Source organism: Ruminiclostridium hungatei, assembly GCF_002051585.1.
Taxonomy (GTDB): domain Bacteria; phylum Bacillota; class Clostridia; order Acetivibrionales; family DSM-1351; genus Ruminiclostridium; species Ruminiclostridium hungatei.
This window is the reverse complement of the sequence record NZ_MZGX01000007.1, coordinates 115,343-173,013: the sequence shown is the minus strand read 5'-3', so window position 1 is coordinate 173,013 and position 57,671 is coordinate 115,343. Positions and strand designations below refer to the sequence as shown.

The window sequence follows — 57,671 nt, the reverse complement described above, 5'->3', positions numbered from 1 at the left end:
AGGGTTTGGACAAAAATTAAAGGATTGGAGAGATTCAAATGTTGGAATATTTAAGCTTTTTTTTAAAAGACCTGTCATTCAGCTTTATAATTCTTACTGTTGGCTTCATACTTGGCTGGATAATCTACAACAATATCATACTCAGGGATGTATGCCTCAAGGAGGCCCTGTTTACAAGAGACAACCTGGCGGTATGGATTGAATTTATCGGAGCTTTTGTATTTCCGGTATTATACCTTGCAGGCCACGGCATAAAAGGAGCGGCAAGCGACAACATATTTGTGGATTTGGCGGTATGCCTGGGTTACACCATATTTTACATAGCGATTCTGACCATATTGAGGCTTTGCTCGAAATTTATTGTGAACCTGATTGACGCAAGTGATGCCCACGGCAAAATTTGTCTTAACAAGGAGATCTGTGAGCAAAAAAATGTTGGAGCGGCACTGTTTTCCGTATCGCTGTCAGTTATATTTGTTAATATAATAAAGTTTTTGGATATTATTAACATTATAAACGGCAACGGCCTTGAAATCTTGATGAAAGTCATGATATTCCTTGTTTTTATGCTTTTGGCACTGGTGTGTTACAACTTGGTATTAAGAAGAAGGACAACTCTCTTCAAGGAGCTTTTTATTGACAATAACGCTGCCGCAGGTATAGGACTTTTGGGTTTTGTTTTTGCAGTGCAGACAATAATTTCAGAAGTAATGTCTTTTTACGGTATGGATTTCGATTTGCTGACTGTGGCATTTGTAATCGCCGTAAGCCTGATTATTTTCGGTATACTGTCGGTACTTTTCAAGCTGATATTTACAAATCTTGTGAAGGTGGATATATGGAAGGAAATATATGAGCAGGACAATGTAGGTGCGGCTATAGGACAGGTGGCGCTTTATGTGGGGATAGCGGCTATTATTGTTAACTTTATAATGTAAGGCATGAGTGAAATTTCTATTCACATTTTATTAATATTTGTTATACAATTTTAACATTATTTTAGGAAAAACGTGGTATAATAATAAGTGTAAAGCCATTATAAGCTTTTTCATTTTGTTCCTCCTTTAAACATATTGATTTGTTTTTTGTTACTTACGGCACCTATTTTATCAGGAATTATTATATTTTATATTCTGAGGTGCTTTTTTTTTGCTCTAAATTACCCACAGGTTTTTAAAATGCCCCGATGCCTTGTTGTTTTCCGGGCAGTATTCAAAATATTTACAGGACAATATGTATTGCTATGCTCAGGTATTTAGGTTATAATGTGTAAGGTGTACTGAAGTTGAACAGACTGATGTAGGTCAGTATGCATTACGATAAGCCAATTTTGGCCGTACTAGATGGGGAGGTAGCGGTGCCCTGTACCTGCAATCCGCTATAGCAGGATTGAACTCCTGTCAGAGGTTTAAGTATGTAGTGCCTGCCCTTTATAAGTGGCAATGAAAATTGGGTCTTGCGCAATAGAAGTCTGTGAACCCCGTCAGGTCCGGAAGGAAGCAGCGGTAAGCGGTTAATTCTGTGTGCCGCTGGGTTACCTGGTTAGAGTTAACTGTAAAGGTAACGGCTATGTATTTCTATCGACGATGGGTGTACGGCCATTCATTTATAAAACAAAGAAAGCCTGTTCAGAGTTTACAACTTGGAGCAGGCTCATTTTGTTTTAAAGTATTTGGGGATTTAAAGTATTTGTTTTGTCCTACTGATTGCAGAGAGGAAGTGGAGTATGTCGTACACAGCTTTATACAGAAAATGGAGGCCTCTTGTTTTTGAAGATGTGGTTGAACAGGAGCACGTGGTCAGAACTATTAAAAATACAGTAAGGTCCGGGCGTATAGGGCATGCATACCTTTTTTGCGGAACCAGGGGTACAGGAAAGACAACAATGGCCAAGATATTTGCCAGGGCAATAAACTGCCTGAATACGAAGGAGGGAGATCCCTGCAACGAATGCGAAATATGCAGGGGAATATTGAGCGACTCCATTCTTGACGTGGTTGAAATAGATGCGGCTTCCAACAACAGTGTAGACAATATAAGAGAAATCAGGGATGAAGTGGTCTATGCACCATCCCAGGCACGGTACAAGGTTTATATAATTGATGAGGTACATATGCTGTCGGCGGGGGCCTTCAACGCCCTGCTTAAGACACTTGAAGAACCTCCGGCCCATGTGGTTTTCATACTTGCCACCACAGATCCCCATAAATTGCCGGCAACCATACTTTCCAGATGCCAGAGGTTTGATTTCAGGAAGATCACCCCTGGAAGCATTTCCGGAAGAGTTAAGGCTATAGCCAGTGCAAGCGGAATAGGACTGGACGATGATGCGTCAATGCTGATTGCCAGGCTGGCCGACGGTGCTTTGAGGGATGCTTTGAGTGTTCTGGACCAATGTATTTCAGCGGGAAATAAAAATATAACCCATCAGGATGTCCTGGACGCCATTGGAATTGTAAGCGACGATTTTATTTCAGAGATTGTTGAATATATAAAAGATACAAATGTGGAGGGCCTCGTAAGCGGTGTGGAAAAGCTGTCCTCCAACGGAAGGGATATACTGAGGTTTGCTTCCGATCTTGTGATGTACTTTAGGAATCTGCTGCTTTGCAAGATAACCAGAAACCCGTCGGATATTATCGATGTCAGCAGGCAGTATCTGGAGAATATGATGCGGCAGTCGGAAGCCTTCACCAAGGAGAGGATAATTGCCATAATAAAGGAACTGTCCGCCTTTGAATCACAGCTTAAATACGCTCTGAACCAGCGTGTTTTTCTGGAGGTGATGCTGATTTCCATCAGCGCGGGAAGTTTCGGGGAAAGCAAGGATAACCGTGCTCTGGCCGACAGGCTTACAGACCTTGAAAATGCAATAAGAAACGGAGCGGGTGCTGTCCAGGTCAGGAGGCCCGATGCCGCCGCACCGCAGCTACCAGCCACCAGAATATTGGACAGTGTACCGCCCATACCTGAAAGCAGCAGTGCCCCAAATCCTTTTGCAGCACCTGTAGCTGCAGTAACTGCCGTCACCGGCGGCAGCAAGAGCGAGAAGAAAACGTCGGATTATCAGCCGCTGGAAATCTGGCCCGAGGTAATGAAGGAACTGAAAGCCAGCGGCAGGATGATGCTGGCAACATACCTGACTTCAGCCAGAGCAGTCCGGGGAGATGAAGCAACTGTTTTTATAGTATTTCCTTCAGGGGCCGGGTCAATCAAGTCTGTAATAGCGAAGCCCGAGCAGGTTGAGGTGCTTATGAATGTTGTGGGCAGCAAGCTGGGGCGACCCATACGCATCAAGTTTATAGACGAAGAGGAACTTGATGAAATGACCCCGGCGCAATTGCCCGAAAAAAATCAGGAGCAGGAAAGCGCGCTGCTTAAAAATGCAAGGGAAATTGCAGGCAAGCTGAATGTTCACCTTGATATAATAGACGAATAAGTTATAATAATAAGGAGCAATTAAATAATTGGTATTATTTGATTGATTATTTATTAACCTAACTTTAATATACCAGTTAACAGGAGGATGTTATATATGGCAAAAGGCGGATTCCCGGGAGGCGGTTTTGGCGGAGGCTTCGGAGGCGGAAACATGAATAACCTGATGAAGCAGGCACAAAAGATGCAGAAGGATATGGAAAAGGCCCAGCAGGAATTGGAAGGTAAGACGGTTGAGGTTTCCGTGGGCGGAGGAGCAATTTCAATAGTTGCAACAGGTAAAAAGGAAATCAAGGAAATAATTATAAAGCCTGAGGTTGTTGATCCGGATGATGTGGAAATGCTGCAGGACCTTATTTTGAGTGGAGTAAATGAAGCGCTCAGAAAGGCTGATGAACTGGCAAATTCTGAGATGGGCAAAATCACAGGTGGTATGGGCGGATTCCCGGGCCTGTTCTAAAAGTCAATTTTTATATAATTCAAAAACATTTGACAAAAGCGCTCCATAGGGCGTTTTTGTCAATAATAAGTAAAAAGGGAAGCTGCTGCGCAAGTGCTGCGGCTGGGGAGGAAAAATGGATTATTACGCAGTTCCTGTGGCTAAACTTGTAGAAGAATTTCAAAAATTGCCCGGTATTGGACACAAGTCTGCTCAAAGACTTGCATTTCACGTTATAAATATGCCTATGGAAAAAGTACAGGGACTTGCAAATTCCATACTGGATGCAAAGCAGAAGACAAGGTATTGCTCGGTTTGCAGTAATCTCACCGATGTGGACCCATGTCCTTTGTGCAGTGGAACCTCAAGAGACAGGGCTGCCATATGTGTAGTCCAGGAGGCAAGGGATGTTGTGGCCATGGAGCGCACCAGGGAATTCAAGGGGCTGTATCATGTCCTGCACGGGGCGATTTCGCCAATGCAGGGCATAGGGCCTGAGGAAATACGCATAAAGGAGCTGCTCAAAAGATTGGGAGGAGGAGAGGTCAAGGAAGTTATTCTGGCCACCAACCCCAATGTGGAGGGAGAAGCCACAGCAATGTACATTTCAAAACTGATCAAGCCTCTGGGTATAAAGACTACCAGGATAGCTCACGGTATTCCCGTGGGAGGAGACCTGGAATATGCCGATGAAGTTACGCTGGCCAAGGCATTTGAAGGAAGACGGGAGATTTGAGTGCCGCAGCCAGGTGTTCTTGTATGATTAAGTTTGATCAAAAGCATAAATAGTTTTATCATGGATAAATAAGTTTTGTCACGAGACCATAGTTTGGGTGAATATTTGCCTGAAGCTATGGCCTTTTGTTTTTAATTCCCTTCCAATATCTTATCAGTTTTATTTCTTAATTGATTTTAATAGGGAAATTACATGTATATATTTGGAAGATTGTGATAAAACTTAATTATCTCGCAGGATGTATTTGATTGTATATGTGACCATAATGTGGTAAGATTCTGCCTGTAAGTAAGCTGAAATGGCAGACATCTTTTGATAGAAATGATAATAATGGGAAAAAAGGCTAAAGTCTGTAACTTGATTCTGTTATTTGAGCACATTTAGAATTGATTGGCAAATATTACAAATAATGGCAAAGCATTTGCGTGATTAATGGAATAAATTTTAAGAGAGGATTGGACTATGTTTATAAAAAAATTATTATCTGCAATTTGTGTAATATCACTTATGGTTTCAATATTACTGTATCCCTCTTTTGCCAGTAGCTCAAAAGAGGATTCAGATGCTAAGTGGAACGAAAGAAGAGCTTTTTTAGAGGAAAATATAAAGGAATTAGGTGCAAAGGGTCCAGATGCGGTAGATGCGTTCTTAAAAAAGAATGGTGTTGAAAAATCTGATAAAATAATTGCAGACCCTAGTAGAAATATATCGCCAATGAGTGCACCGGGTTCGGTAACTTTATCTATTTCTGCATATCGTGATCAATATTCATCTAAATATTTGGTAACTGGATACTGGACTTGGAATGACATAGGGTTAGTGGACACTTCAGCCGGAGCTTTAGATGGAGTAGCATTATCAATGTGTCAAACTAATTGGAACCCTGTAACAGGTTATGTTTTTTCTTCAAATCCTGCTCAAATGGCTATTTATGATAATTATGGCACGTTGTATGACAACGCTGGTAGTGCTTCTGTTATCAGTAAATCTGGAGTAGCATATACTTTCCAAGACAAATGGATAACAGGAATTAACAAATTTTGTGGATACAGTGGATCAGCGTGGTTTTGGCTTGATACTTGTCCTGATCAATTGCCAATATACATAAAAATGGATTTTATACATACATGGACAAGTGCACAACTCAATAATTTTGGAATAAGCTGGCCGGTTGGCAGTGCTCCTACTTTAAATATGAATTTTTCAACAGTGCCATCGAAATTCATGAAAGCTGACCAAATAACACTTTATTCATGGCCAAGACTGTAAATATATATTTTTTGTAAGAGAATATAAGTAATAACTTACCATTAATTACATATCATGTTGTATGACTAATGGCCTAACTATTTATTTTAGTATAGTTAGGTCATTAAGTTGTAAAAGATAGATGCTTGTATAAAAATTTTAATGATACTTGTGAGGATAATATGAATAAAATAATAGGTAAACATTTTTTTTAATTATAATTTGCTTTAGCACTTTAATAATATCTACTATATTTATATTTTTATTTAATTATATTCAAGATAAATACCCGCAAGTAACGGCAAATATAGAATTGAGAGATATTACAGATGAAGAATATGCTAGCAATGCTTTAGAGAAATATAGTATTGAAAATCTTAAAAAAATATTTGTTCAAATAGATATAGTGAATTCAAAAGATTGTAAAGAAAAAGATATTCAAATACCTGATCTTTTTGTGATTGATCGATATGACAAGATTAGGTCTATAAAGGGTAGTGGTAGCGATAGTAACAATCTATATAAAGAAAACAATGCACAAGCTGTGAAGTATGTAATATTTGATTCAACGGGATTATCAATAAATGATATAAAAAAAATATATAAAGATGAAATTATATCGGTAAAAATAATAACAAAAAAAGGTAAAGAAATAATGCTTACCTATAATGTGGGAGAAATGTTAAAAGACGAAACAAGTAGATGAATATACTATGGAGGATTAGGAACATGTCTGAGAAAATTATACAGCTAAACGAATGGGAATAATCAAATAGGCGTTGGAGGAACTGGTCAGGTCGAGGTAGAAGAGACTCTGAAAATGATAAAGATCAAAGTTGTTGCCTTTGAAACTGCAATTATCCCTCCACTTTGTCATATCTTGTGTATCATAGTATAATTTTATAATCGGGGGCACTGTGAAAATTGGGCCTGATATTTCAATGAAAAGAGGACGGGTTGACATGTTTGATATTTATGAGGAATGTCCTCAGTATAGCGGTGGGCTTGTGAGTTTAAGAGGAACTGTTGCGGAGGATGCGGAAGAACTTCTGAAGTGTTATTCCGACCTTGAAGCAGTACCTTTTTTCAATTCTGACAACTGCCACGGAGATGACTTCCATTATGAAACCCTTGAAAGAATGCTGCAGGCAATTGAGTTTTGGGATTTCTCGTACAGGAACAAGTATTTTGTCAGATGGACCGTAATCTTAAACAGCACCGGTGAGAAGGTGGGAACTGTAGAAATGTTTCACAGATTGGCAGAAGATGAATTCAATCATTATGGCGTACTCAGGATTGATTTGCAGAGCAGGTGTGAAACCAGGGAGATTATTGGGGATATCTTAAATATTGCCCGAGATGATTTTTATACGGCCTTCAATGTTAAGGCCATGCTTACAAAAGCCGTACCTGATGCCTCTCAGCGCATTAGTGCATTGACTGAGAACGGATTTATACCACTTGGCAAAAAGCTTATGACCTATGACCATTATTTTTTAGGAAAAATGCTGGAATAACCTGATTTATAAGGCTTTTACTTGTTCAGTTTTTACTTGTTTATGCCTGAGGAATGTTATAGAATATTATTATTATCGATTTAGTCGAGATTATAAAGTTTCATAAAGAAGAACTTCATACTTTTCCCACTGACTTATCAAGCCTTTATGCTGCCACTTGGACAATATCGGGAAATAATGCAGAATATAATTATAAAACTTATCTCAAAGCGGGCATTTAACCGGTAAAAAGCCATATGCAAAATAAATTTAGACATTTTAGACAGAAATTAGGATAATAAAATTGTTAATTATATCCAATATTTTTTTTCAAACTTATTATATAATATTCATTATTAAGATTCATTTTGAATTATTTATTTTTAATTAATCATTTAAATATTCGTTTTGAATTATCATAAAGTCAATTACGGTTGAAACCTTCGCTTTCAGGCATTTTATTTTAAAGGTTTCAACAGTTCGGGTTTTAAAGAGTTTATACTTAAGGTGGATTTAGGCTCAAACCCAAGCCATCGGCTTTAGCTATTGTAATTGACTTTGCAAAAATGGAAACAGGAGTGATCAGATTTGCTGACAAGTGTTATCCGGGAATTTTATTCCGCACTTATAACTTCATTAATAATTTGCTTGGTTATATGCAGAGTAAACAGAGATTTAAAAAAAGTTCCTTTGATAAGCTATGCCTTAAGCAGCCTGTCCATTGCATCGATTGTAACTCTGATAAATTTATTAATGCCTGATTTGAATATGGGTATCAAATGGATTTGTTTCAGCCTTGTGGCGGTATTTGTTGTAATGACCTTTTACAGGTACAACATGTACTATACTGCAATATCTGCCGTTTTCAGCGTTTTGATTGTAGGGTTGGGCAGCCTGCTGGTAGCGCTGGCTTATGCGTATCCATTGGGGCTCAGCATGAACCAGCTTAAGGACAGTTTTGTGCATACCACCTTTTTGGGCTTGTCTGAGTTTGTGTTTTCGTGTGCCATTATGAAATTGATGGCGGATGACTTTATGAAAGCACGGAAGAGGATATATAAAAAGCATAAAAAATTCATGATTTTACTCTGTGGGAATCTTATAACTGCATTTGTAATCCTTTTATTTGTATTCAGTCTTCTGAACTATGCCATTGAATTCAGGTCAGCCATTGAAGAAAGCAGAACGGTATATGTAAGTGCCATTTTTGTTGTCGCAGTATTGATATCTTCCATAATTGGAACCATATATCTGATAAATTACTTCTTGCTTAATAAAATTAAATATGACAGGCTTAAGACAAACACACTCAAGGATTTAATGACCGGAACCCTCAACAGGGGCTCAGGGCTTAAGTTTATTGAAGAACAGATTGAACTGTGCAAAACACAAAAAAAGAGCATGACCATTTGCTATATTGACGTCAATGATCTTAAAGTCATTAATGATATGCTGGGACATAGGGAAGGGGATTTTCTCATTAAGACCATAACAGGCACTATCAAGAAAAATATAAGGGAAACCGACGTGATAAGCAGGCTGGGCGGAGATGAATTTGTCATAGTTTTTCCGGGCTGTACCATGGAGTACTCTGAGAAGCTTATGAATAGAATTTCCGGGGAATTAAGGCAGTTGAAGCCTTTTACAAATAAAGACTATACAATCAGTATAAGCTATGGGTTTTCGGAATATGACGGTGAGCTGGAGATTACGGTAGATGGGCTTCTGGACGAAGCCGACCGCCAGATGTATCAAAACAAGAGAGCTATTAAAGCTATGGCTTGAGTGCAATTACATAAATTTCATTTGAAATTCACCCGCCCTTCACAATTATTTTATGAGGATGATATATAATAATAACATCCCGGAAATGACTTGAAGGGTCTTTCTATTTTAAGGAAGGTGACTGTATGTATAAAATTCTGGTAGTTGATGACGAAACGGGTATAAGAGAAATTATTAAAAAATATGCAGTCTTTGAAGGCCATGAGGTCAGCGAGGCGGCTGATGGAATGGAAGCGGTGGATATATGCAGGGAGAGGGAATTTGACATTATTATAATGGATATAATGATGCCGGAACTGGACGGATTTTCAGCCTGCAAGGAAATAAGGAAAAGCAGAAAAACACCGGTACTCATGCTTTCGGCCAGAGGCGAGGAGTATGACAAAATACACGGCTTCGAGCTGGGAATTGACGATTATGTGGTAAAGCCCTTCTCGCCCAAAGAGTTGATGATGCGGGTCAACGCAATAGTAAAAAGAAGCAATGGTACTGCTGCTGATGAAAACAAGAAAGAGATTATAAGCTTTGAGGGCCTGACGGTGGATTTTACAGGCAGGCTTGTCTATATTGACAAAGTTAAAACGGATATGTCTCCAAAGGAATATGACTTGCTTTTTTACCTTGTCAAGAACAGAGGTATTGCTTTAACCAGGGAAAAATTGATAACAGATGTATGGGGATATGATTTTTACGGCGACGACAGGACTCTCGATACTCATATCAAGCTTCTGAGAAAGAGTTTGGGAAATTATAGCAAATATATAGTTACCCTTAGAGGGGTGGGATATCGCTTTGAAGCTTGACAAAATGAGCATAAAATTTAAGCTCTTTTTCTATTTGTCCGTATTTGCAGCAGCTATGCTCATAATGCTGTGGCTTTTTCAAATCGTGTTCCTTGACGATTTTTACAGGCAGATAAGAATTAACAATATAAAAGACTCGGCTGAAACCATTGAAGAAAATATAAACAATGATAACCTCAATATCTTGCTGAACTCAATATCCCAGCAGAATCAAACCTTCATAAGGATACTGCTGGAGGACGGCTCAAACGTGTTTTCTTCGGATGCTGCCCCTGACAGCCTGATTCACAGAATGCCCAGCAGCGAACTGTATGCGCTGTATCAGAAGGCTCTGCAGAACGGCGGCACTCTCCTTGAACTGCGTACCAGGGAGGAGCCCAAAGACATATTGTACAAGGACAAGCCTTTCGAAGGGAAAATGCCCCGGGGCTATGGCATGAAGGATGAAAGCATGATTTATGTTGAAACAGTTGAAAAGGAAGACGGATCAAAGGTTATTATCTTCCTCAATTCCACAATAACTCCTGTAACTGCGACTGTAGACACTCTCAGGATACAGCTTGTATATGTCACGGCCATTACTGTGCTGCTGGCGCTGGGCATGGCACTTTTTGTGTCAAAGAGCATATCCCGGCCCATCATAAAAATCAACAGTTCAGCCAAGGAACTGGCCAGAGGCAATTATGATACCGTATTTGAGGGAAGGGGCTATCTGGAAATTGCTGAGCTCAATGATACGCTTAATTATGCCGCAAGAGAGCTGTCAAAGGTTGAGGGACTCAGACGGGAGCTTATTGCAAATATTTCTCATGATCTCAGGACACCCTTGACAATGATAACCGGCTACGGAGAAGTTATGAGAGACCTGCCCGGCGAGAATACTCCCGGAAATATCCAAATAATAATTGATGAGGCAAAAAGACTTACCACCCTGGTAAATGATATTCTGGACATATCCAAGCTCCAGTCAGGAACCCAGGCATTGACTGCTGAACGCTTCAATCTGACAAAAGGCATAGAGGAAATATTGAAGAGATACGGCAAGCTGACAGAACAGGACGGATACAGGCTGAAGTTTGAAAGTGCAGGAGATATATGGGTCAACGCCGACCCGGTAAAGATTTCACAGGTCCTTTATAATCTTATAAATAATGCAATAACCTACACCGGAGCAGATAAAACCGTTACTATAGCAGAACGGATCAGTGGTTCCCGCGTCAGGATTGAGATAATTGATACAGGAGAAGGTATAGCAGAGGAACAGCTCCCTCTTATATGGGACAGGTACTATAAGGTGGATAAGGCACATAAGAGGGCTGCCATAGGAACAGGATTGGGACTTTCCATAGTAAAAACCATTCTGGATATGCACAGGGCTGAATATGGCGTAATCAGCAAAAACGGCCAAGGCAGTACTTTCTGGTTTGAATTGAGGCTGGATAGCAGGGACGCAGAGACGAAGGAGGGGGGCTGCAAATTAACTTGAAGGCGGCTGAAGATTAGTGTAAAATTAGGGTTGGCTGTAAAAACTCAAACTCTAATTGTTCATGGAGGCATAATTAGTGAGTGAACTAATATATATTACAGGTCATAAAAATCCCGATACGGATTCCATATGCTCCGCTATCGCTTACGCCGAGCTGAAAAAAAGACATGCGATGAATGCTTTGCCTATAAGGATAGGCGATATTAACAAGGAAACGGAATTTGTGCTTAAATATTTTGGAGTTGATATTCCGGAATATAAGGAAACCGTCAGGACGCAGGTGTCCGATCTGAATATGGACATTATAACTCCCGTTTCGGAGGATATTTCAATCAAGTCGGCCTGGAGCATAATGCAGAAGAATAATATCAAGGTACTGCCGGTGGCCGATATAAACGGCAAACTATTAGGTATCATTACCTTATCTGATATTACAAGCAGCTATCTGGATGCGCTTGAAAACAATATCCTTTCTGCCAGCAATACTCCCCTGAGAAACATAACCGATACACTGAATGCCAGGCTTATATGCGGAAATGAAGACCGGTTCAGAGCCGCCGGAAAGGTGGTGATTGCAGCCATGATCCCGGAGGACATGGAGCCCTTCGTTGAAACCGGGGATATAGTCATTATCGGTAACAGAAAGGACAGTCAGTTAAAGGCTGTCTCCATTGGTGTAAGCTGCATTATACTCACCTGCGGAGGACAGATTGACCAGGAGGTATTGAAATATGCACAGGAGTCGGGCTGCATTGTACTTGAAACGAACTATGACACATTTACAACAGCGAGACTTATAAATCAAAGCATTCCCGTCAGCTATATAATGACCAGGAAACAGCTTGTGGTTTTCAATATTCACGACTATATAGACAATATAAAGGAAAAAATGCTTAAAACAAGGTACAGAAGCTATCCGGTTGTTGATGACGAGGGCAGGATAGTGGGCTTTATTTCCAGATACCATCTGATTTCTCAAAGGAGAAAAAAAATCATACTTGTGGATCACAACGAAAAGGCTCAAACCATAGATGGGATTGAACAGGCCGACATTCTCGAAATCATTGACCATCACAGGATAGGTGATATTCAGACCAGCTATCCCATATACTTTAAAAATGATGCTGTGGGCAGTACCTCCACACTTATTGCAAACATGTATTTCGAAAACGGCTTGAATCCCTCCAAGAAGATAGCAGGAATTCTCTGTGCGGCGATTATATCAGATACCATGAAATTCAAATCCCCCACCAGCACTTATGCTGACGAATTGTCCGCAAACAAGCTGGCAAAGATTGCGGATATAAATATTGAAGAATTTGCAACTGCACTGTACAAGGCAAGTGCATCCCTTGAAGGAATGAGTCCTCAAACAATCCTGGACTACGACTTTAAGGACTTTATCCTCAATAAATATAAGATTGGTATAGGGCAGATAAACTCCAGTGATTCAGAGGCCTTCGGAAAGGTTAAGGACAGTCTTCTGAAGCATATGAAGATTGTGCAGGAAAATAAAGGCTACAGCCTGATACTGCTGATGGTTACCGATATTATAAACGAAGGTTCCGAAATCCTGTTCGCAGGAGATGACTCGGGATTGGTGGAAAAGGCATTTAATGTTAAGAACGGGGAAAGCAGCGCTTTTCTGGGCGGCGTGGTTTCCAGAAAGAAGCAGGTAATTCCCATGCTCTCCAGAGCCATACAACGAGAAATGATTTAAAAATAGAGGCTGTCTCTTCAGGAGACAGCTTTTTTTGTACCGGTGCCAGTTGCTTCAATTGGTGCCGCTCCTCTTCAAAAAGTCCAAAAGCTTCCCGTGAACGGGCATTTCTGCTGGTTACTTCAGCTCCGCCTATTAATACTTGCTTATTATATCCGGCATTGTTAAGTAAATGTTAACTTTTTATACAGAATTCATTCCATGTTCAGAAAATCATCACATTCATATATTATCATTTGTCATGTAGCTGGCAGTGGCGTAAGAACCAAATCATAGCCATAAGGGAGTGTTATAAATGGGTGAGCCCAAGCTCAGACATGAGATAAAACACAGCATAAATTTCTCCGATTACCTTGCACTGCGCAGAAGGCTGAAGCTTATAGCAAAGCCTGACCCGCATGTTGACCAAAGCGGAAAGTACAGAATCAGAAGCCTTTATTTTGATAATTTCAGCAATAAAGCCCTTTTGGAAAAGATAAACGGCGTCAATAACAGGGAGAAATTCCGTATCAGGTATTATAATGACGATTTGAGCTTTATCAGGCTTGAGAAAAAAGGCAAGGTAAACGGTTTATGCTTTAAACGGTCGGCGGCACTGACTAAAAAACAGTGCGAACAGATAATTTCAGGCGAGCTGGATTGGATGAAAGAAACCGCCCATCCCCTGCTGCTGGAACTTTATTTTAAAATGAACTATCAGCAGCTAAGACCAAGAACCCTGGTGGATTATATGAGAGAGCCTTTTGTTTATGAGCCCGGAAACGTCCGTATAACAATTGATACTGAAATCAGAACCGGCTTGAATTCCAGGGAGCTCTTTATCAAAGATTTGCCTACTCTCAAAACCAATCAGAATAATGTGATTATTTTGGAGGTAAAATACGACGAGTTTTTGCCCGGTATTGTAAGAGATATTATTCAGGTTGACAACAGGAGAAATATGGCATTCTCGAAATATGCCGAGGCCAGGGTGTACGGCTGATAAAAAATTAAAAACAAAAAATTATTTTACTGGAGGCTGACATGACTTTTAACGACATTTTTAAATCAGGCTTTATAGAAAAGGTGAGCACCTTTTCACCGCTGGATATGGTAATTGCGCTGGGTCTTTCCTTTATTCTCGGTCTATTCATTTTCTATGTCTACAAGAAAACCTTTAACGGAGTAATGTATTCTGCAAGCTTTGGTGTATCTCTGATGGCAATGACTCTTGTGACAACACTGATAATTCTGGCAGTTACCTCTAATGTGGTTCTGTCTCTTGGCATGGTGGGTGCGCTGTCCATAGTGCGTTTCAGGTCTGCCATTAAGGAACCCATGGATATTGCTTTTCTTTTCTGGGCCATCTCGGCAGGAATTGTCACCGGAGCAGGATTAATTCCTCTTGCTGTTTTCGGCTCTCTTTTCATAGGAATAATAATGCTGGTTTTTGTAAACAAGAAAAGCTCCGACAATCCATATATACTGGTAGTGAACTGTGCTGATGAAAGCTCTGAAGAGCTGGTGACAAAGACTGTAAATGACAGTGTGAGAAAACATATGGTAAAATCCAAGGCCGTATCAACCAATGGAATTGAACTTACCATTGAGGTCAGGCTTAAGGATATGGCCACCAGTTTCGTAAACAGCATTTCGAAGCTTGAAGGAGTGTCCAATGCCGTTCTCGTAAGCTATAACGGGGAATATATGTCATAGGCTGGAAGGGGCGTTTTTATGATAACCGGTAAGAAAATAAATGTCTTCATAATGAGTATGCTTGTCGTGGCTGTTATCTTTACCGGCTTGATTGTCTTAATCCCCAAGACCCCCGGTGAGGGCGTGCAGCCTGCACAGCCGGAATATGCCGGCAACGTATTTAATAAAGACAGGATAACTGAAATTGATATAAAGGTGGACGAAACACAGTGGCAAAAGATGCTTGATTCCGCCCAGGAAGAATATATTTCCTGCGACCTCACCATCAACGGCAGCACCATAAGTACGGTGGGGATAAGGCCTAAAGGGAACTCCAGCCTGGCTACCGTTGCCAGGTCGGATTCCGACAGGTTCAGCTTCAAGTTTGAGTTTGACCACTATATTGATGGGCAGACCTTTATGGGACTGGATAAAATGGTAATAAACAACGTCCAGTCGGATGCCACCTATATGAAGGATTATCTGTCTTATGACCTCATGACGTATATTGGAGTCAAAACACCTCTTTTTGTATATGCGGATGTGATGGTAAACGGAAAGGACTGGGGGCTGTATGTGGCGGTGGAGGCTATTGAAGAGGCCTTTGCCCAGCGTAATTATGGCAGTGATTATGGAAGGCTCTACAAACCCGAGAGTATGGAAATGGGCGCTGGAATGGGAGCGGGAGGCGGCAGAAATGGCGGTAATGACGGAAATTGGGGTGCAAGGCAGGCACCGCCCGGAATCAATAATGCCGCCCCGAATAATGCCGGGCCGAACAACGGCGGCAACAGCACATCCAATAGGAACAGCAGTACAAGCAAAGGCCAGTTCCGGCAGCAAAATGGAGGCGGAGTAGGAATGGGTGGCTTCGGCGGGAACGGCCCCAGCGGCGGTACCGACCTGAAATACACGGATGACAGTATAAGCAGCTACTCCAATATTTTTGACAATGAGGTCTTTAAGGGCTCAAAGGATGATTATAGCAGGGTGATAGCTGCCATTAAGAATCTGAATTCCGGTACCCAGCTCGATAAATACATTGATGTGGATTCCACATTGAGATACCTGGCCGCCAGCACGGTACTGGTGAATATGGACAGCTATTTCAGCGGCATGAAGCATAACTACTACCTGTATGAAGAAGACGGAAAGCTGACTATGCTGCCCTGGGACTATAACCTTGCATTTGGAGGCTTTCAGATGAATTCTGCTGAGGCGGCGGTAAACCTGCCCATAGACACTCCGGTTTCAGGAATAAAAATGTCGGAGAGGCCTATGGTGGCGAAGCTGCTGGAGGTGGATGAATACAGGGAAAAATATCATGAGTACCTGAAACAGATTGTTGATGAATATTTCCAGTCGGGAAAATTTCAGCAGACAATAGACAAGGTTGACCTGCTTATATCAGAGTCTGTTAAAAATGACGCTACTGCTTTCTATACACAAGAGCAATATGCCAAGGCTGTTCAAACGCTTAAGGAGTTTGGGAGGCTGAGAGCACTTAGCATAGCGGGACAGCTTGACGGCAGCATTCCGTCAACGTCGGAAACACAGAAGGATGCTTCTGACAAACTCATAGATACAGCTTCCATAAATCTTTCGACGATGGGCTCACAAGGAGGAGGCGGTATGGGCGGCGGCCGGGGACAGCCTGGAAACCAGCTGTCTGCAAACAGCCCGGCAGGAGAGCAGCAGAATGAAATGCAATCGCCCCCGGGTGAAAACGGGACACAGGACGATTTCCAGCCCCCGGATGGGATGCAGCTTCCAGACGGGATGCAGCCTCCGGATGGCTTTGAGCCACCTGATGGAGCAGGCCCTCCGGGAAATATGCAAGTTCTGGAAAGACCCGGAGAAGATAACCAGGGAAGAAACGGCATGGCTGTGGGCTCAAACCTGGCCATTCTGGCCGGCAGCGTGGTATTCCTGGTGGCGGGGCTGATATTTGCAGTGAGGTTTAAACGAAACAAGTATTTTTAAATTTCAAAAAAGGGCGGCGGATGAACTTTCAGTATCCGCTGCCCTTGCTCATTTGACACATATATATGTTTTTAGTATAGTTAAGATAATTACATACTTTTACATAATTTTGGAGGAAGAATTACTTGTTTACCAGGATACTGCTGCTCATAGTCCTTATCTTCTTAAATGCATTCTTTTCCGGAGCAGAAATTGCGTTGATTTCACTAAACGATAAACGCATAAAGAAACAGGCTGATGAGGGTGATAAAAAGGCCCGGCAACTGCATAATTTTCTCAGCGAACCCAGCCGGTTTCTTGCTACAATTCAGATAGGCATAACCTTTGCAGGTTTTCTTGCCAGTGCCTTTGCGGCTGAAAGCTTTGTTGATGATCTCGCAAGCCTGGCTGTCCGCTTGAAATTCCCACTGGGAGAAGCCTTGGTCCGCACCATTTCTCTTATACTCATAACTATCGTACTTTCATATTTTACACTTGTGTTTGGTGAACTGATTCCCAAAAGGATAGCCATGCAGAAGGCGGATTTTATTTCCAGGCTTGCAGTGGGGCCTCTGATTCTCTTGTCCAGGCTGACAAATCCTTTTGTGAAATTTCTCACCGGTTCAACCAACTTTTTTATCAGGCTGCTGGGAGGAAACCCGTCCGCGGATGACCATGAAAGGGTCACAGAAGAGGAAATACGCATGATGATGGAGGTTGGAGAGGAAAAAGGTGTTATTCAGGATACTGAGAAAGAGATGATTGATAATATCTTTGAATTTGACAACAAGCATGTTGCAGAGATAATGACCCACAGGACAAAAATAGTAGGCATTCCTGTCGATTCCGACCTGGATTATGCTCTCTACATAATGGACAAGGAAAAGTATACCAGAGTACCCGTATACAAAGATAACATTGATAATATAGTAGGAATACTGCATGTTAAGGATTTGATCCAATATATGCTCAGTCCCTCGAGGCAATTCAATCTGTCGGATATAACAAGGAATCCGTATTTTGTTCCCAAATCAAAGCGGACAGACGAACTGTTCAAGGAGATGCAAAAGGACAAATTGCATATGGCAGTTGTAATTGACGATTACGGAGGAACAGCAGGAGTGGTCACCATGGAAAACCTGCTGGAGGAGATAGTCGGAAACATTTTTGACGAATACGATATAGAGCATAAGGATGTCGAATACCTTGACAATGACACATACATATTTGAAGGTTCCATAAGTCTTGACAAGGTTGCGGAAATATTGGATGAGCCTTTTCCGGTGGGCGATTTTATCACACTGAGCGGCTTTATAATGGATCTGCTTGGCAGAATACCAAAGAACGGTGAAAATCCACAGGTGGAGTACCAGAATATCCAGTTCAGGGTGGCAGAACTGGAAGGAAAAAGAATAGTGAAGGTGGAAGCCGGAAGAAAGGCAGGTACTTCCGTGACAACCGTATGTAAAGAGTAATTTGATGAGGAACACTCAAGATGAAAATTGTATGAGGCCTATACAGGCCCAAATTCCCAGAGGAGGGGATAATGTTTTGCTGAAAAACCAGATATTGAAGCAATATTTTGGATATGATACGTTCCGAGAGGGACAGGCAGAAATGATTGACAGTATTTTGAACGGAAGGGATGTTTTGGGCATCATGCCGACAGGGGCTGGAAAATCACTGTGCTTTCAGGTTCCTGCCCTGGTGTTTTCCGGAATTACTCTTGTCGTTTCTCCTCTCATTTCCCTTATGAGGGATCAGGTGCAGGCACTTGTTGCCAATGGGATTCCTGCTGCTTTCATCAACTCAACCCTGTCCTCTGCCCAAACGGCAAAGGCGATTGACAATGCCAGGAACAACAAATATAAAATTATCTATGCAGCGCCGGAAAGACTTGATCTTCCGGAATTTCTGGAGTTTTTGCAGCGGTCTGACATTTCAATGGTAACGGTGGATGAGGCGCACTGCGTATCTCAATGGGGTCAGAATTTCAGGCCAAGTTATCTGAAAATCCGTGATGTGATTGAGAAGCTTCCCAAAAGACCGGTCATTTCGGCATTTACAGCAACAGCAACCAGTGAGGTTAAAGAGGATATCATCCGCCTTTTAAGCCTGTCGGAGCCTGGTGTGCTGATTACGGGTTTTAATCGTGAAAATCTCAGTTTTGAGGTAAAGAAGCCGGCAGACAAGTACCGGACGGTGATAACCTACCTGAAGGAGAATCCGGATAAAAGCGGAATCATCTATTGTTCCACCCGTAAAACAGTGGAGGAAGTATGCAGCAGACTGATTGGGGATGGTTTTAATGCAACCCGGTATCATGCAGGTTTAACAGAAGAAGAAAGAACACGCAATCAGGATGATTTTCTCTATGACAGAAAAGCGGTCATGGTTGCGACCAACGCCTTCGGGATGGGAATTGACAAGAGTAATGTCGCTTTTGTTATTCATTACAACATGCCGAAAAACCTGGAGAGCTATTACCAGGAGGCAGGAAGGGCCGGCCGTGATGGAACCCCGGCGGAATGCATCCTGCTTTATGGCGGACAGGATGTCATTACAAATCAGCTACTGATTGACAGCGCAAATGACCGGGATGAAATGGAACCTAAAATGCTGGAATTGGTAAAGGAGAAAGAACGGGAACGGCTGAAAAAGATGACCTATTATTGCCATACCTCCGATTGCCTGAGAGAATACATTCTGAAGTATTTTGGCGAGAGGACGGTTGGTTTTTGCGGCAACTGCAGCAATTGCAATGACAATTTTGAAAAAACGGATATCACAGAACAGGCGCAAATGATTCTCTCCTGTATTGCCAGGTTGAAGGAACGCTTCGGCATTAAAATGGTGATAGATACCCTTAGAGGAAGCAAATCGGAGAAGGTGCTGAAGCTTGGACTGGATAAGATAAAAACGTATGGAATAATGTCCGGGGTTCCGGAAAAAAGAATTCGTGATATCATTCATTATTTGGTGCTCCAGGAGTATTTGCTGCTTACCAATTCGGAGTTTCCGGTTGTCAAGCTGGCAGCCAGGTCGAAGGAAGTGCTGCAGGATAATGCCAAATTATCCATGAAGATGCCAAGAGAGAATGAAGCGGGCAATAGTCTTGCAAAAGCGGCAGAGAGAAGGAGAAAAGCATATGGGAACAGTTCATCAGATTCCAGGATTGAGAGCCGGAAAACCGCTGAGGACCCGGGGCTGATGAAAAAGCTGAAGGAGCTGAGGCTGAAAATAGCTCAGGAAAAGAAGGTCCCCGCATTTGTTATTTTTTCTGATGCAACGCTGGCGGACATTTGCCGCAGAAGGCCCGCCAACCTGGAAGAGCTTCTGGAAGTGTCCGGTATAGGAAAAGTAAAGCTGGAGGCCTATGGTAAAGTGCTCCTGGAGGTTATAAACGATTCCGGCGGTGCTGATATGCCTCAGCCCATTCAGACGGGATACGGGCTGGAGGAGGTATGCCAATTGATTATAAATACCGTGGAATTGACGGAGGAGCCTGTGCCTGTCAGCATGGTTGTGGATAAAATCAATATTATCCTGCTGCAGTGTGATTTTAAAGCAGTATCTGCACAGAAGTTAACAGAGTATCTGGTTCAGTATGGATATCTGGAAATTGTAGAGGAGAACGGCAATAAATCAAGAGTTGCATCCTTAAAAGGTATGGAAGCGGGAATTACGACGATTATAAAAGCATCCCACAAGGAAAGCTATAAGCAAAACCTATATAATAGAAATGCACAGAATTTTTTAGTGAGCAATATCCGGTCTGTTTTAAAGTATGTTTACAAAATAGAAGGATAGTAGTGCACTCCTGGCCCACACAGCCTGTGTAGTGTCTTGTTGGTTTTTTCTATGAGCTTTTTTGTACCTGCGGGGTTTTTCTGCCGAAAACTGAAAGGTTTCGGAAATAGACCTGTTTTTGCCACGTCTGTGCATCAGATAGATATAAATTATATAAATGGACAAACAAATTAATATATTTAATTCATTAATTATAAAAATTAATATGTTAATTAAAAATATTTAAATAAAAGTGTTGACATTTTTTGTGAATAGGAATAATATATATTTGTAAGATAAATAATATTAAACGATTAATTAAGAAAATTAATTTTTTATACAAAAGATTTAAGTGTTAATAAATAATTCGAATATTTTTAAAATTTTAAGAGGTGATTTTATGGCAAGAGAAGCTTTCGGTAAGTGCCCGGTTTGCGGGAGTGAAACAGAGGTAACAAGAATAACCTGCAATAGTTGTGATACGGTTATTGAGGGACATTTTGCACTATGCAAGTTCTGTAAGCTGAACAACGATCAAAGGAACTTTTTGGATGTATTTATAAAATGCAGAGGAAACATAAAGGAAGTTGAAAAGGAACTTGGAGTGTCCTATCCCACTGTTAAAAACAAACTTGAGGATGTTGCTTCCGCGCTGGGACACAAAAGTGAACCTGTCCCCGAAGTGCCGGGCAGAAAAAAGGAGATACTTGATAAACTTAATGCGGGTGAGATAAGTGTTGAAGAAGCATTAAGCCAAATGAAGGAATAATAAAAGCGGGAGAATTAGGAGGGAGTTTGACCATGTCTATTAGCGAAGAAAGAATATTGATATTGAAAATGGTGGAAGAGAAGAAAATTTCCACTGAAGAAGCTGCTAAGCTTTTGGCGGCACTTGAAGAAAAAACTGAAAGAGAAAATACGGAAAATTTCAATTATAGAAGAAATCAGAAATCCAACGGCTTTGCCGAAGAAGCTGCAAAGGTAAGAGACAGGGTAAATGAGTGGAAGAAGGAATTCAAGACCAATTATAACCAGGCTGATTTTGACAACATGATTGATGATTTTTCCGTCAAAGCCGAAAAGTTTGGAAAGAATGTTGCCAGCACCACTGCTGGAATTGTCGACAAGGTTATTGATTATGTGGGAAGCTTTGTAGATACAAACTCCTTTAATATTTTCGGAAGCCTGCAGACTGTTCAGAAAAACTATGAAGTTATTCCGGCAGAGGGGGCAAATCTTGAAATAAGCGGGGTCAACGGAAGTATTGTCATCAAAAAGCATCTCGATTCCAAGGTTATGATTATTTCAAGGATAAAAAGTGCTTCTCCCAATGGCGAGGGGATTGTGATCTTTGCAGATGATCCTGAAAACATATCCATAAAGGTAGGAAGCTCAGCTATCAATGTAAGTGTTTCACATGAGGTATTCATCCCGGATATTAAGTTCAAGTCCATAAAGATTGAAAATTCCAACGGCAAGATATATATAGAGGATTCACTCTCTGAAGAGGTGGAGGCGGTAACAAAGAATGCACACATCGATCTTATGGGTGTAAACAGCGGCAAAGTGTCTGTAAGTACCAAAAACGGCAGAGTTCAGATGAATTATATAATCAGTGACAAAATCGGCATAGACACCAGCAATGCTGTTATAGATATAAAGCATATCAAGGTCAGGGATGTAAGTGCTGTAACAATAAACGGAAGAATAAATATTGAGAATGCTCAAAATGTGGATGAGAATTCAGATATGAACATGTACCTCAAGACATCCAATGGCGGTATCAAGGTTAATATGAACGATATGGACAACAGGGTATACAAGATAAAGGCTCATGCCAGCAATGGATCGATTAACCTGCTCATTCCTGAAATTGTTTACCACAATGTAAACCGCAAGGGGGTCACAGGCAGCTTTGTTGAAGCTGAAAGCAAGGATTATGCCATGGGGATTGGAAAGGTAAATATTACCAGTGAGACCATGAACGGCCAGATTGAAGTAGTGAAATAGACCTGGAAGGGTTAAAAACGCTTACGTGATATAATTTTATATAGAATTTTAAACCCCAAAAAGAACTATCTTTAAAGGCTACTTAAAGGTAGTTCTTTTCTTGCGTCAAGGTGGCATTCATGTTATAATAACTAATTGCGTAACACCGGTGGGCAATTGTTTATACGGCAAGGCTGAAAGGTCCGTACGGTGAAGCATTAAGAGTATTGATAGTCGGTGGAGGATTTTTATGTTTGATAAGCTGCAGTCAGCAGAAGACCGTTATGAGGAAATAAGTCACAAGCTGGGTGATCCTGATATAATAAACAACCAGGAAGAATATAGGAAGTTAATGAAGGAATACTCTGACCTTGAAGAAATAGTTTCCAAATTCAGAGAATACAAGAAAGTCACCTCGGAGGTGGAGGAAGCGAGAGAATTGCTTGATGACACCCTTGATAAGGACTTTCGTGAGATGGTTCAGAGCGAATTTGAAGAAGCGCAGGAAAAGCTTGAAGTTATAAAAAAGCAGCTTAAGATATTGATAGTTCCCAAAGACCCCAACGATGACAAAAATGTTATCATAGAAATCCGCGGCGGTGCAGGCGGTGAGGAAGCGGCACTTTTTGCAGGTGTGCTTTTCAGAGCCATGACCAGATATGCCGAACGGAAGCGTTGGAAGACCGAAATACTCGACTCCAATCCAACTGAGCTGGGAGGCTTCAAGGAAGTTGTGTTTTCTATCGAAGGAAAGGGAGCGTATAGCCGCCTGAAATTTGAAAGCGGAGTCCACAGAGTGCAGAGAGTGCCCTCCACAGAGTCCAGCGGACGGATTCACACCTCCACAATAACAGTGGCAGTGCTTCCTGAAGTGGAAGAGGTAGATGTGGAAATAAATCCAAATGACCTGAGAATAGATACCTACAGGGCAAGCGGAGCGGGAGGCCAGCATATTAATAAAACAGATTCGGCCATAAGAATAACACATATTCCTACCGGTCTGGTTGTTGCCTGCCAGGACGAGCGTTCACAGCACAAGAATAAGGACAGGGCCATGAAAATTCTGAGGTCAAAGCTTTATGAAATTGCCCAGGAACAGCAGAACAGTGAAGTTGCCCAGGACAGGAAAAACCAGGTGGGTACCGGAGACAGAAGTGAAAGAATCAGAACCTATAATTATCCCCAGGGAAGAGTCACAGACCATAGAATAAATCTGACACTCTACAAGCTTGACCAGGTTCTGGACGGTGACCTTGATGAAATAATCGATGCACTTATAACTACCGACCAATCCGAAAAATTGGGTGCCGGCAGTGATGATGAAGATTAAAAAGTTGGACGAATTGTTAATAATTCGCGGGGTTTGTGAATAGTATGTTTTGTAACGCAAATTAAAAAAGAATTTGTTACAAACTTACTGTCAAAGGATGGAATTGCCGTGGAGCATATATTGAAAATAGCAGTAATTGGCTTGATATCAGGAATTACCGGAACCGGTATTGGTGGATTGATAGCCTTTTTTGTGGGCAAAAATATAAGTAACAGGATTTTGAGCTCAATATTGGAGTTTTCCGCCGGGCTGATGACTTCGGTGGTATGCTTTGAACTGGTACCTGAGGCTGTTAAGATAGCGGGTCTCAACCTGACTCTGATTGGAGTGCTTTCGGGGATACTGATAATCCTTGTCATTGATGACCTGGTGAAGCAGGTTGATGTCATCAAAAACGCCAAGGGCAACTCCGGACTGCTCAAAGCGGGCATACTTGTTTCAATAGGTCTTGCCATGCACAACCTGCCGGAAGGCTTTGCAGTGGGCTCCGGCTTTGAAGCTTCATTGAGCCTTGGCGTTACACTGACTCTCATAATTGCAATACATGATATTCCGGAGGGGATTGCCATGGCTTTGCCCATGAAGCTGGGAGGTTTTTCAGCGCTTAAGTCGTTCCTGCTTACGGTATTGTCCGGGGTTCCCATGGGGATAGGAGCATTGGCGGGAGCTGCCCTGGGGCATGTATCGGAACAGTTTATCGGGCTGTGTCTGGGCTTTGCCGGAGGTGCCATGCTTTTTGTGGTATATGGCGAGCTCATTCCGGAATCAAAGAGGATTTACCTGGGGAGGATGTCTTCGGTAGGTAATATATTCGGTATATTATGTGGTATAATAGTAACAATGCTTAATTAATTCCAGAGGTCAGAAATGAAAACAAAATTGATAAAAATAGATCCAGAAAATATTGATTTGCAAAAGCTTAAGGAGGCGGCGGACATCCTGCGCGAAGGTGAAATCGTAGCGATACCCACTGAAACGGTATACGGCCTGGGTGCGGATGCGCTTAACCCTGTGGCGGTGGAGAAGATATTCAAGGCCAAGGGCAGACCTTCTGACAACCCTCTTATCGTACATATTGCAGACAGGGAGAGAGTCGGAGAACTGACCGGAAGCATACCTGAAAAGGCTGTAGTGCTTATGGACAAGCTTTGGCCAGGACCTCTTACACTTGTAATGAAGAAAAGTTCCATTATTCCGGGCGTAATTACCGCCGGTCTGGATACGGTGGCAATCCGCATGCCGGAGCACCCTGTAGCCAGGGAGCTTATACGTCTGGCAGATGTGCCTGTGGCCGCCCCCAGCGCAAATGTGTCAGGCAGGCCCAGTACCACAACGGCGCAGCACGTGCTTGACGATCTGGACGGAAAAATTCAAATGGTGGTTGATGCGGGCAGCTCACGTGTTGGCCTGGAGTCCACGGTACTTGATGTCACCGTTGAGCCTCCGGTGCTTTTAAGGCCGGGAGGAATTACTCCGGGACAGTTGGAAGCGCTTATCGGTCCCATTGAAATTGACAGGACAATTCTAGGCAAAATCAGTCCGGAAAATACGCCCAAAGCTCCGGGAATGAAATACACCCATTATTCTCCGGAAGCACAGGTGGTGATTGTAAGAAGCAAGGATATGAAAAAGCAGGTGGATAAAGTTATTGAGCTTGCCAAAGAGAACAAAAAAGCCGGACGGTCTGTAGGGATATGTTCTACAGAGCAGACAGCAAACCGCTATTCCGGGTTTCTTGCCCTGTCACTGGGGGACAGGAACAGCCCTGAGACTATTGCAGCCAGATTGTTTGCCTTGCTCCGGGAATTCGACGGCAGGGGTGTGGAGGTAATAATTGCTGAAGCCGTGGAAGAGCATGAGGTGGGCCTGGCCATAATGAACAGGCTTATCAAGGCGGCAGGTTATCACGTAATAGAGGTTTGACAGCTTATTTGACATTACCGTATAAGGAGGTTTATATGGAACCCGGATATAAAGAGCAAAAGGCTCCACATATTGTTTTTGTTTGCACAGGAAATACCTGCAGAAGCTGTATGGCCGAGGGTATTTTCAGGGCATTCTCCCAGCAGGAGAAAACCTTGCAGGAGATGGCTGTTTCCTCCAGGGGAATACAGGCTTTTGACGGGGAGCCTGCTTCGTCACACTCGGTTGCTGCCTTAAAAAAGCTATGGGACATTGACATATCCATTCACAAGGCAAAACTGCTCAGTAAGGCAGATGTTGAAAATGCCGGGCTGATACTGACAATGACAAGACAGCACAGAGATTTTTTAAGGAGTGCCTTTCCTGAAAAAAAGTCCTCTGTTTATACCTTGAAGGAATATGCATATCCCCGGCTCTCGCAGGAAGCTGTCTCTATAGACATTGCCGACCCGTACGGCATGCCCTATGAAAGCTATGAAAGCTGTGCGGAGGAAATTTTCGACAGCGTTCAAGCAGTAATAGGCAACCTGACGGCTAATAGCTAAAAAATACTGCCGGGGCGACTTTTTTTTGACATGTAATAATTTATGCTATAAAATAAAAAGGAATGCTGGAACATAAGCAATTGTCAATAATATGAACCAATTATTTTAAAAAAAGTGCGCAGGACATCTACTCGGGAGGATCTGGTAACCTATTGATATGTTTGGTTTTCTGACTGGGCAGGTTGATTATCCTGAGCCGGAAATGGAGATAAATTTGATAGCGATAGGCAGCGATCACGCAGGATATCTGCTTAAGGCAGATATAATAAAGTTCCTTGAGGGCAAGGGGCTGGAAGTTAAGGATTTTGGCACAAACTGTCCTGATTCGGTGGATTATCCTGACTATGGACAAGCTGTAGCTGAGGCGGTAAGCAAAAAAGAGTGCGAAAAAGGCATTGTTATCTGCGGCACCGGAATAGGAATTTCAATATCCTGTAACAAGGTTCCGGGGATAAGGGCGGCGCTCTGTACCGACAGTTATATGGCAAAAATGAGCAGGCAGCACAATAATGCAAATATACTTGCAATAGGTGAAAGGGTTGTAGGCCCGGGTGTTGCGTTTGATATCATCGAGACCTGGCTTGAAACCGAATTTTTAGGTGGAAGGCACGGCTGCAGGGTTGACAAAATTTCTGATATTGAAAAAAAATATTTGACAAAGTGAGGAATAAAAATGGATAGCGTATTTGTTTTTGACCACCCGTTGATACAACACAAAATATCTTTACTCAGAGATAAGAATACAAACACCAAGGAGTTCAGGGAACTGGTTTCTGAAATAGCAATGCTTATGGGCTATGAGGTTACCAGAAACATGCCGCTTAAGGAAGTGGAAATTGAAACACCTGTTGGAATTGCAAAGACAAAGGTTATCTCCGGCAAAAAACTTGGAATAGTTCCAATATTGAGAGCCGGCCTGGGAATGGTGGATGGCATGCTGAGACTGCTTCCCATGGCCAAGGTTGGACATATCGGCTTATATAGGGATCCTGAAACCCTTGAACCTGTGGAATATTACTGCAAGCTTCCCGTGGATGTGGAGGAAAGAGAGATTGTAGTACTGGACCCCATGCTTGCAACTGGCGGTTCGGCATCGGCTGCCATCCAGTTCATTAAAAACAGAGGCGTAGGAAGTATAAAGTTAATGTGCCTCATTGCAGCAAAAGCCGGAATAGAGAGAATCCGCAAGGATCATCCCGACGTGGAGATATATTGTGCGGCTGTTGACGAGGTGCTGAACGATCACGCATATATTGTTCCCGGTCTCGGTGATGCAGGTGACAGGTTATTTGGAACAAAGTAATTTTACCATAGAATATATAATGTGAATCAATTCCCGTACCGGGGTTAAAGAGGGGTATATATGAGGCCGTCTTGGGATGAATACTTTATGCAGATTGTGGATTTGATAAAAACGAGATCTACTTGCATGAGGAGACAGGTTGGAGCCATCATTGTCAAGGACAGGAGAATACTTGCAACAGGTTACAACGGAGCGCCGGTGGGCTGCAAGCATTGCTCGGAGGTGGGTTGTATAAGAGAACAACTAAATATTCCTTCCGGACAGAGGCATGAACTTTGCAGGGCTATCCATGCGGAGCAGAATGCGATTGTACAGGCTGCTTACAGCGGAACCGGCATTAATGGTGCTACCTTGTATGTTACCACCCAACCCTGTGTATTGTGTGCAAAACTGGCCATAAATGCCGGAATAACACGAATTGTGTTTAATGGAGCTTATCCGGACGAATTGTCCATGACTTTGCTTCAGGAAGCAGGAGTAGAAGTAGTTAAGGTTTGACAAACAAGAAAAATATTACCAGAGGGAGATATGTGCCTCCCTCTATTTTGATGTTTGGGAAATAATGTTTATATATTTCCTGAGCATGGGATTCCTCTAGGAACGGAAGGTGTATGAATGTCTAGTGTATATGAATATTTTATTTCCTTCACGCTTGCTTTTATAGTAGCATTTTCTGCAACTCCTGTAGTTAAAAGCCTGGCATTTAAGATAGGTGCGGTTGATATCCCGAAGGATGACAGAAGAATGCATAAACAGCCCATTGCCAGATTGGGCGGCTTTGCAATAATAGCAGGTTTTTTTGTTTCAATCCTCTTTAGTATTGTAAGCTCAAAGCTGCTGTCGGTGGGAACGGCTATTGTTTTTGACAGGCAGTTTACGGGCATGCTGATCGGCAGCTCAATTATTGCAATCCTGGGAGTAGTTGATGATATAAAAGCCCTGAGCGCAAAACTGAAATTTCCTATTCAAATAATTGCAGCACTTATTGTTGCAGTTACAGGTACGAGAATAGATTTTATAACAAATCCTTTTTCAGATATCGGTATTTCCACTTTTGGGCCCTGGCTTTCATACCCTGTCACAGTATTATGGATTGTGGGTATTACAAATGCCATCAACTTCATTGACGGTCTTGACGGTCTCGCAGCCGGAGTGTCATCCATAGGCTCCCTGTCTTTGTTCTTTGTTTCGGTTATCAGACCTGAGCCTGATATACATACGGCGGTCCTGGCGGCAATCCTGGCCGGTTCTGCTCTGGGGTTTCTGCCCTATAACTTCAACCCTGCCAAAATTTTCATGGGTGATACGGGAGCAACATTTTTGGGCTTCATGTTGGGAACAATATCAATACAGGGTACATACAAGGCCTATACAGCCATTGCCATAGCAGTCCCAATACTTGTCCTGGCGTTGCCGCTCTTTGATACTGTTTTTGCCATATTAAGAAGAGTAGCCAGCGGAAAATCACCAATGACAGCGGACAGAGGTCATCTGCACCACCGGCTGGTGGATATGGGACTTACACAAAGACAGTCTGTTTCGCTTATCTATGTGGCAAGTGCGGCGTTGGGGCTGTGTGCCGTGGTCCTTGACTACAAGGGGCCGGTAAGTGCCATTATTCTGGTAATTGCGGTTGCGGTATTTGTAATAGTGGGTTCAATGTATATGAATGAGATGAATAATGCCAGCAAGGCAAAAGAGGAACACCGGCTTGACAATTCGTCAAGGCTGGCTGCGATTGGAGGAAGGAAATTGGACAAGCTGAAAGTCATGACTATATTCGGCACGCGGCCGGATGCAGTTAAAATGGCGCCGCTGGTAAAGGAGCTTGAAAAGTGTGAGAGAATAGATTCGGTCGTATGTGTGACTGCCCAGCATAGAGAGATGCTGGATCAGGTCCTTGAAATGTTTGAAATAACTCCAAAGCATGACCTTAATATAATGCAGAGCAAACAGACGCTGACAGGCATAACCACAAGAGCTCTTGAGGGGCTGGAAAAGGTCATTGACGGGGAAAAGCCGGATATCGTCCTTGTCCACGGGGATACTACAACCTGTTTTGTAGGGAGTCTGGCTGCATTTTACAGGCAGGTTGCCGTAGGACATGTTGAGGCGGGGTTGAGAACCTTTGACAAGTACTCTCCCTACCCTGAGGAAATGAACAGAAAGCTCACGGGAGCCATGGCTGATATCCACCTTGCGCCCACCGGAACCAACAAGGCAAATCTAGTGAACGAAGGAGTAAATGCCGACACCATATATGTAACAGGCAATACCGTTAACGATGCATTGAAAACCACGGTAAAAGAGGATTACGATTTTGAGTGTGGGGCACTGAAAACCATAGACTTTAAGAGCAGGCGCGTCATAGCCGTAACAGCTCACAGAAGGGAAAATCTGGGAGAGCCCTTGAGAAATATTTGCCGTGCATTGGCAACTATCGTAAACAATTATAAGGATGTGGAGATTGTTTACTCGGTACACCTGAATCCGGCAGTTCAGGAAACAGCCAGGGAGATACTGGGAGACAAGGAACGAGTTCACCTGATACCTCCGTTGGATGTGCAGGATATGCACAATTTGATGGCGCGGTCCTATATGATAATGACGGACTCCGGGGGAATACAGGAGGAAGCGCCTACTCTTGGCAAACCTGTTCTGGTTCTGAGAAAGGAAACAGAGCGGCCTGAGGCTGTAAAAGCCGGGACGGTAAGGCTTGCAGGAACTGTTCAGGAGGAAATCGTGGAGCATGCATCAAAACTTCTGGAGGATAAGTCAGAGTATGAGAAAATGGCCAGAGCTGTTAACCCATACGGTGACGGACATGCATCAGAAAGAATAGTACAGGTGCTGCTTTTCCACTTCGGTCTGACAGACCAGAAGCCTGAAGAGTTTACCGTATAGGTTTTTGAGAGTGAGGCTTAATGCAAGCTTGCTTTATACTAAAAAAAGACCGGCATTTTATTGCCGGTCTTTTATGCGCTTATTTCTGGTTGTGATTTCTCTCGGTTATAACACTAACCTGACTGGAATTCCTTATCTATTTATTGCCCTGTATATTATTGTTGTCAGTACTTGCCTCACCCTGACTTGAATCCTGGGTGAGTATTACAATATCCACTCTTCTGTTCTTTTCACGGTTGGCATCGGAGTCGTTGGGCACCAATGGAGTGAATTCGCCGTAGCCCACTGCGGATATCAGCCTGGGATCAATTTTGGATTTATCAACAAGTATCCTGAGTACACTGGTTGCCCTTGCACTTGATAATTCCCAGTTGGAGGGGAAGATGGCGCTTTTTATGGGCACATTGTCCGTGTGTCCCTCAATACGGATATGCTTGTTTGGAATTTTGGCCAATATGTCATTACCTATTTTAAGGACTTTTTCCTCCGACTCTTTTTCAATCACCGCACTTCCGGATTTAAAAAACAATCTCTCGTTAATTGATATTACGACTCCTCGCTCCTGCCTTTTTACATCGATACTTCCCTCAAGGCCCTGACCCTTTATGATTTCCCTGACTTCCTGGGCTATGCCGTCGATCTGCTTGTCTTCCATTTCGGCAGGAATGACGGGCGAGGGCATTGTGGCCGGAAAATCAATCAAAGAATTCCCCTGCCCGCTGCCCTGGAGAACCGAATTTGAGCCTGAGCCGAAGGCGGCGCTCAAGGATTGGGAGAGCTGCTGGAATTTTTGTGTATCAACCTGGCTCATAGCAAACAATATAATAAAAAGTATAAGCAGAAGGTTCATCAAGTCTGCATATGTCAAAAGCCAGCGTTCGGCATTGTCCTTTACTATCTTTTCCTTTGCCATTTCTATGCTTCAGCTCCTTCTTCAGCACCAGCGGTAACATTTTTCTTGCCGTTAAGTTTTTCCATAAGATTAAGGTTGAGTTTTTCCTTTATAATACGTGGATTTTCTCCAGCCTGTATTGAAAGCAAACCTTCAATAATAAGCTCATTAATCATTGTCTCACGGGAAGTCTTTGCTTTGATTTTACCTGCGAAAGGGATGAAAACCAGGTTTGCAAACCCAACACCCAGCATGGTGGCAATAAAAGCGCTGGATATCTTAGGCCCAAGCGCCAAAGGATCGCTCAGATCCCGGAGGATACTTATCATACCCATAACCGTACCGCAAACACCCATGGCAGGCCAGGTACCGCCCATTGCCTCAAACAGCTTGACACCTGCCTCATGGATCTCTTCATGAAGCTCGGTCTCTCTTGCAAGAATATCCTTTATGACCTCTGTTTCAATACCATCTACCACAAGAGCCAGCCCTTTCCGTATCAAATCATTCTTGTTGGATTGAGCATCCTGTTCCAGACTGAGCAAACCATCTTTTCTTGCTTTCTCCGAAAGGTCTGCAAGTTCGTTGATTATATCTATTTCATTATATTTTTTTTGGGTAAAAACCAGTTGGACTGAAGAAAATGCCTTTTTCAATTCGGATAGGGGAAAGGTTACAAGCATAGCACCAAAGCCGCCTCCAAAGACTATCAAATACGGAGATGCCTGATGAACCAGAGCGGAGAATTCGCCGCCTTCTTCATGATAACCCAGCAGAACGCCTCCAAACCCCAAAATTAAGCCGATAATGGTTGTAATATCCATATTTTAACCACTCCTGAATGTTAAATTCTTTTGTGCAAGAATACTAAAATTTTAATTTCACCTTGAGCACTTTTCGTCAAAGGGCCATTGATTTACACTTTTCACTGTGCTATTATTTAACTAATTTCCTGCTGTGCACTTTTTACCAGCATAGCAGGAGTAAAATAAACCTACATAAGTATCGTATAGTTTAGACAGAAACTTAACAACTATTTGCGGAGATTGTTTAAAAAAGTATAATGAGTAATATTTTAAAATTTTTTGTAAAAAGAGTGTGCATTTTTTATGGGACAGCTCTTATAGTATGCCTGGCAATAGGGGACCAGCAACTGGTTATGGTCACGGCCCTCACAGCCGGCGTACTTTTGTCGTTGTTGAAGTTTGCGGTACTGGAATCTGTATTCGGGCATTTAATAGGAACGGCAAGTAAAAAGCAGGCTGTCACTGTTAGCCTTGTAATATATTTGCTAAACTTAGTTATAATAGGAATAACGGCTGTATTTGCCATGCAGTTCGGAGTATATGCCCTGGGGGCTGCGCTGGCCGGAATACTCTCAGTCCTAATCATTGTTATGATAAATGCTGTAACAGAGGCTTTTGGAATTACAAAAAATCATTATGGACAGAAGGTGAAATAGCATGCATGAAGAAATGAGTATGAGTGAAAGGCTGATTGAGGCATTGAATCCTCATACTGTATTTACAATAAAGCTGCCCGGGATAAAAATACCAGTAGCAGATGTTATTGTTGTAATGTGGGTCATAATGGCGATGCTTATATTTTTCAGCATATTTCTGACCCGCAAGCTTGCAGCGGTGCCGGGCAAAAAGCAAAATATAGCTGAAATAATAGTTGAGATGATTAACAATATAGCCAAGGATGCCATAGGAGAACATCATTGGAAGGCATTCGCACCTTATCTCGGAACCATATTCCTCTTCCTTATTTTTGCAAATACAGTGTCAATATTCAATGTTATTCCCGGAGAAGGTTTTAAATTCAGGCCTCCTACAAGAAATATAAATGTAACTGCCTGTATGGCAATCATGTCAATTTGTGTAGTAATTTATGCGGGCATCAGATATAAGAAGATGAGCGGGTGGCTGAAAAGTTTTGTGGAGCCTATTCCGATGATGCTTCCATTCAAGGTGCTGGACTACGGCATAAAGCCGTTATCCCTTGCATTGCGTCTGTTTGGCAATATTCTGGGTGCTTTCATAGTAATGGAGCTTATCTATATGGCAATGCCTCCGGTGATACCGGCTGCATTAAGTATTTATTTTGATTTGTTTGATGGAATACTTCAAGCATACGTGTTTATGTTTTTGACTTCTCTATACATTGCAGAAGTAATTGAATAAGGGGGTGAAATGAATGAGTGGATTAATAGCTATAGCAGCAGCGATAGCAGTTTTTACAGGTATTGGCGCCGGAGTAGGTATCGGGTTGGCAACAGGTAAGGCTGTTGAAGGTGTTGCAAGACAACCGGAAGCTGCAGGCCAGATAAGAAATGTCATGCTGCTTGGTGCTGTTCTTGCAGAAGCAACGGCGATTTATGGTCTTGTTGTTGCACTGGTACTGGTTTTCTTGAAAATGGGCTAAGACAGTTAAAAATTGTAGTGAATATCTGTGAAAGGTGCTTTAACGCCTTTCACAGATATAGTAGTAAAGGCAACCGAGCAGGAAAAAATCTCCTGCTATAACATATAACGAGGCGTACAGATAGCCGCCGCCTTTACAGGCGGAGGGCACCACTTCTGTTTTCAGGAGGTAAGAATTAATTCCGCCTTGTTGAAACAGAGGTGCGTTATAAAGAATACAGGTATAAGGAGAGGCGATTATTATGTTAATGCCTGAAAAATATACGTTTATTTTTGTCGCATTAAACCTGTTCATTTTATACTTTTTCATGAGAAAGTTCTTATTCAAGCCTGTTACGGAGTTTATGGAAAAACGCAGAAACTCCATAGATCAGGCCTTGAAGGATGCCGATCAAGCAAAGCTTGAAGTAGCGGAATCAAGAAAAAACTATGAAGAGCAAATAAAAAAAATCAGGGAAGAAAGCGACAGGCTCATGAATGAAGCCAGAGCCAAAGCATCACGCGAATATGACGAGATTATTGCCAATGCCAAGAAGGATGCCCTGGCAATTGTTGAAAAGGGCCGTCAGGATGTAGAGCGTGAAAGGACTGAAATGCTGCGTCAGGTCAGACAGCAGATAGCTGCGCTGGCTCTTACTGCTGCAACAAAGGTTGTTCAGGCCAATATGGATACTGAATCCAACAAAAGTATCGTTGACAAATTTATAGATGAGGCAGGTGCTGCCTGATGCCGCTTGTAGAAAAAAGATACGCACAGGCGCTGCTGGAGTTGTCATTTGCGGATATCACAAATGTCAGGCAGGAGTTCCTGCAGTTTGTAGAGATATTCAATTCAGATAAAGACTTCAGGGATTTTCTGCTTGATCCTACAGTGAAGCTTGATAAAAAACAAGGTCTGATTAGAGAAGTATTTACCGGCAGATTAAGTAAGAATATGCTGAATTTTATTCTGGTGCTCATTGCCAAGCAGCGTATAAACGAACTCCCCGGTATATTCAGGCAGTTTGTTTACCTGGCTGATTCAAAGGCAAATGTGCTGGATATGAAGGTTATTACATTTGCCGCTTTGGAGGAAGGCCAGCTTAACAGCTTGAAAGAAAAGTTCGGCAAAATTTACAAGGCAAGTGCCGTTAAAATTACTGAAATTGTAGATCCTTCAATAATCGGAGGTATAAAGGTGGTTATTGGAGACAAGGTTTACGACGGAAGTATCAAAGGCAGGATTGAATCATTAACTGAACTGGTTAACATTTAAATTGAGGCCGGTATCGGAGTATATGGGGTGAAAAAAGGATGAGTCTGAAACCAGAAGAAATTAGCTCAATTATAAAGCAGCAGATTGAAAATTACGGTGCTGCGGTCAAAACTGATGATGTAGGCTATGTACTTCAGTCAGGAGACGGTATAGCAAGAATACACGGCTTGCAGTCCTGCATGTCCGGAGAGCTTCTGCAATTCTACAATGGCGTTTTTGGTATGGTATTGAATCTTGAAGAAGACAATGTGGGCTGTGTTGTATTGGGAGATGACAGGGAAATTAAAGAAGGGTCGGCTGTAAAAAGGACGGGAAAAACCGTGCAGGTGCCTGTTGGACAAGCCTTGATCGGAAGGGTAGTGGATCCTTTGGGGAAGCCCTTGGACGGTAAGGGGGACATTGCTACCGACAATTATAGGCCGGTTGATTTTACCGCTCCCGGTGTTATTGACAGAAAAGGTGTAAACAAGCCGCTTCAAACAGGTATTATGGCGCTTGATGCACTTATTCCCATAGGAAGAGGGCAGAGAGAGTTGATAATCGGGGACAGGCAAACCGGTAAAACGGCAATAGCCATTGATACGATTATAAATCAAAACGGCAAGGACGTTATTTGCGTGTATGTGGCAATAGGCCAGAAGGCTTCTACTGTTTCGGGCATTGTTAATACGCTTGAAAAATTCGGAGCCATGGAATATACAATTGTCGTTTCTTCAACAGCAAGTGACACCGCTTCTGTTCAGTACCTTGCTCCCTACTCAGGCTGTGCCATGGCTGAGGACTTTATGTACAGGTATCACAAGGATGTACTCATAATTTATGATGACCTGTCCAAGCATGCGGTTGCCTACAGGGCAATGTCACTGCTGCTCAAAAGACCGCCGGGAAGAGAAGCCTATCCCGGTGATGTTTTCTATTTACATTCAAGATTGCTGGAAAGAGCTGCAAAGCTCAGTGACGAGCTGGGCGGCGGTTCCATAACCGCATTGCCTATCATAGAAACACTTGCCGGAGACGTTTCCGCATATATTCCAACCAATGTTATTTCAATTACAGACGGGCAGATATATCTTGAGTCGGAACTGTTCTTCTCAGGTCAGAGACCTGCGGTTAATGTGGGTTTGTCCGTGTCCAGGGTCGGAGGCTCAGCCCAGATAAAGGCCATGAGAAAAATTGCAGGGCCTTTGAGGATAAATCTGGCCCAGTTCAGAGAGCTGGAAGCGTTTGCCCAGTTTGGTTCCGATCTTGACAAGGTGACCAGGGATAAGCTTCTTCAGGGAGAAAGACTGGTTGAGACTTTGAAACAGCCTTTATATTCGACTCTACCGGTTGAGGAACAGGTTGTAATACTATATGCTGCGACAAACAAATACCTTATGGATATCCCTGTAAGCAAGGTCCGCAAATTTAACAGCGAGTATGTTCAATTTGTTAAGGAAAAGTATCCTAAGATTTTAGCAGGTATTTCTGAAACAGGAGATATAAGTGATGAAATCATGCAGTCACTGAAATCTTCCGCAGATGAATTCAAGGCCCAGTTTGTATAATAATTGCAGGTGCCTATCATTATACCAGCACAGCAGGTAGGCACCGTTTATAAATAAAAGTCAGGCTGTGTGACAGAAACGGCGGGTTATCATATGGCAAATAACATGCGCGAAATAAAATTGCGTATCAAAAGTATAAACCAGATGCGGCAAATTACCAAGGCCATGAAGTTGATATCAGCGTCAAAACTAAAAAAGGCAAGAGCGCAACTAGAAGAAACCCTTCCGTATTTTAGCAAGGTAAGAGAAACTATTGCAGAAATTCTTGCACATAGCGGGGATGTTGAAAGTAAATATTTTGTTTCCGGGGATAAGAAGACAGGCCTTAAAAGGGCATATATTATCATAACCGGAGACAAGGGGCTGGCAGGAGGCTATAACAGCAACATCAAGAAGCTTGCCGAAAAGGCCATCGGACAGGACAAGGAAAATGCATTGCTTCTGGTAGCAGGAAATTCAGGCAGGTCTTATTTTGTGAAAAAGGAATACAATGTCCACACAGAATTTGATTATGCCGTTCAAAATCCAACAGTTTTCAGGGCCAGGGAAATAGCAGACATTATTTTGGAGCTGTATGAAAAGAACCAGGCTCAAGAGGTGTATATCATTTTTACTCAGATGATGTCGGCCATAACACTTGAGCCCAAAATGCTGAAGCTTCTGCCCCTTGAGATAGGGGCACTGCGGGATGATGTCGAGGCTGAGGACATAAAAATTGATGAGCAGATAAAGTACGAGCCGTCTCCTTCGGTAGTTCTGGATGTTCTGATATCCAAGTATATCAAGGGCATTATGTACGGCGCTTTTGTAGAAGCCTTTACCAGTGAACAGAATGCCCGTATGACTGCAATGGACAGTGCGACAAAAAATGCGGATGAAATGCTTGAGAAGCTGAATCTGTATAAAAACAGGGCAAGGCAGGCTGCCATTACTCAGGAAATATCTGAAATCGTGGGCGGGGCAGCAGCCTTGAAATAAAGCAATACCCGTATTTACATTGAGACTTGACGTTTTAGGTATAAAAGCCAAAATCATTAATGGATTCTTTCTTTTTAACATTGACTGGGAAATAGTAAATGGCGTGTATCCGCGCAGATGGGAGTGATAGTATGGCTGGAAGCACAGGAGTCATAGTACAGGTAATCGGACCGGTACTTGATGTCAGATTTGAAAATAGCATATTGCCAAACATATATAATGCAATCAGAATACCTACCAGGACAGACTCGGGTGAAAGTGTTATAACTGCTGAGGTAATGCAGCATCTCGGAAACGATACCGTAAGATGTGTTGCAATGTCTTCAACCGACGGACTTGTAAGAGGCATGGAAGCAATAGATACCGGCGATGCAATAAAGGTACCTGTTGGAAAAGAGGTTCTGGGCAGAATATTCAATGTATTGGGCGAACCTGTAGATAGAAAAGGCGAAGTGACGCCTTCTGATACTTATCCGATACATAGGCCTGCGCCATCCTTTGAGGAGCAGAGGCCTTCAACGGAGATATTGGAAACGGGTATAAAGGTTGTAGACTTGCTGGCACCCTATGCAAAGGGCGGTAAAATAGGATTGTTCGGAGGAGCCGGAGTAGGTAAGACGGTTCTTATAATGGAACTCATAAGAAATATAGCTACCGAGCATGGAGGCTATTCTGTTTTCACAGGTGTTGGAGAAAGAACCAGAGAAGGAAATGACCTGTGGCATGATATGAATGATTCCGGAGTTATTGAGAAGACAGCCATGGTTTTCGGACAGATGAATGAACCCCCGGGAGCAAGAATGAGAGTTGGACTCACAGGACTTACAATGGCTGAGTATTTCAGAGATGAGATGGGACAGGACGTGCTTCTGTTTATTGACAATATATTCAGATTTGTTCAAGCGGGCTCGGAGGTTTCCGCGCTTTTGGGAAGAATCCCGTCAGCCGTTGGTTACCAGCCCACACTTGCCACTGACGTAGGTGCGCTGCAGGAGAGGATCGCTTCAACCACAAAGGGTTCAATAACATCTGTCCAGGCAGTTTACGTGCCGGCGGATGACCTGACTGACCCTGCACCTGCCACTACCTTTGCCCACCTGGATGCCACCACGGTTTTAAGCAGAGATATAGTTGCCATGGGTATTTACCCTGCAGTTGACCCCTTGGATTCCACCTCAAGGATTCTTGATCCCAAAATAGTTGGAGAAGAACATTATTCTGTTGCCAGAAGAGTTCAGGAAATACTTCAGAGAAATAAGGAGCTTCAGGATATAATTGCCATACTGGGTATGGATGAGCTTCCTGAGGAGGATAAGCTTATTGTTTTCAGAGCAAGAAAGATACAGAGGTATTTATCACAGCCCTTCTTCATTGGAGAACAGTTTACCGGATATAAGGGAAAATATGTGCCTTTAAAGGAAACAATAAGAGGCTTCAAGGAAATTATTGACGGAAAGATGGATAATATACCTGAGTCGGCTTTCTACATGAAGGGCAACATTGATGAGGTATATGAAGCCGCTAAAGAGATGGAAGAATAGAGCCGCGCGAAATATTTAAAGCATGAATAGAGAATGCAACTGGAAATCAGCCGGAGCGAAATGCTTTAAAAGCGCGCATGGCTGGTTTGCCTCCTTATTCGCCTTGATGCGGGGACAGGAGGATATTGGTTGATATATTGTTTGTAGCCGCATCTGGCGGCTCATGGAGGTTTGCTTAAAAGCCCAGCGCTGCCGGACTTCCAAGCAAACCTGGTGAATGTAAGCCGCGCGAAATATTTAAAGCATGAATAGAGAATGCAACTGGAAATCAGCCGGAGCGAAATGCTTTAAAAGCGCGCATGGCTGGTTTGCCTCCTTATTCGCCTTGATGCGGGGACAGGAGGATATTGGTTGATATATTGTTTGTAGCCGCATCTGGCGGCTCATGGAGGCAAATGAGTATGTCCACATTTATGTTAGAAATTGTTACTCCCGAAAGAAATTTCTTTTCAGGAGAAGCGGAATGCGTTATCTTCAAGTCGGTTGACGGTGAAATGGGAGTACTCCCAATGCATGCTCCAACTGTTACCGCGGTTAATGTCGGACCATTGAAGATAAAGGCGGAGGGCAAATGGATAGAAGCGGTTGTGACAGATGGCTTTGCAAAAATCATGCCCGACAAGGTGGTTATAATGACTGATACCGCAGAATATCCCGAAGAAATTGATGTGAACCGGGCAAAGGCGGCAAAGCAGCGAGCTGAAGAAAGGTTGCAGAAGCAACTGAGCCAGTTGGAGTATATGCGTTCTAAAACTGCTTTGGCACGGGCAATGGCAAGACTTAAAGCAACGAGCAAGTAAATATTGAATACAGGTTTGCAGACCCCAAAACACCCCGCCGGCGAAAGGCGGGGTGTTTTGGGGTCTTGCCGTCTCCGTAATATATTTCCATTAAAATTATGCCACAATTTGCCGATATAAGTTAATAAAAGCGTTTTGGTAAAAGTATGTAAAAAACTGGGCACAAATGGGCAAATAGTCAAGTTTTGTTGTTTAAATGGAATATGTGGTTTATTATTAATTCATGGATGCATTGTGGCGGGGGTATGAAAATTGAGGTCATTACATAGTGGGAATAAAAACATTTTAAGATATATTAAAAAGGCGTCACTGGTTCTGGTGCTGGCCATACTGATACAGAGCATATATATTGCCGGCACAGCCCATGCCCTGGTAACGTCCAAGCTTACAGGAGTGATAATCAGCGATCTGCAGATTTCCTTCAAATGGGGCGATTATCTCACAAATGAAAAACAATATTACCTTGAAAGAAAAACCGATGCCGGAAGCTATGAGGTCCGTCCCATAACGATATATACAAATGCCACTTCCTGCACCGACTATTATGAAACCGGACATACGTATACCTACAGGGTAAAAGTACTGGATGCGGATAACAACCTTTATATATATACGGATGAAATAATATTCCGTCCGGGGGATGTGCAAAAACCGGATTCGCTCACGGTCACACCCATTTCATCCAATCAGATTGATCTGAAATGGGGATATCCCGGCAATAAGGCATATAACACAATCATAGAGAGAAGAGCCGAAGGAGAAACCTCCTGGGGTGAAATAGCGAGAGTGGGAATTGGTGAAAACACTTATAGCGACAAGAGTATCTGGTCCGGCGAAAGATACTACTACCGGGTCAGAGCCGCCGCCAATGACAGTGTTGTAACACCGGCCTATCCTGATGAGGGCAAATCGGCCTATTCATTTTTATACAAGCCCACAGAGCTGTACGGCTTTGCACTTTCATCCTATCAGATTCAGCTCACCTGGAAGGACAATTCCATAGAGACAGCCTTTATTATAGAGAGGAAGTCTCCTGACGAGGGAGTGTTCAAGGAAGCCGCGGTTGTCCCCCAAAATGTGACCGCATTTATTGACAGTGATACAAAGCTTAAGCCAAATACTACCTATTCCTATAGAATCAAGGCAGTTACCGGAGCCACAGCCTCCGAGTATTCGGAGGTCATTAATATAACAACAACATATCTTAAGCCGCCGGGGAGCTTGACCTCTTCCTGTACAGACGGGAAGTCCGTCCAACTGCAATGGCAGGATTTCACCGACAATGAAACGGGGTTTGAAATATGGAGGAAGACGGGAACCGATTCTGTGTGGGAATTGTACGAGTCAATGGGAAGGAATGCCACGACCTTTACCGATTTGACGGTTTCACTGGAGGGCAGCTACTCGTACAAGGTCAGGGCCAAGATTAATACTAACAGCGTATACTCGGATTTTTCCAATGAAACCACAGTCTGGTCCTCTACAATAACTGCACCTGCGAACCTGACTTATGAGACTGTGAGCCAAAATGAGATAAAGCTTACCTGGCAGGACACCAGCAATATCGAAACCGGCTTCAGAGTTGAAAGAAAGCTTGGATTGGGAGGCGAGTGGTTCACCATCTCATACCTTGAGCCAAATGCAGTAACCTATAACGACAAATGGATTAATGATACGGATACCTTTTTCTATAGAATAAAGGTCTTTGACAGGGCAAACTCGGTAAACTACAGCAATGAGCTGATGGTATCCCTGAAAAAGCCGGAGGCTCCTTCACAGCTTGCTGCCAATGCCTTGTCTTCAAATGAAGTCTTCTTGACCTGGAAGGATAACTCCAGTAATGAAAGCCAGTTTGTCATAGAGGTCATGCAGTACTATTACTTCAGAGAAGTTGGAAGAGCAGCTTCAAATACTGCATACTTTATCTGTAAGGATTTAAATCCTGAAAAAACCCTGACCTTCAGAGTCAGGGCTGTAAACGGCAACAGTCTGAGCGACCCGTCAAATGAAGTGGTTGCTACAACAAAAAAGAAGGTCGCATATTCTGATTTAAGCGGTGTCAGTTGGGCGGCGGAAGCCATAAGCAGCCTGGGAAGCAGGAATGTATTTGACATTCCGCCTGATACCAGGTTCTATCCTTCTCAAAAAATTACAAAAGGCGAGTACTGCGCAATAGTAATCAGGACACTGGACCTGGTGAAGTCCTCGGCGGGCAGCTATTCTGATGTAACTTCAAGGCACAGGTATTACAAGGAGCTTATGTCGGCAGCCAAGCTGGGGATAATAGCTCCCGATAAAAATAACAGATTGTACCCGGATAGTACCATCACCAGGGAACAAGCCGGAATTATTCTGGCTCAGGCATTAAAGGCCAAGGGCACACCGCTGCCGTACAAGGACAGCAGTGTGCTGAGGCAATTTGCCGACTACAAGTCAATGACTCCCGCTTCCACAGACAAAATAGCAGCAGTTTACGGAGCAGGCCTGATGACGGGCAAAATCAAAGCAGGACGGCCGTATCTGGATTTGTCAAGCAGTGTGACACGGGCAGAAGCGGCGGTAATGGCATATAAGGCCATTAACTTGAAATAGCATGCCGGACAGTCGGCGTGAAAAGGCGACTCAAAAGCAGGAGCAGGTTGGTTGACCTGGTGTCAATTTAACCTAAACTATTGGCATAACATGGAGGTTGTATGAAAAGGATAATTAAGGCAATATCTGTAATGCTTTTAATAGTCTATCTTGTGACTATACCGTTAAATGCAATGGCTGCCGTCGGGCCGGTCAGCATTGCGGTGTCGGCAGCCGATAAGGCATTGCTGAGCAAATGGAAAAGCATGGGCATACTGGATGGCAGTGCAGGGGTTGATGACCTGAATCAGTCTGTCATGAAGGTTGATTTTGTCACGTACATAAATAAGATACTGAATTCTTCCAGGCAGGCGGATATCAGCTTTAAGGACGTACCCAGGGAGTCCTGGTATGGAAAGGAAATTTCAAAGGCAGTAGCCTCGGGCTTCGTAAAGAATGATAAGTCCGACTATGAACCATTTTCAAATATAACCAGATTGGATGCGTCTCTTATGGTGGCCCGTGTTTTTGGCCTTCAACTGAGCGACCCCAAAATTCTTACTAAGATTACAGATGCCCAGAAGCTGGATAAGGAACAGCTTGAAGGACTGGGAGCGGTGATTGAAAAGGGCTATCTCTCTGAGATATCAGCAGGGAGGTACGCTCCTTTTGGAGTTCTTAAGCTGATTGATGCAATCAAGCTTCTGGACAAGTGCATCGGACAGGTTATAGCAAAGGCGGGCACATATACAAAGGATGCTGCGGGCAATCTCATTGTAAATGCAGGTTCTGTGACGCTTAAGGACATGAAGATAGGGGGAGACCTGACCATTGGAGAGGGAGTCGGAGAAGGAACAGTCCGGCTTGAAAATGTCATCGTAACCGGCAGAACTGTCATCAGAGGCGGGGGACCCAACAGCGTATATGTAAAGAATTCCAAGCTTTATGGCAATCTGGTGGTAGAAAAATATGCAGGAGATGTAAACGTCGTTGTACAGGGTACCACCACCATAGATCAGACCGAGGTGCGGTCGGGAGCAAAACTTGCCGAATCAAACCTGACTACAGGAAAAGGTTTCTTAAATGTTACCTGTACGGATGCGGTTCAAACAAACCAAACTGCCACACTAAGCGGGGAGTTTTACAACATTAAGCTGGACAACAGCAATTTAAATGTGAATTTAAGCGGAAAAGCGGAGACGGTGAATATTTCCAAGGATTCAACCGCATGCTTTACGCTTCAGAGCGGGAATATAAGTTCTATTACCACATATGCGGGCAAAAGCACGGTAGAGCTTGCGGCTGGCACGGTTTCGACCCTGACGGCTGAACTGGGCTCCAAGGGCAACAATGTCAACCTCAACGGGTCTGTAACAGTTGGAGCAATATCCCTTAAGGATACCACCAATCTCAACCTGGAAAAGGGTACTGTGCAGAAATTGACAGTTGCAGCGGCAGGAGGGGGCTCTTACATAAGCATAAAAAAGGATGCCGCCATTATTGAGGTTGCGGCTCTTGCAGCTTCAACCTTTACCGGTGTGGGCAGGGTAGTAAACGCATATGTTTATGCCAACAATGTAAGTATGGACATGAGGCCCACAAGCGTTTATATTTCCGGAGGAATTACTGCAAGCATATATGGCACCACCATAGATCCTACAAAACAGAATGTGCTTATATCAGTACCTTCTGAGATCAGTGTAGCCGAAGGAAAGACCCAGTCCATTACCATTAATTCCATAAATCCCGGAGGAAGCACCCTGGCATACATATCCTCCGACAATAATACTGCAACAGTCAGTGATAAGGGTGTGGTAGCCGGAATTTCAGCCGGAACAACATCAGTGCATGTGACGGCTCAATATCCCGGATACAATCCTGCCGTTGCCCAAATCAAGGTATATGTAACCTCGGGAAATGTAACAATGCCCGGAAGCATTACCCTGATACCTGCATCTGCTGAAGCGGGTACTCTGGTAAATGAGTTCGGCATACTATATACCGCGGGTGACGACATGGCAAACGGAACTGTTGTAATCAAGCTTCCGTCAGGCTTCTCGGTATTTGCAACCGATACGTACAAGATAAAGGATGGAGAGGAAAAAGCTCTGGATATATCACAGAGACCGGATATTCAAACAATTTCCTTTACAAACCTCAACCTGAAAAAAGGCGAGACTATAGAAGTAAGGCTGAAGAACAGGCATATTCCATCAGGAAAGACCTATGAGTTTGTGGCCATATCCGATGCCGACGGCACAGGACCAAAACTGCCTACCTCCGGACAGGAAAAGGGCATATTCACGGCAGACAGCCTCAAGAAGATGGTTGTAGGCTATAACTACTCTGCTCCTTCCTACGGTACAACCGGAGGAAGCATCAAGCTCACTGATCTGTCCTTCATCGGAATAACCACCGCAAATGAATTGAACTGGCTCATAAAGGTTCAGGACAGTGCATTTACAGCACCGAGCTATGATGAGGTATTGGCGGTTTCACCGTCTGACTATCTGGAATACAAGGATGGACAGGACATACCGGTTGCTGCGGAACAGATACTCAGACTTGCAGCGGTTGAAAAGGGCACAAACAAGCTCAAGGGTTATGTGGATATGACCGTACAGTCAGGCTGGATAAGACCTGACGATGCTGCGAAGCTTGTTCTGGGCACGAATTACAACAGTCCGGAAGCGGGTATAATGGCTAACTCCGTGAGAATAAACGGACTGGTGCCGACTGCTGCCGATACAAACTGGAAGATAAGGGTTCAGGATGCGGGAGCAGGTACAGTATTTGTGAACGCAGAATTCAAGGACTCCAAAGCTTATACAGAGGGAGACGATATCAGTGTTCTTAAGGGACAGCATATAATTCTGGCCGAAGTTGACGGGTCAAACCTCATTAAAGCATACGCAGACATAGCCGTAAGCGATAGTGCAATCAGCAAGTCTGCAAGCCTGCTGGTGCTGGATAACAATTTCAGTGCACCAACCTTTGGTTCGGCACCCGGCAAGACGACCATAGAAACACTTGCTGCAGGAAGCTATGAAATTGATAAGTGGATGATTGCCGTTCTGGGCAAGGATGCCGTAAAACCAGGTCTTGATGTGCCTGCTGCGGATTACCAGAAGTATACCTCACCGTCGGCTCTGAGCATTTATACTGCAAAGGCCGATATAACTGCACTTGAGGGACAGCACCTCCTGCTTGTGGGGGTAAGCGGGCCTGCAAACCTGATAAAGGCCTATGCAGATTTGAAGCTGACTGCCTCGCAGATAAGACAGTCAGATGCGCAGTTGATACCTGATGCAAACTTCAGTGCGCCTTCCATGGGCTCTGCTGCCGGAACCACCAGATTTACAGCTTTGAGCCTTACAGAGCCCACAACAAGCTCTGCAATATTCACAGAGGCCAAGAAGTTTATGGTTAAAGTACAGAATGAGCCTCTGGCAATTGCCCCTCAGTTTAACAGCATGCTGTCCGGCGCGGTAGATGTAATGGTTAACAAGGATATAGCAGTAACAGCCGGACAGTATATAATCCTGCTGGCAACAGATACAAGCGGCAAAATCAAGGCATACAGAAACATACTGATCGGAGGCGGCATGATAAAGCCTGCCGATGCAATGAAGCTCATAACACCAAATGACTACTCTCTGCCGCAGCCGGGCTCTGTCAACGGGTCTACAAAGATTATACTGTCCTCCAACGGCATAGCAGGGTTCAGCAAATGGTACTATATGCTTTCGGACAGCCCCTTTGAAATACCGTACAAAGGCTCCAGTCTCACAGGAACAACGGGAGCGGCTGTGTATGTTTCCGGTCAGAATATTGAAAGTATGACCGTGGGCAAACATATACTTATAATCGCAGTGGATGCCGACGGTAAAACTCTGGCCTATACTGATGAGGCAATAAGCTATGAACAAATAAAACAACCTGATGCCGCAGAACTCAAATCAAGCGCTGAAACGGCGGATGCATACAACTACACCTTGCCTGAGCCGGGACAGGTGGGAGGAACAACGAGAATTACCTATTTAAGCACGATAGGGGTGCAGGGTGCAGTGAAGTGGCTGTACAAGGTTTCAGATACACCCGCCCCCACACCTGAATATAACAGCATTGTTTCAGGACTGCTGACTTACCTGCAGGGAGACAGTGTATCGGTGACCAAAGGGCAATATTTTGTTTTGTATGCCGTGGACACAAATAACAGGATCAAAGCATATAAGAACATACTTATAAGCTCGGATGGCATGATAAGGACTCCTGCCGCAGCGGTGCTTGTGACGCCTACCAACTATGCGGCACCGTCACAGGGAAGTACTCAGGGAACGACCATGTTCACCTCCCTGTCCTTGGCCGGACTGGACGGTCAGGACAGCAGTTGGAAATGGCTGTACGCAGTGGGCAACAACATATTTGCCGCACCTGCCAAGAATACTACGGCAAGTGCCATAGGCTTCACCACCACGGAACTGGTTAAGGACGGAAGCGGAAAATATCAGGACATAACCGTCACCTCCGGCCAATATATATTGCTGCTTGCCACAGACAGCCTGGGAGCAATAAAGGCATATGCAAATGTTTATATCCCGCAGTCGGCAATAAGGCCCTTTGATGCGCCGGTAATCGCTTCCACAAGTTATACCCTGACAAAGGGAACTACCGAGGGGTCGACAAAATTCAGCAAACTGGATCTCATAGGTATAGTGGGAGCTACCGGGTGGATGATTAAAACCCAGACGGGTGCTTTTGAAGTACCTGCCAGGGATGTGGCTGTAACAGGAGCCACTACATATTCCGCAAACAACAATATTTTGATTACCGCAGGTGCACACATACTGCTGCTGGCAACGGATCAACTGGGAAGGGTAAAGGCGTATGCAGACATAACTGTTTCAGACAGTGCCATTCAAGCACCGTTTGCATATCTCCTTACAGAGAATACAAATTATACAATACCGGAACAGGGCATTCTGGCAGGTACGGTTAAGATTATGCTCAGTGCCAGGAACATACCAAATGCAACCACCGAGAGCGCAATAACCTGGAAGTACAGGGTGGGAGCACAGGATTTCGCCGCCCCTCACCTGAATGATGATGCTTCGGGCCCGGAATACACAGCATACACCAGCAACGGGGACATTCCGGTTGCTGCCGGAAACGTAGTGCTGATAATAGGCGTTGAAGGAAATCAGATCAAGGCATTCAGGCAGTTCACCATAAGTGCTTCCCAGATTAAGCCTGCAAATGCACCTGAGCTTGTGGAAAATACCAATTACACAGGACCGGTGGCAGGAAGCGTACCAGGCACAACCAGGCTGGATAATCTGAAGCTGATTAGTGTGGTTGGCGCCGACAGATGGCAGGTAAGGGTGGTGACTTCACCTTCCGCCCTTACTCTGGACAGTATTTTTACAAATCCTATCAACTATACCGGAGGAATGAACATAGAAGTCAGGCTCAATCAGTATGTGGTGCTGGCGGCTGTTGATTCCAACGGAAGGGTGAAGGCATACAAGAACCTTCAGATCACGCAGTTGGGGACACAATTGAATCCTCCGCTTGCAGACAAGCTTACCTCGGGTTTGAATTATGCAAATCCAAAATACGGTACGGCTACAGGCACCACTTCAATATATGTGTCGCCGGAAGGAATCAATAATTTCAAGAGCTTTGTGGTTAAAATAGCAGACTCTGTAACAAATATAACTGCAGGAAGCATAGTGGCATATACGTCACCGTCAGGAATAACCTATGAACAATACCATGCTTACGAGTCGGGGGCGGACATAGCTGCAAACCCCGGACAGTTCATACTGCTGGTTGCGGTTGACAATACCGGCAAGGTTCTGGCATATGACAACATAGCATTGACAGCCAACAATATAAGACCGGGCAATGCCATAAAGCTTAAAGCTCCTGAAAACTACACCGACCTGGAGCCCGGAGCCGGAGTGGGTACATCGAAATTCGGCTTCCTGGACAGAGTTGGTCTGCCGGGAGCAGAGAAGTGGATAGTTAAGGTTCAGGATACGGATATTACGGCAATCCCGTTGATAAATTCATCTGTGGAAGGTGCGGCGGTATATGAAGTAAATAAAGATATTCCGGTAAAGGAAGGGCAGTTTGTAATATTGTATGCGGTTGATTCCACAGGCAAGGTCAAGGGCTACATCAATGTCCCTGTCCTGGCCTCGGCAGTGAGAGGAATTGCTCCGCAGCTCAAGCTTAATGTAAACTACGCCAATCCTGTGCCGGGCTCAGAATTGAATACCACCACCTTTGAATACAGCAAGCTTGTACTGCCGACAGGAGCTACAAAATGGAGATATATCGTGCAGGACAATGCTGCGGGAACTCTGCTGAAGGACAGCCTGCCCACGGGAACAACCCTGTTTGTGACAGGTGGAGCAATCAGCGCAATTGAGGGACAGCACCTTATCCTTGCTGCAACCGATGACAACGGCTATCTTAAGGCCTATGCAGATATCCTGTTGAATTCATCAAATATCAAGAATGTGGTGGCAGGTATCACGGGAACCACAATGACTGCCCCTACCGGAGAATCAAACATAGTAACCGGAGGAAGAACAATTATTGTAACACTGGATATTTCGGAATGGCAGGATGATATACTGACAAATGTCACAAGAAGGAATATGCTGTTTGACGGTTTTACAGCCGCCGGAAGTGAAGCGGTCCAATGGGGCAAGGTTATTGCGGCACTTAAAAATGAAGGGGCGTCAGCCGCAACACTCAGTTCGGATAAAAAATCAATAACCATTACCTTAAGTGAGGCTACAACCTATGATATAACAAAGACACAGGAAATAACCCTTACCATTAAGCCGGAACTTATAAAGAATGCGGTTAAGGCAGTTACCTCCGCAGACATAATCAGGATTGCCGCAGACGTCAAGCTTGACCTGGGCGGAACGGCTGTTACTGAAGGGCTGGGAGAAGGAGATATAGTAGCAGGTGGTAAAACTCTCATTATAAGTCTTGTAAATGGAGAGTTCGCCGCTGATGTGGCATCAAACCAGGCCAAGAGGGAGTCTGTAATCGGAGGTCTTACCTTCCTGAACAATGCGGCACAGGGCGATTTGATTACACAGGCCCTCAAGAATGCCGGAGAAGCGGCTATGACCAGAAACTCCAGCACCAAGATAACCATAGTGTTCCCTGCTGTGTCCGGCTATGACATTAATACAAACGAAACCATTATTGTCAAGGTGCCGTACAAAGCGGTTACGGGCGGTGCGACAGATGCCATACTGGTGGGAGCCATAAAGGATGCCACAGCAGCCGTACAGTTGACTATTGCCGCAAAAGCCTCTGCCGACCTGTCAGGAACTCTTCTTGCAGATACCGTACCTGAAAACAGCATTGCTGCGGGAGGCAGAACACTTGAAATTACATTGACAGACGGACAATGGGTAACGGATATAGAAACCGACAAGACAAAGAGGGATGCACTCTTCTCGGGACTTATAACCACAACGGAAACTACCGAATGGGCGAAAGTTATAAGTGCTCTGAAGAATGCGGGACAGGGTGCAATAAAGAGAAACAGCAACACAAAAGTAACTGTCCTCCTGCCTGCTGTGTCGGGCTACAACATAAATACCAATCAGTATGTAACCCTGGCTATACCCGCTGCCTGCATTATCGGTGCCAAGGCGAGCCTGATTGCCGGACAGACTATAAAAATAGAGCGGCTGGCGACGGCGACCCTTTCAGGAACAGCTTACGGTACTTCCATAAATGAATCAGTCATCAGAGCCGGAGGGAAGACCATAGTAATAACCTTGAACAATGCAACCTGGGTTGACGACATCAATACAAATAAAGAAGTACAGGAGGCTCTCTTCAAAGGCTTTACTGCTGATGTGGAGCAGGCTCAGTGGGATAAGGTGGTCGCGGCTATGACAAGCTCGGCAATCGTTGCAAAGACAGGAATTGCAGGAAATGTTATTACAATAACGCTGCCTGCTGTAAATGACTATGATATAGCGGCAAGCCTGCAGACAATATCGCTGGTAGTACCCACCTGTGCGGCTATCGGAACATCCTTTGACATCCCTTCGACCAATGTACTTACCTTCAGCAGCACATTACCGACTGCTGCAAAGGTAGTTCAGGTGAGCGGACCTACGGGAGCATATAAGCAGGGAGCGAATATTTCAATAAAAGTGACCTTCGATCAGGAAGTTGACGTTATCGGCACGGGAATACCACTGCTAAACCTTGAGACAGGCACTGTTGACAGAGATGCGGTGTATGTATCGGGCTCAGGTACAAAGGAATTGATATTTGTTTATACAGTAATGCTGGGGGACAATGCCCCCAAGCTGAATTACAAGGCTACCTCCTCACTGCAGTTGTCGGGGACTACCATACAAAACAAGGGCACGTCTGTAAAGGCAACGGTGACATTGCCTGCATTGGCTGCCGCCACGGCATTGGGAGATTCAAACATACTTGTGGATGCGGTAGCGCCTAAATATGCAGCAGGGTATCCCAAGACAGGAGTACTTGGTGAAACAACAATGAGTGCACTTGTAAAGACAGATGAAAAATCAAAAGTTTACTTTGTGGCACTGCCCTCGGGCTTTACGCCGGCACCTTCCGCAGAACAGCTTATAAGCGAGGTGATTACGGGGGGAGCTATAACCGGAACGGCAATTACAGCAGGAATGAAGGGCCTGGCGGAATTGGATGCCAATATTGAGGGCAGTGTGGCTGTATCAGGTCTGATACCATATACGGAATATATAATTTACATGGCAGCGGTTGACAATCTTGGAAATGCAGGAACCGTAACACAGTACAAGGCAAAAACCACAGATGCCACCGCACCGGCATTTACTGCAGGTTACCCCAGGCAGTCGGCTGTAAAGTATGATAACCTGGCAGTAATCCTCGTTAATACAAATGAAGCCGGAACAGTATATGCCATAGCTCTTCCAAGGGGCTCGGCAGCACCGACCAGCGCCCAGGTCAAGGCATACAAGAATGCGGTTGGAACTGCGGTTTCAACCAAGGGAAGCACTGTAATAACCCAGGGTGCCATAGGTTTGGATGTGGAACTGACAATTACAGGCCTGGCGGTATCATCACAGTATGACATATATGCGGTATGCGAGGACTCTTCCGGTAATCTCACGGCAGTACCGGCAGCAGGTCAGGCAGAAACATTGCAGTTGAATCTGGACAACGTGGGAGTGGATTTGTCCAGAAGCCTCCTGACAGGCACTACGTCACAAATGGAGTACAGCTTTGATGATATAAGCTGGAAGCTGTGTACCACAGGAAATACGGCTATAACATACAATGCCGATGCAGAAATAATGACGGTATACGTGAGGGAAGCCGCCAATACAGGCAATAAAAAATTGGTGGCCACACTGACGCAGGCAGATGGAAGCAATATAGACATTTCAGCGCTTGACTACCATATTGCGGCTGCAAAAATTACAAATTCATCAGCAGTTAATTTGCAGTATAGAATCAGCGGAGGAGCATGGGGAGTGTTAAATGCCTCAGGTTCAGCCGTAAGCGTACAGTTTGTCCCCGGCATGCTTGAGGTGAGAACAGCCGCTACGGCGGGCAGCTTGCCTTCCAAGCCTGTCAAGGTGGATGATATAGCAGTCCCGATGCCTGCTCCGGATTTGAAGTACAGTGATGACCTGAATGTCATATACGGCCTCAGCAGTGAATACGAGTACAGGATAGGCGGAGAAGCAGGCACCTGGCAGACGGGTGCATCCGAAGGAACCTTTACGGGGACCAAAAAAGTGGAAGTCCGGCAGAAGGCAACCAAGGACAAGCTTCCAAGTGCAATCCAGCCAATAGATTTTACTGCGGGGAAGATCACTGCCATAGCTTATCCCGCTGCTGCAAACAAGACCTTAAAGAAAAATCATGTGATAATTACCTTTGAAGAAAGTACCGATAAGGCTAAAACTTCTTCTGTAACAAATGCCGCCATTTTGGTAAAGCAGTATTTCAATGTAACCGGGCTTTCGGGCGGTTCAATCGTAGCAAAGGATTGGGGAAGCAATATGACGGCTTCCTGGAATACCACCGGGAATGCAATAACCGTAGTATTTGATTCAATGGATGGATCTACAATAAAAATAGGTGATGAGATAAGAATTGATGAAGCTGCCGGAATAAGGAATGCCGCGGGTACTTCCACCAGCTACTCCTCTGTTGGAATACTGGAAGGAAGCTTCCATACGGTACCTGCCCTGGTAAGCATCAAGGCTGTGAACAGCGGAGGACAAAACGGGTTTGGTACGGGAGACAGCATTGTTTTGACCTTTGATCAGCCTACAAAGGCCACAACCTTCAGCGCAATCAACCTTTCCAAATTCCTTAAGGTCACAGACAGCGCCGGACAGAGCAAAAATACCGTCTGGTCGGCTGTAACCAATGATTCGTCAATTGCATGGAATACTGAGGGAACGCAGCTAACCATAACCTTTGACAATGTTACAAACCCTGCGATAAGGCTCATGCCGTCAATTGACAAGATAACCATTGATACCCTGCTGGGTTTGTGCGATGCCGATGAAACCACTGAAGCCTCCAACTCCAGCGCCTTTGTCAGCGGAAGCTTTACTTCACCGCCTGCAATTACAAGTGTGGTAATCAACAACAACGGTGCTAACGGTAAAAATGTTGGGGATACCATTACAATAACCTTCAACCAGGCAACAAATAAGAAGGCAATAAGCTCCTCGGCATTGATCAACTACTTCCACATAACTACTGCCGACGGAAAGACAAAGCACAATTGGGGAGTACAGAGCAGTTCAGGCATTACCTGGAATACCGCGGGAACCGTATTGACCATAGAAATCAGCAGCATTACCGGGTTGACTCTGGCAAAGGACGACATACTTACCATTGACCCGCTTGCCGGAATAAAGGATGCGGACGGCGGTACGGTGTGTGATGACAGCCAGGTAGTGACAGGACAGTATTGATAGCTGCGGGAACACCCATATTAGTAAAAATAATGGAATAAGATAAAATTAACCTGCAGTGTTGCAAAATAAATAGAACCCATGTATCAATAGGCCACGAAGCCTGTTGTGCATGGGTTTTTTATGTGCCATTATTTCTTTTTTACGTTTTCTTTACAAGTGCCTTTTTAAGCTAAGCAAATTGTGCCATAAAGCCGATATATTGCTATAGGATGGCTATTATTCCAATAGCGCCAAATTTATCACTTTTATGTGCTATAATTAAGGTGTGAACAATCTCAAGAATTATTTATTTAAGTTGTAAATCAATTCATACATATAGACTTCAGGGAGTAGTAAGAAAACAAAGTATTAAACACCGGGGGTATTTCCATGAAAAAAAGGTTGAGACTAATTTCTGCAATAATTGTATTAAGTATGATTTTTCCGTTTTTATCAGGTCTGGTGCAGCCGGTGTTTGCCGCTGATATTCCTATTAAAGTTTATATAGACAGCTATGACAAGGCTACTTCTACTGTCAAGCTCCGTTGGGATGCCGTTTCCAATGTTGACAGCGGGACTATAGAATATCACGTACCCAACGGCGCAGGGTATTCCACCGTTCAGGTTCCGGTGGACAAAACCAAAAACACTGCCACAATCACAGGAATAAAAAGCGACATAATATATGATTTCAATGTAATGCTTCAGGACACAAGCTCACAGACCTTTACAGGGAGGCAGTTTTTTCTTGCCCAGATTTCCTTTTATGCAGAGCAGGTGGACCAGCAGCCGGTGAATGTGGCGGGAGGCGGTGTAGAATCCGGAATTTACCCCACCATAAAGGTTACCTGGAATATGCCCAGGGTTTTTAATGCCTCCAATAATACAATGACCTATGCCAATGAAGCTCTGGCCCAGATAGACGGAAGCATCAAGAGACTGAATTTTTCAATAAGTGCGACAGCCGAGAAGTCCCTTGCCAATGTCATAGTAAAGATGGGAGACGACGGGCAGTATACTGCTGTCGTTTCAGGGGACACCAACCCGGCCAGGTATTCAAAGGTGAAGTTTGACACCACCACGGGCAAGCTTTCCTTTTACATGATGGGTGTTAAGGATGATGCGACACTGATACCTTCCATTGACGATATCCGTATTAATAAAATCGACACTGCCACCGGCCTGGCTACAATCCCCCAGGCAATATCCGCGGTGGGAGACAACTGGTATGTGCTTCCTCATGCTGAAGTCCGCCCCGGTACAATATATAAAATGACAATGAACACTCTCTTTGTTGACAGCCTGAACAACTATGTGGGAACAGTTGTTACAGGGCTGACGGAAAATCCGCTTTTGGGTACGCTGGATTATACATACACGCCCATAAGATTCCAGTTGACAAAGGATACCTTTGATAATATTTATGTAAGGATACACAGAATAAACCAGGGCAAGGTCAACATGCCCAGGCTGTACTACGAAGTACAGACCAGCAATGTTCCGGCGGATTCGGACACAAGCTGGACATCCAGAAAAAAACTGGATGATACATACTTTAACGGGGAATATGCAATTACTGTCATTACCGGCATAAATTCAAAAAACACCGTCTATTACAGAGTACTGGTAAGATCTGACGGAGTGTCGGACAGGATTCAGTCCCTGAAGCTCCCCTATACAATGCAGGAGGACACTGCACGGCCACCGGTTCCCAAAGCAATAGTAGTATCAAAGGTGGATCTGGCACAGCCGCCTTCAGGCAGCACAATAACCGATAAGTCCTCCAATATCACCATTTCATGGGACAAGCCCAGCAATTGGGATCAGATAAGAGGACATCTGGATAAGGATATCTATTTCCACTTCATGATAAGTGTAAATGCCAAGGACCTTGACAGTACGCCGTATAAGCTTGAAGCAAATGGCAAGAACTACGGTTCCTATACTGTAAAATACCGCCTGGTGAAGTTTGTCAGCGCAAATTCTCCCAACATAGTAGACGCAGGCACAAAGCTGGTGTATACCATAAAGGGCTATGAGCTGTTTAAAGGAGAAACTGAAAATCCCCAGGGAAGTCAGTTGACCATTGCAAATCCGGATAATTATCCCACATATCTGCTGCCCAATAAGACATATTATGTGCAGATGTACACAACCCTTGCCGCTGACAGGGGAACTGTGGACAACAGTTCAAAAATGTCGGAGAAATCCCTGGTGAGCAGTTTTACCACCCTGTCTCCGTCGGGACGGGACGTACCTATTCCAAACTATCTGGAATGGGTTAAAACCACTGTTACTCCCAACAGCCAGTCGGGGCCTGCAAATGCTGAAGTGCAGATAAGATTTGATGAATTGAAAATAGACTGGAGCAACTATACCTCAAACCATGACGAGCAGAACGATGCCATCATCTATGATTTGTACATGAGTACCAGAACCGAACCTACCTCATTTAAGAGGATAGGTACCACCGATTTGGCGGGCAATGCTGGAGATGTGGATTTTACAAAGCAGACTCTGGGCAGCACCACATGGGTTTATGCCACAATAAATGAATTCAATGACATCAATAATCAGACAGCCTTCGGCAAATATCTGGCGCCTAATTCCACCTACTATTTCCTGGTAAAGGTCAGGCTGAAAATGGTTAATGAGCCTGAGCAGAAACAATCGGTGGAAACGGTGCTGCTCCCTGTGACCACACCTACCGGGGAACCGCCTGTGCCTGACGACAGCGAGAAAAAGCCGCTGGCTCCGGCTGATTTTGCCATTGCCAGGGATTCAAACGGCAATCCCATGATTACAGGGCAGACTGTCACCTTTGAGTGGACGGTACAGGAAATGGCTGCAGCTTATAATCTTGTTGCCACTTCCTTCAGGGTGGAACCAAATACAAAGGAAAATGATACAAACATAATTCAGGACCCAATATACAGAAGCTATATCAGTTTATTCGGAAATAAGGACAACAACAGCGACAATAATTCCTTCAAACTCACTCTCAATCCGAATATGAATCCGCTGGCTTCTAATTTTACATATGACCCGAAGACCAAGAAATGCAGATATACCATAGATACATGGCTTTATCCAAATAAGATTTATTATTTCAGCCTGAGATCGGAGATAGTTGATGCAGGCAAGACAAGGTCCAGTGTATGGATATCCATACCGGTTACTACTTCTCTTATTGAACCGCCGTCATTATTGCAGGCGGTAAGCGATTGCGAATTGGGCTTTTACTGGTTTGATACCTCCTATGACCTCACGGCAGAAGGGTTTCAGATCAGGTTGAAGACCTCTGCGGAGAGCAATTATACCACGCTGGCAAAGTCCAAGTATACTATAGTAAAAAATGGCAGTATTTATTATGGGAGGCTTTTGAAGCTCAAGCCAAATACACAGTACAACATTCAGGTGGTACGCACCAGAGACAATGCGGTAATGAGCACACTTACCAGGTATACGAGAAATGACTATTACCAGATTGATGTAAAATGGCAGGGCTATGCAATCGATCCCTATTCAGGATTTGAAATAGCTGTAAGAACCGAGGATGACAGCGACTATGCAGTTTTGAACAATGATGTGGATCTGGAGCAGTATGTGGATATAACAACCCATACCTACCCGTATTATATAGAGAAAAGCAACAGTAACCTGAATACGAACTATTACACCTATAACGCCCGAATCAAGCTCGTACCCACAAAGCTGCCCGATGGCAGCATTGAACACAGGCCATTGAAGCCCAATACTAAATATTATATCAAGATAAGGGCTACAAAGGTTGATTCCTCAGACCAGACTGCAGTTACGCCTTCAAAGTATGTGGGCCCGGTAAATACCAGAACGGAATTCAACCAGGGTGACTATGACGATAACGATAACAATACCAGTGTGGTAGCAAAATTTCTGGATATGGTAAATAAGCTTGAACAGAATGTTTACTGGGATATCAGTAAGAAAAACGGTGTTTCCAACAAGGTATTTGTGCGGGATGAAAAGGTCATAAACATTCTTGAAGGATATGGGAATTTCACCTGTACCATAGATATTTCCCAGGGGCCGGCATATGTGTATACCGATGAAATATATCTTGCAAA

41 protein-coding genes, 1 other RNA gene and 1 pseudogene (2 of these 43 running past the window's edge) are annotated in these 57,671 nt (G+C 43.8%); 41 read left to right on the top strand and 2 right to left on the bottom strand.

Translation table 11 applies throughout. From position 1 onward, the window contains the following. From CLHUN_RS07085 to wecB, 29 genes and pseudogenes are all read left to right on the top strand, one after another. On the top strand, positions 1-20 hold the 3' end of the coding sequence (locus CLHUN_RS07085; RefSeq protein ID WP_080063879.1) for a hypothetical protein. It extends 577 nt beyond the left edge of the window; 20 of the gene's 597 nt are visible here — the last part of the coding sequence; the start codon falls outside the window, past its left edge; its stop codon occupies positions 18-20. Positions 21-38: 18 nt separating this feature from the next. After that, positions 39-938 carry a DUF350 domain-containing protein gene (locus tag CLHUN_RS07080; RefSeq protein ID WP_080063878.1) on the top strand — a complete coding sequence of 300 codons (900 nt, stop codon included), beginning with the start codon at positions 39-41 and terminating at the stop codon, positions 936-938. A 396-nt stretch (positions 939-1,334) separates the two neighbouring features. Further along, positions 1,335-1,598, top strand: an RNA gene (gene ffs / locus CLHUN_RS07075) — signal recognition particle sRNA large type. Positions 1,599-1,726: 128 nt separating this feature from the next. Further along, on the top strand, positions 1,727-3,439 hold the full coding sequence (gene dnaX / locus CLHUN_RS07070) for a DNA polymerase III subunit gamma/tau (protein ID WP_080063877.1): 1,713 nt from the start codon (positions 1,727-1,729) through the stop codon (positions 3,437-3,439). A gap of 96 nt (positions 3,440-3,535) precedes the next feature. Beyond that, complete coding sequence (locus CLHUN_RS07065) at positions 3,536-3,898, top strand: YbaB/EbfC family nucleoid-associated protein (protein WP_080063876.1); 363 nt, start codon at positions 3,536-3,538, stop codon at positions 3,896-3,898. Between the two features lie 115 nt (positions 3,899-4,013). Beyond that, the gene (recR, locus tag CLHUN_RS07060) at positions 4,014-4,613 is read left to right on the top strand and encodes a recombination mediator RecR (protein ID WP_080063875.1); all 600 of its coding nucleotides are present in this window, start codon (positions 4,014-4,016) and stop codon (positions 4,611-4,613) included. Between the two features lie 462 nt (positions 4,614-5,075). Continuing rightward, positions 5,076-5,882: a hypothetical protein gene (locus CLHUN_RS07055; RefSeq protein WP_080063874.1), complete on the top strand. Its 807-nt coding sequence runs from the start codon at positions 5,076-5,078 to the stop codon at positions 5,880-5,882. A gap of 292 nt (positions 5,883-6,174) precedes the next feature. Further along, complete coding sequence (locus CLHUN_RS07050) at positions 6,175-6,567, top strand: hypothetical protein (RefSeq protein WP_080063873.1); 393 nt, start codon at positions 6,175-6,177, stop codon at positions 6,565-6,567. A gap of 211 nt (positions 6,568-6,778) precedes the next feature. Beyond that, positions 6,779-7,378 (top strand): GNAT family N-acetyltransferase, encoded by a 600-nt coding sequence (locus CLHUN_RS07045; RefSeq protein ID WP_242656461.1) that lies wholly within the window; start codon positions 6,779-6,781, stop codon positions 7,376-7,378. A gap of 567 nt (positions 7,379-7,945) precedes the next feature. Next, on the top strand, positions 7,946-9,142 hold the full coding sequence (locus tag CLHUN_RS07040; RefSeq protein ID WP_080063872.1) for a GGDEF domain-containing protein: 1,197 nt from the start codon (positions 7,946-7,948) through the stop codon (positions 9,140-9,142). Positions 9,143-9,267: 125 nt separating this feature from the next. Continuing rightward, a complete protein-coding gene (locus CLHUN_RS07035; protein ID WP_080063871.1) occupies positions 9,268-9,945 on the top strand; it encodes a response regulator transcription factor in 678 nt (225 codons plus the stop codon). Beyond that, a complete protein-coding gene (locus tag CLHUN_RS07030; RefSeq protein ID WP_080063870.1) occupies positions 9,935-11,431 on the top strand; it encodes a HAMP domain-containing sensor histidine kinase in 1,497 nt (498 codons plus the stop codon). The genes CLHUN_RS07035 and CLHUN_RS07030 overlap by 11 nt, the downstream gene beginning before the upstream one ends. A 76-nt stretch (positions 11,432-11,507) precedes the next feature. Continuing rightward, the gene (locus tag CLHUN_RS07025; RefSeq protein ID WP_080063869.1) at positions 11,508-13,151 is read left to right on the top strand and encodes a putative manganese-dependent inorganic diphosphatase; all 1,644 of its coding nucleotides are present in this window, start codon (positions 11,508-11,510) and stop codon (positions 13,149-13,151) included. A 295-nt stretch (positions 13,152-13,446) separates the two neighbouring features. Then, positions 13,447-14,133, top strand: a complete 687-nt coding sequence (locus CLHUN_RS07020; protein WP_080063868.1) for a polyphosphate polymerase domain-containing protein — start codon at positions 13,447-13,449, stop codon at positions 14,131-14,133. 41 nt (positions 14,134-14,174) lie between these two features. Then, a complete protein-coding gene (locus tag CLHUN_RS07015) occupies positions 14,175-14,846 on the top strand; it encodes a DUF4956 domain-containing protein (protein ID WP_080063867.1) in 672 nt (223 codons plus the stop codon). Positions 14,847-14,864: 18 nt separating this feature from the next. After that, positions 14,865-16,808: a CotH kinase family protein gene (locus CLHUN_RS07010; protein ID WP_080063866.1), complete on the top strand. Its 1,944-nt coding sequence runs from the start codon at positions 14,865-14,867 to the stop codon at positions 16,806-16,808. Between the two features lie 125 nt (positions 16,809-16,933). Continuing rightward, positions 16,934-18,262, top strand: a complete 1,329-nt coding sequence (locus CLHUN_RS07005) for a hemolysin family protein (RefSeq protein WP_080063865.1) — start codon at positions 16,934-16,936, stop codon at positions 18,260-18,262. 76 nt (positions 18,263-18,338) lie between these two features. Further along, on the top strand, positions 18,339-20,597 hold the full coding sequence (recQ, locus tag CLHUN_RS07000) for a DNA helicase RecQ (RefSeq protein ID WP_340148327.1): 2,259 nt from the start codon (positions 18,339-18,341) through the stop codon (positions 20,595-20,597). 379 nt (positions 20,598-20,976) lie between these two features. Next, entirely contained in the window at positions 20,977-21,345 is a 369-nt protein-coding gene (locus CLHUN_RS06995; protein WP_080063864.1) for a DUF2089 domain-containing protein, read from the top strand. 32 nt (positions 21,346-21,377) lie between these two features. After that, a complete protein-coding gene (locus CLHUN_RS06990) occupies positions 21,378-22,586 on the top strand; it encodes an SHOCT-like domain-containing protein (RefSeq protein ID WP_080063863.1) in 1,209 nt (402 codons plus the stop codon). A 229-nt stretch (positions 22,587-22,815) separates the two neighbouring features. Continuing rightward, positions 22,816-23,895 (top strand): peptide chain release factor 1, encoded by a 1,080-nt coding sequence (prfA, locus tag CLHUN_RS06985; RefSeq protein ID WP_080063862.1) that lies wholly within the window; start codon positions 22,816-22,818, stop codon positions 23,893-23,895. 120 nt (positions 23,896-24,015) lie between these two features. Next, positions 24,016-24,747: a ZIP family metal transporter gene (locus CLHUN_RS06980; protein WP_479692026.1), complete on the top strand. Its 732-nt coding sequence runs from the start codon at positions 24,016-24,018 to the stop codon at positions 24,745-24,747. 15 nt (positions 24,748-24,762) lie between these two features. Further along, positions 24,763-25,818 (top strand): L-threonylcarbamoyladenylate synthase, encoded by a 1,056-nt coding sequence (locus tag CLHUN_RS06975; protein WP_080063860.1) that lies wholly within the window; start codon positions 24,763-24,765, stop codon positions 25,816-25,818. Positions 25,819-25,853: 35 nt separating this feature from the next. Next, entirely contained in the window at positions 25,854-26,363 is a 510-nt protein-coding gene (locus CLHUN_RS06970; protein WP_080063859.1) for a low molecular weight protein arginine phosphatase, read from the top strand. Between the two features lie 214 nt (positions 26,364-26,577). Beyond that, positions 26,578-27,027 (top strand): ribose 5-phosphate isomerase B, encoded by a 450-nt coding sequence (rpiB, locus tag CLHUN_RS06965; RefSeq protein WP_080063905.1) that lies wholly within the window; start codon positions 26,578-26,580, stop codon positions 27,025-27,027. Positions 27,028-27,036: 9 nt separating this feature from the next. Next, entirely contained in the window at positions 27,037-27,666 is a 630-nt protein-coding gene (gene upp / locus CLHUN_RS06960; protein WP_080063858.1) for a uracil phosphoribosyltransferase, read from the top strand. 60 nt (positions 27,667-27,726) lie between these two features. Further along, the gene (locus tag CLHUN_RS06955) at positions 27,727-28,164 is read left to right on the top strand and encodes a deoxycytidylate deaminase (protein ID WP_080063857.1); all 438 of its coding nucleotides are present in this window, start codon (positions 27,727-27,729) and stop codon (positions 28,162-28,164) included. 117 nt (positions 28,165-28,281) lie between these two features. Then, positions 28,282-29,010, top strand: a pseudogene (locus CLHUN_RS22780) (glycosyltransferase family 4 protein); the annotation flags it as partial. 408 nt (positions 29,011-29,418) lie between these two features. Continuing rightward, on the top strand, positions 29,419-30,570 hold the full coding sequence (wecB, locus tag CLHUN_RS22490) for a non-hydrolyzing UDP-N-acetylglucosamine 2-epimerase (protein WP_278247527.1): 1,152 nt from the start codon (positions 29,419-29,421) through the stop codon (positions 30,568-30,570). A 136-nt stretch (positions 30,571-30,706) separates the two neighbouring features. Here wecB and CLHUN_RS06945 read toward each other — a convergent pair whose 3' ends face one another. Next, on the bottom strand, positions 30,707-31,483 hold the full coding sequence (locus CLHUN_RS06945; RefSeq protein WP_080063855.1) for a flagellar motor protein MotB: 777 nt from the start codon (positions 31,481-31,483) through the stop codon (positions 30,707-30,709). A 2-nt stretch (positions 31,484-31,485) separates the two neighbouring features. Next, positions 31,486-32,286, bottom strand: coding sequence for a flagellar motor protein (locus tag CLHUN_RS06940; protein WP_080063854.1), 801 nt, complete (start codon positions 32,284-32,286; stop codon positions 31,486-31,488). 239 nt (positions 32,287-32,525) lie between these two features. Between CLHUN_RS06940 and CLHUN_RS06935 the strand changes: the two genes are divergently transcribed. From CLHUN_RS06935 to CLHUN_RS06880, 12 genes are all read left to right on the top strand, one after another. Beyond that, positions 32,526-32,924: a hypothetical protein gene (locus CLHUN_RS06935; protein ID WP_242656460.1), complete on the top strand. Its 399-nt coding sequence runs from the start codon at positions 32,526-32,528 to the stop codon at positions 32,922-32,924. 1 nt (position 32,925) lies between these two features. Then, positions 32,926-33,648, top strand: coding sequence for a F0F1 ATP synthase subunit A (locus CLHUN_RS06930; RefSeq protein WP_242656459.1), 723 nt, complete (start codon positions 32,926-32,928; stop codon positions 33,646-33,648). A 13-nt stretch (positions 33,649-33,661) separates the two neighbouring features. Then, positions 33,662-33,889 (top strand): ATP synthase F0 subunit C, encoded by a 228-nt coding sequence (gene atpE / locus CLHUN_RS06925; protein WP_080063853.1) that lies wholly within the window; start codon positions 33,662-33,664, stop codon positions 33,887-33,889. Between the two features lie 241 nt (positions 33,890-34,130). Next, positions 34,131-34,616 (top strand): F0F1 ATP synthase subunit B, encoded by a 486-nt coding sequence (gene atpF, locus CLHUN_RS06920; protein WP_080063852.1) that lies wholly within the window; start codon positions 34,131-34,133, stop codon positions 34,614-34,616. Continuing rightward, positions 34,616-35,143 carry an ATP synthase F1 subunit delta gene (atpH, locus tag CLHUN_RS06915; protein ID WP_080063851.1) on the top strand — a complete coding sequence of 176 codons (528 nt, stop codon included), beginning with the start codon at positions 34,616-34,618 and terminating at the stop codon, positions 35,141-35,143. Before atpF ends, atpH begins: the two co-directional genes overlap by 1 nt. A 38-nt stretch (positions 35,144-35,181) precedes the next feature. Then, a complete protein-coding gene (gene atpA / locus CLHUN_RS06910) occupies positions 35,182-36,690 on the top strand; it encodes a F0F1 ATP synthase subunit alpha (protein ID WP_080063850.1) in 1,509 nt (502 codons plus the stop codon). A 93-nt stretch (positions 36,691-36,783) separates the two neighbouring features. Further along, positions 36,784-37,668 carry an ATP synthase F1 subunit gamma gene (gene atpG, locus CLHUN_RS06905; protein ID WP_080063849.1) on the top strand — a complete coding sequence of 295 codons (885 nt, stop codon included), beginning with the start codon at positions 36,784-36,786 and terminating at the stop codon, positions 37,666-37,668. Positions 37,669-37,799: 131 nt separating this feature from the next. Next, positions 37,800-39,209 (top strand): F0F1 ATP synthase subunit beta, encoded by a 1,410-nt coding sequence (gene atpD, locus CLHUN_RS06900; RefSeq protein WP_080063848.1) that lies wholly within the window; start codon positions 37,800-37,802, stop codon positions 39,207-39,209. Positions 39,210-39,610: 401 nt separating this feature from the next. Further along, positions 39,611-40,009, top strand: a complete 399-nt coding sequence (locus tag CLHUN_RS06895; RefSeq protein ID WP_080063847.1) for a F0F1 ATP synthase subunit epsilon — start codon at positions 39,611-39,613, stop codon at positions 40,007-40,009. A gap of 252 nt (positions 40,010-40,261) precedes the next feature. Continuing rightward, on the top strand, positions 40,262-42,601 hold the full coding sequence (locus CLHUN_RS06890) for a fibronectin type III domain-containing protein (RefSeq protein ID WP_080063846.1): 2,340 nt from the start codon (positions 40,262-40,264) through the stop codon (positions 42,599-42,601). 101 nt (positions 42,602-42,702) lie between these two features. Next, positions 42,703-53,583, top strand: coding sequence for a BslA/BslB family hydrophobin (locus CLHUN_RS06885; protein ID WP_080063845.1), 10,881 nt, complete (start codon positions 42,703-42,705; stop codon positions 53,581-53,583). A gap of 372 nt (positions 53,584-53,955) precedes the next feature. After that, positions 53,956-57,671, top strand: the 5' portion of a protein-coding gene (locus tag CLHUN_RS06880; protein ID WP_080063844.1) for a hypothetical protein. 1,207 nt of this gene lie beyond the right edge of the window; the window shows 3,716 of its 4,923 coding nt (coding positions 1-3,716); its start codon is at positions 53,956-53,958; its stop codon lies off the right edge, out of view.

Bases quoted from the DNA above. Each gene is read 5' to 3' on its own strand.
- CLHUN_RS07080 (WP_080063878.1), top strand. From the start codon at position 39: ATGTTGGAATATTTAAGCTTTTTTTTAAAAGACCTGTCATTCAGCTTT.
- dnaX (WP_080063877.1), top strand. From the start codon at position 1,727: ATGTCGTACACAGCTTTATACAGAAAATGGAGGCCTCTTGTTTTTGAA.
- CLHUN_RS07065 (WP_080063876.1), top strand. From the start codon at position 3,536: ATGGCAAAAGGCGGATTCCCGGGAGGCGGTTTTGGCGGAGGCTTCGGA.
- recR (WP_080063875.1), top strand. From the start codon at position 4,014: ATGGATTATTACGCAGTTCCTGTGGCTAAACTTGTAGAAGAATTTCAA.
- CLHUN_RS07055 (WP_080063874.1), top strand. From the start codon at position 5,076: ATGTTTATAAAAAAATTATTATCTGCAATTTGTGTAATATCACTTATG.
- CLHUN_RS07035 (WP_080063871.1), top strand. From the start codon at position 9,268: ATGTATAAAATTCTGGTAGTTGATGACGAAACGGGTATAAGAGAAATT.
- CLHUN_RS07020 (WP_080063868.1), top strand. From the start codon at position 13,447: ATGGGTGAGCCCAAGCTCAGACATGAGATAAAACACAGCATAAATTTC.
- CLHUN_RS07015 (WP_080063867.1), top strand. From the start codon at position 14,175: ATGACTTTTAACGACATTTTTAAATCAGGCTTTATAGAAAAGGTGAGC.
- CLHUN_RS07010 (WP_080063866.1), top strand. From the start codon at position 14,865: ATGATAACCGGTAAGAAAATAAATGTCTTCATAATGAGTATGCTTGTC.
- CLHUN_RS06995 (WP_080063864.1), top strand. From the start codon at position 20,977: ATGGCAAGAGAAGCTTTCGGTAAGTGCCCGGTTTGCGGGAGTGAAACA.
- CLHUN_RS06990 (WP_080063863.1), top strand. From the start codon at position 21,378: ATGTCTATTAGCGAAGAAAGAATATTGATATTGAAAATGGTGGAAGAG.
- prfA (WP_080063862.1), top strand. From the start codon at position 22,816: ATGTTTGATAAGCTGCAGTCAGCAGAAGACCGTTATGAGGAAATAAGT.
- CLHUN_RS06975 (WP_080063860.1), top strand. From the start codon at position 24,763: ATGAAAACAAAATTGATAAAAATAGATCCAGAAAATATTGATTTGCAA.
- CLHUN_RS06970 (WP_080063859.1), top strand. From the start codon at position 25,854: ATGGAACCCGGATATAAAGAGCAAAAGGCTCCACATATTGTTTTTGTT.
- upp (WP_080063858.1), top strand. From the start codon at position 27,037: ATGGATAGCGTATTTGTTTTTGACCACCCGTTGATACAACACAAAATA.
- CLHUN_RS06955 (WP_080063857.1), top strand. From the start codon at position 27,727: ATGAGGCCGTCTTGGGATGAATACTTTATGCAGATTGTGGATTTGATA.
- CLHUN_RS06945 (WP_080063855.1), bottom strand. From the start codon at position 31,483: ATGGCAAAGGAAAAGATAGTAAAGGACAATGCCGAACGCTGGCTTTTG.
- CLHUN_RS06940 (WP_080063854.1), bottom strand. From the start codon at position 32,286: ATGGATATTACAACCATTATCGGCTTAATTTTGGGGTTTGGAGGCGTT.
- CLHUN_RS06935 (WP_242656460.1), top strand. From the start codon at position 32,526: ATGAGTAATATTTTAAAATTTTTTGTAAAAAGAGTGTGCATTTTTTAT.
- CLHUN_RS06930 (WP_242656459.1), top strand. From the start codon at position 32,926: ATGCATGAAGAAATGAGTATGAGTGAAAGGCTGATTGAGGCATTGAAT.
- atpE (WP_080063853.1), top strand. From the start codon at position 33,662: ATGAGTGGATTAATAGCTATAGCAGCAGCGATAGCAGTTTTTACAGGT.
- atpF (WP_080063852.1), top strand. From the start codon at position 34,131: ATGTTAATGCCTGAAAAATATACGTTTATTTTTGTCGCATTAAACCTG.
- atpH (WP_080063851.1), top strand. From the start codon at position 34,616: ATGCCGCTTGTAGAAAAAAGATACGCACAGGCGCTGCTGGAGTTGTCA.
- atpA (WP_080063850.1), top strand. From the start codon at position 35,182: ATGAGTCTGAAACCAGAAGAAATTAGCTCAATTATAAAGCAGCAGATT.
- atpG (WP_080063849.1), top strand. From the start codon at position 36,784: ATGGCAAATAACATGCGCGAAATAAAATTGCGTATCAAAAGTATAAAC.
- atpD (WP_080063848.1), top strand. From the start codon at position 37,800: ATGGCTGGAAGCACAGGAGTCATAGTACAGGTAATCGGACCGGTACTT.
- CLHUN_RS06895 (WP_080063847.1), top strand. From the start codon at position 39,611: ATGTCCACATTTATGTTAGAAATTGTTACTCCCGAAAGAAATTTCTTT.
- CLHUN_RS06885 (WP_080063845.1), top strand. From the start codon at position 42,703: ATGAAAAGGATAATTAAGGCAATATCTGTAATGCTTTTAATAGTCTAT.